Annotated in this window: 56 protein-coding genes, 3 pseudogenes and 1 riboswitch (1 of these 60 only partly in view); of the genes and pseudogenes, 18 read left to right on the top strand and 41 right to left on the bottom strand. The window is 28.8% G+C overall.

Annotated features, from left to right (window positions below):
• On the top strand, positions 1-1,082 hold the 3' end of the coding sequence (locus tag IC218_RS18400; RefSeq protein WP_227825132.1) for an ABC transporter permease. It extends 1,393 nt beyond the left edge of the window; the window shows 1,082 of its 2,475 coding nt (coding positions 1,394-2,475); its start codon lies off the left edge, out of view; it ends in the stop codon at positions 1,080-1,082.
• 354 nt (positions 1,083-1,436) lie between these two features.
• Here the strand turns inward: IC218_RS18400 and IC218_RS18395 are convergent, their stop codons facing one another.
• On the bottom strand, positions 1,437-1,943 hold the full coding sequence (locus IC218_RS18395; protein WP_227825131.1) for a hypothetical protein: 507 nt from the start codon (positions 1,941-1,943) through the stop codon (positions 1,437-1,439).
• Positions 1,944-2,324: 381 nt separating this feature from the next.
• Here IC218_RS18395 and IC218_RS18390 point away from each other — a divergent pair, with 381 nt between their 5' ends.
• Positions 2,325-2,948 carry a uracil-DNA glycosylase family protein gene (locus tag IC218_RS18390; protein WP_227435286.1) on the top strand — a complete coding sequence of 208 codons (624 nt, stop codon included), beginning with the start codon at positions 2,325-2,327 and terminating at the stop codon, positions 2,946-2,948.
• Positions 2,949-3,103: 155 nt separating this feature from the next.
• Here IC218_RS18390 and IC218_RS18385 read toward each other — a convergent pair whose 3' ends face one another.
• From IC218_RS18385 to IC218_RS18375, 3 genes are all read right to left on the bottom strand, one after another.
• Positions 3,104-3,883 carry an EFR1 family ferrodoxin gene (locus tag IC218_RS18385; protein ID WP_227825130.1) on the bottom strand — a complete coding sequence of 260 codons (780 nt, stop codon included), beginning with the start codon at positions 3,881-3,883 and terminating at the stop codon, positions 3,104-3,106.
• Positions 3,884-3,952: 69 nt separating this feature from the next.
• Complete coding sequence (locus IC218_RS18380) at positions 3,953-4,378, bottom strand: MarR family transcriptional regulator (protein ID WP_227435289.1); 426 nt, start codon at positions 4,376-4,378, stop codon at positions 3,953-3,955.
• 11 nt (positions 4,379-4,389) lie between these two features.
• Positions 4,390-5,067 (bottom strand): flavodoxin family protein, encoded by a 678-nt coding sequence (locus IC218_RS18375; RefSeq protein ID WP_227825129.1) that lies wholly within the window; start codon positions 5,065-5,067, stop codon positions 4,390-4,392.
• A gap of 238 nt (positions 5,068-5,305) precedes the next feature.
• Here IC218_RS18375 and IC218_RS18370 point away from each other — a divergent pair, with 238 nt between their 5' ends.
• Both IC218_RS18370 and IC218_RS18365 read left to right on the top strand, forming a co-directional pair.
• On the top strand, positions 5,306-5,692 hold the full coding sequence (locus IC218_RS18370; protein ID WP_227825128.1) for a BlaI/MecI/CopY family transcriptional regulator: 387 nt from the start codon (positions 5,306-5,308) through the stop codon (positions 5,690-5,692).
• A 1-nt stretch (position 5,693) separates the two neighbouring features.
• Positions 5,694-7,496 carry a BlaR1 family beta-lactam sensor/signal transducer gene (locus IC218_RS18365; protein ID WP_227825127.1) on the top strand — a complete coding sequence of 601 codons (1,803 nt, stop codon included), beginning with the start codon at positions 5,694-5,696 and terminating at the stop codon, positions 7,494-7,496.
• A gap of 428 nt (positions 7,497-7,924) precedes the next feature.
• Here the strand turns inward: IC218_RS18365 and IC218_RS22325 are convergent, their stop codons facing one another.
• Together IC218_RS22325 and IC218_RS22320 are read right to left on the bottom strand one after the other, a co-directional pair.
• Positions 7,925-8,770, bottom strand: coding sequence for a penicillin-binding transpeptidase domain-containing protein (locus IC218_RS22325; protein WP_413927339.1), 846 nt, complete (start codon positions 8,768-8,770; stop codon positions 7,925-7,927).
• Positions 8,742-10,004 (bottom strand): NTF2-like N-terminal transpeptidase domain-containing protein, encoded by a 1,263-nt coding sequence (locus tag IC218_RS22320; protein WP_413927338.1) that lies wholly within the window; start codon positions 10,002-10,004, stop codon positions 8,742-8,744. The genes IC218_RS22325 and IC218_RS22320 overlap by 29 nt, the downstream gene beginning before the upstream one ends.
• Positions 10,005-10,348: 344 nt before the next feature.
• Here IC218_RS22320 and IC218_RS18355 point away from each other — a divergent pair, with 344 nt between their 5' ends.
• On the top strand, positions 10,349-10,927 hold the full coding sequence (locus IC218_RS18355; RefSeq protein ID WP_227825126.1) for a TetR/AcrR family transcriptional regulator: 579 nt from the start codon (positions 10,349-10,351) through the stop codon (positions 10,925-10,927).
• Entirely contained in the window at positions 10,920-11,579 is a 660-nt protein-coding gene (locus IC218_RS18350; protein WP_227825125.1) for a CatA-like O-acetyltransferase, read from the top strand. The genes IC218_RS18355 and IC218_RS18350 overlap by 8 nt, the downstream gene beginning before the upstream one ends.
• Before the next feature lie 129 nt (positions 11,580-11,708).
• On the opposite strand, the gene IC218_RS18345 is transcribed toward IC218_RS18350, so the two are convergent.
• From IC218_RS18345 to IC218_RS18325, 5 genes are all read right to left on the bottom strand, one after another.
• Complete coding sequence (locus tag IC218_RS18345; protein ID WP_227825124.1) at positions 11,709-12,761, bottom strand: ABC transporter permease; 1,053 nt, start codon at positions 12,759-12,761, stop codon at positions 11,709-11,711.
• Complete coding sequence (locus IC218_RS18340) at positions 12,761-13,501, bottom strand: ABC transporter permease (RefSeq protein WP_227825123.1); 741 nt, start codon at positions 13,499-13,501, stop codon at positions 12,761-12,763. The genes IC218_RS18345 and IC218_RS18340 overlap by 1 nt, the downstream gene beginning before the upstream one ends.
• Positions 13,502-13,504: 3 nt before the next feature.
• Positions 13,505-14,263: an ABC transporter ATP-binding protein gene (locus IC218_RS18335; protein ID WP_227825122.1), complete on the bottom strand. Its 759-nt coding sequence runs from the start codon at positions 14,261-14,263 to the stop codon at positions 13,505-13,507.
• A 101-nt stretch (positions 14,264-14,364) separates the two neighbouring features.
• Complete coding sequence (locus IC218_RS18330) at positions 14,365-15,075, bottom strand: PadR family transcriptional regulator (RefSeq protein ID WP_227825142.1); 711 nt, start codon at positions 15,073-15,075, stop codon at positions 14,365-14,367.
• A 91-nt stretch (positions 15,076-15,166) separates the two neighbouring features.
• Positions 15,167-15,775 carry an MBL fold metallo-hydrolase gene (locus IC218_RS18325; RefSeq protein WP_227483358.1) on the bottom strand — a complete coding sequence of 203 codons (609 nt, stop codon included), beginning with the start codon at positions 15,773-15,775 and terminating at the stop codon, positions 15,167-15,169.
• A gap of 166 nt (positions 15,776-15,941) precedes the next feature.
• Between IC218_RS18325 and IC218_RS18320 the strand changes: the two genes are divergently transcribed.
• From IC218_RS18320 to IC218_RS18305, 4 genes are all read left to right on the top strand, one after another.
• Positions 15,942-16,580: a TetR/AcrR family transcriptional regulator gene (locus IC218_RS18320; protein ID WP_227483359.1), complete on the top strand. Its 639-nt coding sequence runs from the start codon at positions 15,942-15,944 to the stop codon at positions 16,578-16,580.
• Between the two features lie 161 nt (positions 16,581-16,741).
• Positions 16,742-16,939, top strand: coding sequence for a hypothetical protein (locus IC218_RS18315; RefSeq protein ID WP_227435321.1), 198 nt, complete (start codon positions 16,742-16,744; stop codon positions 16,937-16,939).
• 114 nt (positions 16,940-17,053) lie between these two features.
• Entirely contained in the window at positions 17,054-17,716 is a 663-nt protein-coding gene (locus IC218_RS18310) for a response regulator transcription factor (RefSeq protein ID WP_227435324.1), read from the top strand.
• Complete coding sequence (locus IC218_RS18305; protein ID WP_227825121.1) at positions 17,716-18,897, top strand: sensor histidine kinase; 1,182 nt, start codon at positions 17,716-17,718, stop codon at positions 18,895-18,897. The genes IC218_RS18310 and IC218_RS18305 overlap by 1 nt, the downstream gene beginning before the upstream one ends.
• Before the next feature lie 129 nt (positions 18,898-19,026).
• Here IC218_RS18305 and IC218_RS18300 read toward each other — a convergent pair whose 3' ends face one another.
• The 4 genes from IC218_RS18300 to IC218_RS18285 all read right to left on the bottom strand — a co-directional run bounded on the left by IC218_RS18300 (position 19,027) and on the right by IC218_RS18285 (position 24,342).
• Positions 19,027-21,687, bottom strand: coding sequence for an ABC transporter permease (locus IC218_RS18300; protein ID WP_227825120.1), 2,661 nt, complete (start codon positions 21,685-21,687; stop codon positions 19,027-19,029).
• Positions 21,684-22,367 (bottom strand): ABC transporter ATP-binding protein, encoded by a 684-nt coding sequence (locus IC218_RS18295; protein ID WP_227435330.1) that lies wholly within the window; start codon positions 22,365-22,367, stop codon positions 21,684-21,686. Before IC218_RS18295 ends, IC218_RS18300 begins: the two co-directional genes overlap by 4 nt.
• Before the next feature lie 294 nt (positions 22,368-22,661).
• Positions 22,662-23,597, bottom strand: coding sequence for a penicillin-binding transpeptidase domain-containing protein (locus tag IC218_RS18290; RefSeq protein ID WP_227825119.1), 936 nt, complete (start codon positions 23,595-23,597; stop codon positions 22,662-22,664).
• Positions 23,598-23,625: 28 nt separating this feature from the next.
• The gene (locus IC218_RS18285) at positions 23,626-24,342 is read right to left on the bottom strand and encodes a hypothetical protein (RefSeq protein ID WP_227825118.1); all 717 of its coding nucleotides are present in this window, start codon (positions 24,340-24,342) and stop codon (positions 23,626-23,628) included.
• A 335-nt stretch (positions 24,343-24,677) separates the two neighbouring features.
• Between IC218_RS18285 and IC218_RS18280 the strand changes: the two genes are divergently transcribed.
• The 3 genes from IC218_RS18280 (at position 24,678) to IC218_RS18270 (ending at position 29,000) form a co-directional block, all read left to right on the top strand.
• Positions 24,678-26,921: an ATP-binding cassette domain-containing protein gene (locus tag IC218_RS18280; RefSeq protein ID WP_227825117.1), complete on the top strand. Its 2,244-nt coding sequence runs from the start codon at positions 24,678-24,680 to the stop codon at positions 26,919-26,921.
• Positions 26,922-27,492: 571 nt separating this feature from the next.
• On the top strand, positions 27,493-28,158 hold the full coding sequence (locus IC218_RS18275; protein ID WP_227483365.1) for a TetR/AcrR family transcriptional regulator: 666 nt from the start codon (positions 27,493-27,495) through the stop codon (positions 28,156-28,158).
• Between the two features lie 56 nt (positions 28,159-28,214).
• On the top strand, positions 28,215-29,000 hold the full coding sequence (locus tag IC218_RS18270; protein ID WP_227825116.1) for a CPBP family intramembrane glutamic endopeptidase: 786 nt from the start codon (positions 28,215-28,217) through the stop codon (positions 28,998-29,000).
• 364 nt (positions 29,001-29,364) lie between these two features.
• Here IC218_RS18270 and IC218_RS22315 read toward each other — a convergent pair.
• The 4 genes and pseudogenes from IC218_RS22315 to IC218_RS18250 form a co-directional block, all read right to left on the bottom strand.
• A pseudogene (locus IC218_RS22315) lies at positions 29,365-29,670 on the bottom strand (DUF4368 domain-containing protein); the annotation flags it as partial.
• A 120-nt stretch (positions 29,671-29,790) separates the two neighbouring features.
• The gene (locus IC218_RS18260; protein ID WP_227825115.1) at positions 29,791-31,908 is read right to left on the bottom strand and encodes a HelD family protein; all 2,118 of its coding nucleotides are present in this window, start codon (positions 31,906-31,908) and stop codon (positions 29,791-29,793) included.
• Positions 31,909-32,159: 251 nt separating this feature from the next.
• Complete coding sequence (locus IC218_RS18255; protein ID WP_227825114.1) at positions 32,160-33,014, bottom strand: helix-turn-helix transcriptional regulator; 855 nt, start codon at positions 33,012-33,014, stop codon at positions 32,160-32,162.
• A 336-nt stretch (positions 33,015-33,350) separates the two neighbouring features.
• A complete protein-coding gene (locus tag IC218_RS18250) occupies positions 33,351-34,244 on the bottom strand; it encodes a LysR family transcriptional regulator (RefSeq protein WP_227825113.1) in 894 nt (297 codons plus the stop codon).
• Between the two features lie 120 nt (positions 34,245-34,364).
• On the opposite strand from IC218_RS18250, the gene IC218_RS18245 reads away from it, so the two are divergent.
• A complete protein-coding gene (locus IC218_RS18245) occupies positions 34,365-35,687 on the top strand; it encodes an MATE family efflux transporter (RefSeq protein ID WP_227825112.1) in 1,323 nt (440 codons plus the stop codon).
• Positions 35,688-35,891: 204 nt separating this feature from the next.
• Here IC218_RS18245 and IC218_RS18240 read toward each other — a convergent pair whose 3' ends face one another.
• The 5 genes from IC218_RS18240 to IC218_RS18220 form a co-directional block, all read right to left on the bottom strand.
• A complete protein-coding gene (locus IC218_RS18240) occupies positions 35,892-36,248 on the bottom strand; it encodes a VOC family protein (RefSeq protein ID WP_227435351.1) in 357 nt (118 codons plus the stop codon).
• Between the two features lie 312 nt (positions 36,249-36,560).
• Complete coding sequence (locus IC218_RS18235) at positions 36,561-37,040, bottom strand: GyrI-like domain-containing protein (RefSeq protein WP_227435363.1); 480 nt, start codon at positions 37,038-37,040, stop codon at positions 36,561-36,563.
• 426 nt (positions 37,041-37,466) lie between these two features.
• Positions 37,467-38,315 carry a PRD domain-containing protein gene (locus tag IC218_RS18230; protein WP_227825111.1) on the bottom strand — a complete coding sequence of 283 codons (849 nt, stop codon included), beginning with the start codon at positions 38,313-38,315 and terminating at the stop codon, positions 37,467-37,469.
• Between the two features lie 24 nt (positions 38,316-38,339).
• Positions 38,340-39,746 carry a glycoside hydrolase family 1 protein gene (locus IC218_RS18225; protein WP_227825110.1) on the bottom strand — a complete coding sequence of 469 codons (1,407 nt, stop codon included), beginning with the start codon at positions 39,744-39,746 and terminating at the stop codon, positions 38,340-38,342.
• A gap of 85 nt (positions 39,747-39,831) precedes the next feature.
• Positions 39,832-41,703, bottom strand: coding sequence for a beta-glucoside-specific PTS transporter subunit IIABC (locus IC218_RS18220; RefSeq protein WP_227825109.1), 1,872 nt, complete (start codon positions 41,701-41,703; stop codon positions 39,832-39,834).
• 341 nt (positions 41,704-42,044) lie between these two features.
• Here IC218_RS18220 and IC218_RS18215 point away from each other — a divergent pair, with 341 nt between their 5' ends.
• Both IC218_RS18215 and IC218_RS18210 read left to right on the top strand, forming a co-directional pair.
• Positions 42,045-43,232: an MFS transporter gene (locus IC218_RS18215; RefSeq protein WP_227825108.1), complete on the top strand. Its 1,188-nt coding sequence runs from the start codon at positions 42,045-42,047 to the stop codon at positions 43,230-43,232.
• A 24-nt stretch (positions 43,233-43,256) separates the two neighbouring features.
• Positions 43,257-43,949, top strand: a complete 693-nt coding sequence (locus IC218_RS18210; protein WP_227825107.1) for a FadR/GntR family transcriptional regulator — start codon at positions 43,257-43,259, stop codon at positions 43,947-43,949.
• A gap of 416 nt (positions 43,950-44,365) precedes the next feature.
• Here the strand turns inward: IC218_RS18210 and IC218_RS18205 are convergent, their stop codons facing one another.
• The 11 genes from IC218_RS18205 to IC218_RS18155 all read right to left on the bottom strand — a co-directional run bounded on the left by IC218_RS18205 (position 44,366) and on the right by IC218_RS18155 (position 52,425).
• Positions 44,366-44,830: a VOC family protein gene (locus IC218_RS18205; RefSeq protein WP_227483374.1), complete on the bottom strand. Its 465-nt coding sequence runs from the start codon at positions 44,828-44,830 to the stop codon at positions 44,366-44,368.
• A gap of 163 nt (positions 44,831-44,993) precedes the next feature.
• Positions 44,994-45,257 (bottom strand): hypothetical protein, encoded by a 264-nt coding sequence (locus IC218_RS18200; RefSeq protein ID WP_227483375.1) that lies wholly within the window; start codon positions 45,255-45,257, stop codon positions 44,994-44,996.
• Positions 45,258-45,275: 18 nt separating this feature from the next.
• The gene (locus tag IC218_RS18195) at positions 45,276-45,737 is read right to left on the bottom strand and encodes an SHOCT-like domain-containing protein (RefSeq protein WP_227435384.1); all 462 of its coding nucleotides are present in this window, start codon (positions 45,735-45,737) and stop codon (positions 45,276-45,278) included.
• Between the two features lie 61 nt (positions 45,738-45,798).
• Positions 45,799-46,170 carry a DUF2089 domain-containing protein gene (locus tag IC218_RS18190; RefSeq protein ID WP_227435386.1) on the bottom strand — a complete coding sequence of 124 codons (372 nt, stop codon included), beginning with the start codon at positions 46,168-46,170 and terminating at the stop codon, positions 45,799-45,801.
• A gap of 339 nt (positions 46,171-46,509) precedes the next feature.
• The gene (locus IC218_RS18185; protein WP_255616441.1) at positions 46,510-47,757 is read right to left on the bottom strand and encodes an ABC transporter permease; all 1,248 of its coding nucleotides are present in this window, start codon (positions 47,755-47,757) and stop codon (positions 46,510-46,512) included.
• Positions 47,758-48,645 carry an ABC transporter ATP-binding protein gene (locus tag IC218_RS18180; RefSeq protein WP_227435388.1) on the bottom strand — a complete coding sequence of 296 codons (888 nt, stop codon included), beginning with the start codon at positions 48,643-48,645 and terminating at the stop codon, positions 47,758-47,760. It lies immediately after the preceding gene.
• A gap of 133 nt (positions 48,646-48,778) precedes the next feature.
• A complete protein-coding gene (locus tag IC218_RS18175; RefSeq protein WP_227435390.1) occupies positions 48,779-49,837 on the bottom strand; it encodes a sensor histidine kinase in 1,059 nt (352 codons plus the stop codon).
• A gap of 28 nt (positions 49,838-49,865) precedes the next feature.
• Positions 49,866-50,381 carry a VanZ family protein gene (locus IC218_RS18170; protein ID WP_227435392.1) on the bottom strand — a complete coding sequence of 172 codons (516 nt, stop codon included), beginning with the start codon at positions 50,379-50,381 and terminating at the stop codon, positions 49,866-49,868.
• A gap of 35 nt (positions 50,382-50,416) precedes the next feature.
• On the bottom strand, positions 50,417-51,112 hold the full coding sequence (vanR, locus tag IC218_RS18165; RefSeq protein WP_227435395.1) for a VanR-ABDEGLN family response regulator transcription factor: 696 nt from the start codon (positions 51,110-51,112) through the stop codon (positions 50,417-50,419).
• A 661-nt stretch (positions 51,113-51,773) separates the two neighbouring features.
• On the bottom strand, positions 51,774-51,941 hold the full coding sequence (locus IC218_RS18160) for a BlaI/MecI/CopY family transcriptional regulator (protein ID WP_227435400.1): 168 nt from the start codon (positions 51,939-51,941) through the stop codon (positions 51,774-51,776).
• A 106-nt stretch (positions 51,942-52,047) separates the two neighbouring features.
• Positions 52,048-52,425 carry a BlaI/MecI/CopY family transcriptional regulator gene (locus IC218_RS18155; RefSeq protein WP_227825106.1) on the bottom strand — a complete coding sequence of 126 codons (378 nt, stop codon included), beginning with the start codon at positions 52,423-52,425 and terminating at the stop codon, positions 52,048-52,050.
• Between the two features lie 208 nt (positions 52,426-52,633).
• Positions 52,634-52,730: riboswitch (cyclic di-GMP riboswitch) on the top strand.
• Between the two features lie 52 nt (positions 52,731-52,782).
• On the opposite strand from IC218_RS18155, the gene IC218_RS18150 reads away from it, so the two are divergent.
• Together IC218_RS18150 and IC218_RS18145 are read left to right on the top strand one after the other, a co-directional pair.
• Entirely contained in the window at positions 52,783-52,959 is a 177-nt protein-coding gene (locus IC218_RS18150) for a hypothetical protein (RefSeq protein ID WP_227435413.1), read from the top strand.
• 226 nt (positions 52,960-53,185) lie between these two features.
• Positions 53,186-53,386 (top strand): cold-shock protein, encoded by a 201-nt coding sequence (locus IC218_RS18145; RefSeq protein WP_021384215.1) that lies wholly within the window; start codon positions 53,186-53,188, stop codon positions 53,384-53,386.
• Between the two features lie 244 nt (positions 53,387-53,630).
• Here the strand turns inward: IC218_RS18145 and IC218_RS18140 are convergent, their stop codons facing one another.
• The 6 genes and pseudogenes from IC218_RS18140 to IC218_RS18110 all read right to left on the bottom strand — a co-directional run bounded on the left by IC218_RS18140 (position 53,631) and on the right by IC218_RS18110 (position 57,496).
• Positions 53,631-53,930: a hypothetical protein gene (locus IC218_RS18140; protein WP_227435422.1), complete on the bottom strand. Its 300-nt coding sequence runs from the start codon at positions 53,928-53,930 to the stop codon at positions 53,631-53,633.
• A 32-nt stretch (positions 53,931-53,962) separates the two neighbouring features.
• The gene (locus tag IC218_RS18135; protein ID WP_219674377.1) at positions 53,963-54,262 is read right to left on the bottom strand and encodes a hypothetical protein; all 300 of its coding nucleotides are present in this window, start codon (positions 54,260-54,262) and stop codon (positions 53,963-53,965) included.
• Between the two features lie 294 nt (positions 54,263-54,556).
• A complete protein-coding gene (locus IC218_RS22310) occupies positions 54,557-55,039 on the bottom strand; it encodes a jacalin-like lectin (protein ID WP_413926650.1) in 483 nt (160 codons plus the stop codon).
• A 45-nt stretch (positions 55,040-55,084) separates the two neighbouring features.
• A pseudogene (locus IC218_RS22305) lies at positions 55,085-56,185 on the bottom strand (DUF6765 family protein); the annotation flags it as partial.
• A gap of 250 nt (positions 56,186-56,435) precedes the next feature.
• A pseudogene (locus IC218_RS18120) lies at positions 56,436-57,250 on the bottom strand (N-acetylmuramoyl-L-alanine amidase).
• A gap of 3 nt (positions 57,251-57,253) precedes the next feature.
• Entirely contained in the window at positions 57,254-57,496 is a 243-nt protein-coding gene (locus IC218_RS18110; RefSeq protein WP_227825102.1) for a hemolysin XhlA family protein, read from the bottom strand.
• Positions 57,497-57,671 lie beyond the last annotated feature (175 nt).

Raw genomic sequence — 57,671 nt, 5'->3', positions numbered from 1 at the left:
TATTTGTTGCACTGAGTGAATTTTCTAATGTATTAGATGTATCCAAATCGGTTAGTGACTTAAAAAAAGGAGATTTTTCTTTAACAAATGAAGTGCCTGGCTTTGATAAATCTACGCTAGATAAAATAGTTAACATGAAAAATATCAATCGTACCTCTTTTATCAAATACTCTGAATATAAACAAGGGGAAATAAATACAGATATTAACTTTAAAAATGGTTCTGAAATGTTAAAAGTTATTGGAGTTGATGAACAAACTCTTAAAGAATTAATACCTTCTGTAAAAGATTCTTTATTGGAGGATTTCAAAAATGGCTCTCTATGTCTTATAAAAAATCCAATTGCTATTTCTACATCAGATACAAAATTTAAGGCTACAAATCTAAAACCAAAGGATAATATTACAATTAATAAAAAACAATTAAAAGTATACAATACTGTAGATAAAATGATTAATTTGCAGGGTAATGGTTGGTTAAATGGTATTGATGTTATTGTATATGATACTGTATATGACACCCTAACAAATAAAAATAGATTCAGTCAGATAAATGTTTATGCTAAAGATAAATCAAATTTAGAAGAAATAAAATTATCTATTGAACAAATTTGCAAAAACAATCCAGGTTCTCGTTGGATATCGTATATTGAATCAGACAACCAACTTAAAGAAAGTTTCAAACAAATACAATTTTTAGCATGGACTATTATACTATTTGTAGGTTTGATTGGTACTTTAAACATTATTAACACAACTCATACAAACATTAATACTAGAATTAATGAAATTGGAGTTAAGAGAGCTATTGGTATGAGTAACAGTAGTTTATACAAAATGTTTTTATGGGAAGGTTGTTATTATGGAATCTCTGCTTCTATATTTGGTTCAATTGCAGGATATGCCAGTGCTATTATAATAAACATGACTACTATAGAAAAAATTGATTTTACTAATATCCCAATTGTTTCGATTTCACAAGCTACACTTGTTTCTATAGTTGCATGTATTATAGCCACTCTTATTCCTTTAAGGAGAATTAAAAAAATGGATATTATTGATTGTATAGATATTATAGAATGATAATAATAAATTAATATCTATAAATAAAACATAATAAGTTATCTTTTTAAAACTATAATCCTATAGATTTTTTGATTATATATCTTTATGACCACAAATATTGCTATCGCCTTTATTTATGGTCTTTTTTTATGTTTTTATTTGGTGTATATTTACATATACTCTCGTATCTTGATATATTTTATGGTTTAAAAGTAGTAAATTAGCAAAAATAGTATATAAGTTTAATACAATTTGTAAAATCAAACGATTTTGAGAAAAATCACATTAATTGACTTTTAAATACACAGTTATCTATTTCTTTTGATTTTCTACAGTATGTCAGCTAGATTTAATTTGCCTAATTTAAAGTATTTATTCATCTATAAGATTATATTTCTTTATACATCTAACATAATTTGCTACTAAATAATAATTATTTATATCATCTTCATCTAATCCTTTAAATGCAGTTATTTCATCAGCAAGTTCACTACTACCTTCCACAAAAACACAACCTGTTTCAAATTCCATACCTACAACAATAGAACAACCACTATAAACTTCTTCTTGATTTTCATATAAAGTCTTTGCTTTTCCTTCATTTTGAATTGTAAATACAATAGGTTTCAATTCTTTATTGCTCGGTATCTTTTTTGAAAAAGGTTTGTTTAACTTAATATTATTAATGACTACATTTTTAAATTCTTCCGAAGCTTCTTCTTTTAGTGTATACTTTTGTTTCAAATATTCTACTAATTCCAAAATAGACTTAGCATTTACATTTAAAGTACTTCTATATTTTTCATATACAGCTTTCCATTCTTTAACTTTTTGTTGTAATACTTCCTGTGTATCTATATTTATTTTTCCTTCTGGCATTTATTTCATATAAAATCTCCATCCAATCTTTATGTAATCTTATTAATACATTTCATTATAAAAACATTGATTTATTAATTTTAATATTTACATCGTACTTCTAAAAACTTTACAAGTCAATGTAATTTTACTATCTTTGGTTTATAACAGTTTAGAATTAATTTCTTTTATAATGGTAATAGATTAATATTATTTCTGGAGGGCATATTTATGTTTTTAAATAGAATTGAACTTTTCAAAGGATATTCTTTATATAAGATATTAATTAATAAACATGACATTATGTTGTCATGTTTATTGTGCTATTATGTTTTTAAAATTCTTTTGCTTTACAATTACTTTTTATAGTATTTAAGGCTTAAAATTAAGGAGCTTAAACATATGAAGATAAATATAAAATCAACTTTAAATGAATTTATTAAAAATAATAATCTTTTTGAGGATAATGAAGTCTTATCATATCTTCCCAATATAACAATAGATACAGACTCTATAAAAACTATAATGATTAACGAAGTTGTACCAAGTAATCCTAATGATGATTTTTATAGTTTAGATGAGCATGCTGACTACTTAAAAAATACAATCCCTTTATTCCAAAATGCAGGTATAAAAGTATCTAGCATAAACGATATCTTAAATCTAGGCATATATATAACAAATGCAGTAAAATTACCTAAATCAGAATATACAATAACTCGCGACACTATTCAATCGCACATGCCTATTTTAGAAGAAGAAATTAAATTATTCAGTAATCTAAAGGTAATAATGTTAATGGGAGATGTAGCAAAAAAATCTTTTAATATGATTACTAAAAAACATACAAAAAAGAATGCAGTTCCTTCTATTTCAACATACAAACTTCGTAATAATGAACTTTATTATGACAATTTACGAATATTTCCATCATATATTATGACTGGTGGGAACTTATTGATTGAAAAATCAAAATTCGAAATGGCCTCAGAAGATATTCAAAAAATGATAGAACTTATAAAATAATAGAAAAGTGCCTCATAAAAACGCTTTGAGGCACTCTACTTTTCAAATCATAAGTTATAATTATAGTACTTTTTTTATAGTAAATTTAAATTTTTATTTAATATTATTTATCACTAACCTTTAATATTGTCCATCATTGAACAAATCAAACTTATCTATTTTTCTAAAAATATATCCTTTACTGTAACATCTGGATGGTGATACTTCTTTCTATCTGTCAAAAACGATTTTTTTATATTAATAGCCTCTTTTGGACACCAATGAAAACAGGCTAAACATCTTTCACACTCATTACCCCACTTTGGTTTTCTGTCAACTATACTTATGTTTTCTAATGGACAAACTCTTTTGCATGTTCCACACCCATTACAATTATCTTCTGCAAAAAATTTAGTGGTGGCAATCTGCATGTTTTTACCTACTAGACGAAGTACAACACTATCTATATGTGACTTTAAATTGTTTTTTCCCTCTATATTTCCAAATTCCAAGTTATTGATACATTTTGCAACTTCAGCTACTCTATTAGTTTGACTTCTCAATCTTTCCTCTTCAACATCTGGAGGTGTTATCAAAGCATTTCCAGGCATATTAATTAAAAAACCAGCAGATAATTTTTTACCCTTTTTCTTAAGTAATTTATCTATAGTAAATAAACTGTGTCCAGCCACCCCATTGCAAGTGGCAATAGCATATATATGAGTATTACTATTAAAATTTAACTTATCTATAAAAAACTTTACTATATCAGGAACATCAGCGAAATAAACTGGAAAAACAATTATCAATATATCTTCATTTACGTCTATATGTCTTTCTTTTCTATGTATAGCTAAAGGTATTACTTCCCCATTTTCATTTAACATTTCTTTTAAAGTCTTTGAAACCACTAAAGAGTTTCCTGTTCCAGAAAAATAATAAATCTTAGAACTCATCCCTATCCCTCTTTCTATTGTTTTGTATCATCAATGAGTTAAAAAGACTTCTTAAAACATAGTTTATACTTATTTACTGAGTTTATCTAAAGCTTCAGTAAATAAAGACAGCTCCTCATCTGAAATAGTTTTAAATGTCTCTGTTGCATATATATCTGCAATTTTATTTAATGGCTCTTCTAATTCTCTGCCTACATCTGTTAAAAATATTTGAAATTTTCGTCTATCTTTAACATCTACTTTACGAACAATCAAGCCTTTATTTTTCATAACATCTAAAATTCTTGTTGTATTAGATTTATCCTTACATGATTTTTCGCACAAATCTATTTGAGAAATTCCATCTTGTTCCCATAGAAATCTTAATAAAGCATAATGATCAGTTGTTATATCATACCCATTTTGCTTAAACATCTTTTTTAAATCTTCTTTTACTTTCAATGAAGTACTTATTAACTTACTTGTAACTTCATATAATTTCTCAAAATCTCTCATAATACCTCCATCTAAATAATACCTTGCGCCTCCCATCTATCAATTATTCCTTTATATTGCTCAATATTTTTAAATGCCATTGGCTTTAAAATAATATTCATAGCAATAAAGTCGTAGATTTGAGAAAACACAGGTGGATTTTTCTTTTCCTCTATACAATAAACAAATTTTTTAGATACCTTTTGTATCTTTGATTCTACTCTTTCAACTATAGGATTTTGATTAAATCCAACCTTTACAGATAAATGACCACAAACATAACCTCCTGAATCTAAAACCATTGATTTCATAAAAGAAATAGCTTTTGAACCACGAGCATTTTCATATGTTGTAACTGCTATACATGGTTTATGATACAATAATCGCTCTAACATCATATGAGCTCTATCTGTAAACACCTTAAAAAGACCAGTTACACTACTTCCATAAGTTGGACTACCAAATATAACGCCATCACTCTTAGTAATTATATCATGAATATACTCTACTTTATCATTTAGATTAATACACTTACCTATTTTATAACAATTTAAACAACCAATGCAATATGATGGATTGACTTCACTTAGATTAAAAAAATTGATTTTGACATTTGGTTTAATTTTTTTTATATCTTTGCATAACTGAGTCAAAACATTTGATGTTGCCCCATTTTTTCTAGGGCTTCCATTTATAACTGTAATTATCATAATTTATACCTCCATTTTAGTTGTTATATCAACAATAAGTATATCAACCATTTTTTTAACTGTCAATATAATCCTTATATTTAATTTTTTACCATACATACAGCTTAATTAATACTATTTATATTTAAATACATGTACTTTCTAGATGACTAAAAATGAACTATTTAAAAAAATTGACAAAGCAAACTAATGATAATATACTTTATGTATTACAAATGTAAGTATAAGGAGGTATCTTATGAAAAAACTACCACAGATTTCAGAAGCAGAATATCAAGTAATGAAAATCATTTGGAAACATGCTCCTATTAGTACGAATGAAGTGATTGAAAAGCTAGTAAAAACAAGTAAGTGGAGTCCTAAGACTATTCAGACAATGTTGTTGCGTTTGGTTAAAAAGGGAGCTTTGGCATATGAAAAAAATAGCAGAGTCTTTGTTTATACTCCAATTGTTAAAGAAGAAGAGTATGTATCTACAGAAAGTAGTTCTTTTTTAAATCGCTTTTATAATGGAACACTTAATTCTATGGTACTAAATTTTTTAGAGAATGATAAATTATCAGAAGATGATATAGAAGAATTAAGACATATTTTAGATAAAAGGAAAACTAAGGAGGATAAGTAGTATGTATGCTCCATTTTTTATTCGATTCTTGCTTAGCACAATAACCTTATCTTTTTTAATTATTATAATTTTGCTTGCTAAAAAAATATTAAAAAAACATATTTCTGCAATGTATCAATACAATATCGGGTTTATGATACTTATAATGTTAATAATCCCATTTATTCCGCTTAAATATATTAATCATTTAAATATATTTAGCTATATATCTAGTTTTACTCAGATTGAAAATAATACAGCAAATACTTCTATTGTAAAAAACTCTTCAGACAGTATAATTAATAATTCAAATGCATTAAAAGATTTTTCAGTATCTTTGAGTCAATCTAATTTCGATAATTTAAATATTTTATTGCTAACATTATGGATAATTGGAATTACAACCATGATAATTATTACAGTTCATTGTAATTTTAAAATAGGAAATATAAAAAAATCAGTACAAATTTTAGAAGATGAAGAGATACTTTCACTTTTTAAGCACTGTAAAGAAAATATAGGTTTAGATAAGAATTTTATACTATGTAAATCATCTATTATAAATACACCTATTACATTTGGATACTTTAGGCCACATATTATATTACCAAGCGAATCTATATCTAAATTATCTTTAAAAGACATAAGATATATTTTACTTCATGAATTACAACACTCTAAAAACAAAGATATTTTAGTAAATTATCTAATGTGTTTTTTCCAAATATTATATTGGTTTAATCCTCTTATCTGGTATGCACTTAAAGAAATGAGATTAGACCGTGAGATTGCATGTGATATTTCAGTTTTAAAAAGACTTGATGAGAATAGCTACATAGAATATGGACATACCATAATAAATTTTATAGACAATCTATCAAAGCCATCTAATCTCACACTTACTTCAGATATTGGTGGTTCAAAAAAGCAAATAAAAAGACGTATATTAAAGATAACAGATTTCCAAATTGAGTCAAAAGCTTTAAAACTTAAAAGTATTTTAATTTTTATAATAATAGCTTTAATTGTATTTGGAAGTAGCCCTACACTATCCATTATGGCAGATGTCAATGAAAAATATAATATTACAAGTAATCAAACTTTATATGAAGATTTAAGTCAGTATTTCAAGGGTTTTGATGGAAGTTTTGTAATGTATGATTTAGAGTCAAATCAGTATCATATTTATAATGAAGAAAAAAGTAAAACGAGAATTTCACCAGACTCCACTTATAAAATTTATAGTGCTTTGTTGGGATTAGAAAATGGTGTGATAACAAGAGATAATTCATACATTCATTGGGATGGGAAGTATTCTACTAATGATTCTTGGAATAAAGACCATGACTTATTTTCTGCTATGGAAAACTCCGTTAACTGGTATTTTCAAGATTTAGACAAAAAAAATGGTATGAAGAAAGTACAAACTTATCTAAAAAAAATTAACTATGGAAATTGTGATGTTTCATCTGGGATATCAAACTATTGGTTAGAATCTTCTTTGAAAATCTCACCTATTGAACAGGTAAATTTACTTAAAGATTTTTATACAAATAAATTTAAATTTAAAGATGACAATATAAAAATTGTAAAAGATTCATTATTGATATCTAAAGAAGCTGGAGTATCGCTTTATGGAAAAACTGGTACTGCTAATATAAATGGAAAAGATGTAAATGGTTGGTTTATAGGCTATTTAGAAAAAAATGGAAATACTTATTTATTTGCAACAAACATTCAAAGTAAAGATTATTCTAATGGTATCACAGCATCCAAAATAACATTGTCTATTTTAAATGATAAAAAAATATATAAGACAAATTAATGCAAATATACTTTTAAAATTACAATAAAAAAATTTGATGGCTGTAATTTGTTTACACATATCTATATAAATACTCTAAATATGGGATTTTATTTATAAATAGTTTAAATATTTATGTAAGTTTTTATTTATTTACATAAAACCTAATACTTTTTCTTTAAGATTTAAAAACTTCATACAATATTCAAATTAATTCTCTATAAAATTCATATACAAGGTTTATTATATAAACATAGAAGATAGTAAAACTAGCTTAAAAACATAATATAATACCCTATACAAATAGTGGCAACTCTCCCTCACATCCTCAATTGTTGCCACTATTTTATTTTTTGAACTAATAAAAAACTTCACTATATAGTGAAGTCTCTTATTAGTTTGACTTTTATCTAAAAATAAGCCAAAAATATAATCTCTAATACATCATATTAATCTTCAAATACTGATTTTATAATAGGTATAACATAATGGCTTCCTCCACGATGTTTCACATCTTCAACCATAGCTAATGCTAAATACTGTTTGTCACTATTTTCATCAACTGTAAAAGCATTAAACCATCCAAGCTCTATTCCAGTAGTATCATCTTTTGATGCTTTAATTTCTGCTGTACCAGTTTTTCCAGCAATAGTAACTCCTTCAGTTTTAGCACTATGGCCTGTTCCATTTGGATTTTCAATAACTTGAATTAAATCATCACGAATAATTTTCACAGACTCTTTAGAAAACACATCTTTTTTCCAGAATTCAGCCTGTGGATTTTCTTTAAATTCAAGATAAGGCCTTATCATACTTCCATCATTGACAAAAGTTGAATATATTGATGCCATATGTACTGGATTTACAAGTACTTTACCTTGACCATACCCACTATCTGCTAATTGTATTTCTGTATCAAATTTATTGTCAGTACCAAATTTTGAAGAAGCTAATCCAAATTCAAATGGTATACTTTCTTCAAATCCCAGTTTTAACAATTCTTTTGATAATACATTTTCACCTATTTTTAATGCTGCTTTGGCAAAGTAAATATTATCAGAGTAAATCAATGCATTTTTCATATTTACAGTATTTCCATAATCCTTTAATGTAGTTACCTTATAACTTCCCCAACTAGAATCTTTTTGCCAACTAAGACCACTATGTCCAAAATTTTCATTAGGATTAATCTTTCCTGTTGTTATACCAATACCAGCAGTAACTGGTTTGAAAGAAGACCCAGGGCATAGTCTGGCTTTAAATCTATTATAACATTGGTTTATTTTCATTTTCATTGAGTTCCTTCCATCTATCCCCTGACATACCTAGTATAAATTCATTTGGATTGTATGATGGACTACTTACAAGAGATAAAATCTCTCCTGTTTTAGGATTCATAACTACTGCGCAACCTTTATCATTTTTCAACTGGTCATATAATTTACTCTGTATCTTCGAATCAATGGTCAGTTTGATATCTTCCCCATCTTGCTTTGGAACAATTGCTAAAGTTTCTTTTTTATCTCCATATCTATCAGCTATGATAATCTCACATCCATCAATACCACGTATTCTGTCTTCCAATAAACTTTCTAAACCAATTTTACCTATTATGCTATTAACATTGTAGTTCTTTCCCTTTTTTTCTTTTAATATTTCTGCATTCACATTTTGAACATACCCAGTTAAATGACCAGCTTTTTCACCTAGTGGATATGCTCTTACCTCTGTATTAGATATTTTAACTCCTGAAATGCTAAGTAATGATTCTTGTAATGATTTATCTTTTTCTTTTACAGATCCATCTGGATTTTCTTCTATTTTTTCAATAGTTTTTATAGGTACCATTGAGTTTTCTTTTACCCAAGATGCATCTAATTTTTTTTGGATTTGCTCAACTGGTATATCTAGTAAATCAGATAGTTTTTTTAGGTCTTCTACATTATTACTCATCTTTCCAGGCACTAATCCTATAACAGATGCAAGACCTTGACCAGCAAGTACTTCACCATTTCTATCTAAAATATTTCCTCTTTTAGCTTTAAGTGTTGATACTAGAACCTTATTATCATTTTCAAGTTCTGGAAATATAACTTTTGACTGCCATCTTATTCTATAGTTTTTTTGCTTGTCTTTAGTCAACAATACTTCATTTGAAAATGAGATTTCTCCTGCTAAAGTGTTTATTTTAGAATCATAATTTATTTTTGTACCTTCATCTTCATCTTTTTTAATGTCCTTAATATCAATACTTATATTGTGTGCACTAATTCCTTCGTATATTTTTTTATTTCTAGAGACAAAATCTTCTTTTTTGTTTTCTAGTTTACTTTTCTCATCTAATAGATTGTACATTTTTTCATATTGTCTTTCATTTGCGAAAGACATATACTGTTTTAATACTTCATCTGGTTTGATTTTATTAAATCCATTCAATACAAAATTAATTGTAAGACCAATAATAACTGTAACTAAACAGATTAAAGCTCCAAGGATTAGTAATTTCTTTGTTTTTATCTTTTTTTTCATACAAACCCCCTTATTCTTCAATATATTACATATGTAAGCTTTAAATTTAAAATAAGCCCATAAATATATCAATTATATACTTTTTTATTGGTCTATTGTTTTTAAATATACTCATAAAAAATATGTATCTTAAATATTATAATTGATAGTAATTTATATATTACATATGTAAGTTTTAAAAGTCAATATTATTATTACTATCTTTAATAAATTTCTTTCTTAATTTAAAATAAATTAAGTTATCTTACACCTAACTGTTTTATACTATATAAATTTAAATTGACAAAGCGACACAAGTGTCTTATAATCAAAAGCGACACACATGTCGCAAAGGAGGAAAATCTATGGCAACAAAAGGAATGCAAACTAAACAATTTATTATTGATACTTCAATAAGGTTATTTTCTGAAAAAGGCTACAGTAATGTAACTATGAAAGATGTTTGTGAAGCATGTAATTTAAGTCGTGGTGGTCTATACAGACATTTTAATTCAACAAAAGAAATTTTTATTGATATGCTAAATTCTCATAAAAACAATGCTAAAAATTTATTAGATGAAAGTATCAAAGAAAATATATCAGCTAGGCAAATGTTAGAGTATTTTCTTAATCAACAAAAGTCAGAAATACAAAGTGAATATTCTGGACTAGATTTTGCAATCCATGAATTTGCTTTTGTAGAAAAAGACCAGCGTGATTATATGAACAAAAGATATAACTCAGCTATTACAATGCTTTCGAAGTTAATAGATTATGGACAATCTAAAAATGAATTTAAAAAATGTAATTCTACAATACTTGCAACACACATAATGTTCTTGCTTGATAGTATGAAGACATCCGCACCTGTTTTAATACTTACAGATAACGATATTGATAATCAAATAAATCTTATAAAGGATATGGTGATTTTATATGAGTAAACAACAATTCCATAAAATTGACTTACAAAACTGGGAACGATATACACATTTTTATTATTTTTCAAAGATGACAAATGTAGGATTTGATTTAACTATAGAAATAGATATTACTCATTTACTTGATGAAACAAAAAAGAAAAATATCAAATTTTATCCAGCATATCTATATATAGTAACAACTTGTTTAAATCGATATAAAGAACTAAAGATTGCATATGATGAAAATGAACTAGGATATTGGGATACTTTAACTCCATTCTATGCAATTTTTCATGATGATAATAAAACTTTTTCATCAATATGGACAGAATACAATAAAGATTTTTCAATATTCTATAAGAGTTACTTAAATGATGTTGAACAATATGGAAAAAATTATGGTTTTTTAGCAAAACCTAATCCTCCAAAAAATTGCTATACTGTTTCATGTCTTCCATGGATTAGTTTTAAAAGCTTTACTGTACATAATCATGGTCTTGAAAATTATTTTTTTCCTACAGTTGAATCAGGTAAGTATCATCAAAAAGATGAAAAAATACTTCTCCCTCTTTCTATAACAGTACATCATGCAGCTACTGATGGATACCATGTAAGTTGTTTTATTGATGATATACAAAAAATGTGCTTTAATACTGATACATGGCTATTCTAAAAAACATCTGTATTATAACCATGTATTATAATATTTATAATCTAGGATAAACAATCACATTGCACTAATAGGATAATGTGATTGTTTACTTATTTTAATTATAACTATTTATTTTTTCTTTAATTTTATTTAGTTCTCAATTTTATTTAAATATTTTACTCTTTTAGTCCATCCCACAGTTAACAAAATTAAAGCTACTATTGTTGCTGTTAAAATATAAATATAGTTCATATTAGAAAACCATCCTTTCCCATCTTCCATGTAAGTGGAAATACTTATAAACCATCGTATGGGACTTATGATACTCATATTTTGCAACATAGTAGGCATTTTATCAATTGGAATAAATGAACCACCAACAAGTGATAATATAAGAGATATACCAGTAGCAAATAAATTTGCATACATCTCTTTATTAAACAAGGAAGATACAAATGTTCCAAAAGAAGTTGCCAAAGCCGATATCCATACACCCATTAAAAGTAAATTTATATAACTGATACTAATATCAATATTAAATAATTTAATAATAGTTATAGAAACTAGATATTGAAAATATGTGATTGCAAAGTTATATAGCATATTCCCTAACACATATCCTCTTATATTTTGTGGTGAATATAATATTCTTGTAAATGTACCTGAATTCTTATCTTTAATAATCATTGATGCTGTAATAGTAGATGTTATCATTAAAAATAATACAATAAAAGCAATTATTCTTTGCAAAACCCCTAATGTATTTTCTTGTAGTTTACTTATATTTATAGGTGTTGAATCTTCTTTATATGATTCTATTAAATACTCTAATATATTATTTGTACTTTTATCTTTTATAGAATAAAGTTCGAAATTACCCTTATTAAAATATATAACAGCAGAATATTTTCCAGTTATAATATCAGTTTTAACTGTTTTAAAATCTGCAGTTTCAACATCAATTCCTTGAGTACTTTTTAATGCCTTAACCATATCTGTATAAATATTCTTTTCAGATTCATTTAAAACTTGCTCATTTTTATACTCACTTAAAATACCAATATTAAAAGATGGTTTACTTATGTAGTTTGCCATTACTCCAAGTATTACTATAATTATTGGAAATAAGAGTGTTACTAAAAATCCTGATTTTTTATTTATATTTCTTTTAAAATTATTATTAAAAATACCTATTAAGTTCACTATATAAATGCCTCCTTTTTAAAAAATTTAACTGTAAGTACTGTAATTAAAATACTTATCATTACAAATATAGATGATATATAAAAAATAGGTTGAAAATTATTATCATAAATACAAGTAACTATACTCCTATTGACCCAAGTCAATGGTGATATATTAATTGCTAATGAAACAATTGGGTTTAATGAACTAACTGGAAAAAATACTCCTCCTAAGAAACCAAAAACCACTATTGGTATATTAATGATATTACGTAGTATATCTAAGTTTTTGCATGCAAGACCTAAAAATAAACCTATAGCTGATACTACAGTTGATTCACACACTAAAAGAAAAATAATAACTAAAAAATTTCCACCAAAACTTATCTGAAAAACACTTTTTATTATCATTAAAGTTATTACATTGCACAGTGAAAGTATAATTGTACAAGAAAAAAGTTTTGAAAGTACTAGTGCTGTTATAGAAATAGGAGAAATCATATAACGATATGATGTACTAGAAATTTTCTCATCTTGTGACGCATATGAAACACTAATAATTCCCATAAGTACACAAAATGGTATTGTGACAATAGTATAATAGTTATATGATGTAAATTCTGTTCCATAAGATTTTGATGTTAAATACCCTAATAACATTATGGTTATTAATGGAAAAACAATATTATAAAATAAAATAAAAAAATCTTTACTTCTTCTCTTTATTCCTAATCTAAACAATGGTAAAAAATATCTCATATATTATTCCTCCAAATCTCTCAAATTTGTACCTGTAAGATATAAAAAAATATCCTCCAAGGTCTTGCAACCAAGTTTTAAATACTTATCTTTATATACGCTCTTATCTAAGTCTTCTAAAATTACTCCTTTGTCAATTAAAACAATCCTATTACATAAAGCTTCTATTTCCTCCATATAGTGACTAGTGTAAATAATTGTTGTACCATTCTTATTAATCGTTTTAATTGCTTCCATAATTTTATTTCTCGATTGAGGGTCAATTCCAACTGTTGGCTCATCCATAATGAGAATTTTAGGACTATGTGCGATTGCACAAGCTATATTTAATCTGCGTTTCATTCCTCCAGAAAATTTTGATGGAAGTTCTTTGTGTCTACCCCAAAGTCCAACAAACTCTAAGGCCTCTTTAGTTCGAGATTTGAGTTCGTTTCCTCTAAAACCATACAATGAACAAAAGAATTTAACATTATCATATGCACTTAAATCTTCATATATTGCCAGTTCTTGTGGCACAACACCAATAGCACTTTTAAAAACATTTTGCTGATTTTTGATACTTTTACCTTTATAATATATATCGCCACTATCTGGAGATAAAATCGTAGTAAACATATTAATAGAGGTGCTTTTTCCTGCTCCATTTGGCCCAATAAAACCTAAAATGTCCCCTTCTAGTATTTTAAAACTCTCCCTTGATACAACTTCCTTATTTTTATATCTTTTAGATAACTTTTCAATCTCTAATAGTACATTTTCCATTTATAAAACCTCCTAATATTTTAACCAATATTATATATCCAATGTTGTATATATTGTTTTTTTAAAACACGAGTCTTTGACCCGTGTTATTATGAATAAACTTATTTTTTATTTTGTAATTTTAGTATTATTTTATCTATATTTTCTATAGCTTTGTCTGGATTATTAATTATTTCATCTCTGAGTTTTTGAACCTCTAATAGTTCACTTGTTGCCTCATTTGCAAATAAAAAATCTTCTTCTATATTTGAAAAATCTATAGATTTAATGACGTTCTGTGTTTCATAACCAACAGATATGTACTTATCAATATTATTTAGTATTTCCTCATGCCATAGTATTTGATAATTTAAATTATCAATTGTCATATCAAAGGCAATTCTTTCTGTTGGAAGGCTTTTTTTATCAATCTTTTTAATTTCTTTCCAGTTTTCCCAATACTTTTTCTGCTCTATCAGATGCTTTATATGCTTTTCAAGATTGGTTTGTATAGTATCTCTTGGTAATACATCTAAAATATTATACAACAAAAACTTATTTGAACCTATTGGAACTATAGGCATTTGCAGTTCTTTTTGTAGTTCTTCTCTTAGCTCCACTTTACCACTTTGTGTAATCTCATAAATCTTACGAATTCTAGCACCATTTTTTTCTTCTCTCAAAACTCTAACTAATCCATCTTTTTCTAACTTTGTCAAAGCATAGTAGATTGAACCAGATTGTATTTTGGTCCATCTATCTGCACCAGAAACTTGTAAAAATTTTTGAATTTCATATCCATGTGTTGGCTTAATATTTAAATAATATAAAATTAAAGTACGTATCAGAAAAATTCACCACCTTATACTCTATCTTGGATATTATACTATCACCAACGTTGTATATAGTCAATAGTTATTATTTTTATTCTTTAGTACAAGGGCTTCCATGAGACATACATATCCAGTTGTATTTTAAATTTTCTAACTCATTTACAGATTTCATCATTTTTTCAGAGTCCCAGTTCCACAGATTAGGATATGGAATTATATTTCCGTTCTTATTCTTAACTAAGTCTCCTGCAAACAAAACATCTTCAAAAAGCATACAAACATGTCCTGGTGTATGTCCTGGTGTATGAATAATTTTTATATTTCCAACTTGCATATTGTCTCTATAAGGCTCTATATCTTTAATAATTCTTTTTGCAATTGTCTTTCCAATAAATTTTTTGAATCCAGGTCTATCCTTCTCTCCTATAATAAATGGGATATCTTCCATATGAGCCCACACTTTTGCTCCTGTATATTCTTTCAATAACTTAATATTAGACATATGGTCAACATCATGATGAGTCAGTAAAATATGCTTAATATCAGTTAGTTGAATCCCAAGTGTTTTTAATTCTTTAATTATACCATTCCCCATAAAAGGAAGTCCTGTATCTATCAATGTAATCTCTTCATCAAACACAATAAAACAATTTGCACCACGAGTACTATCTAACAACAAGATATTTTCTTTTATTTGCATAAATAAATCCCCCTTTTTTATATTTTACCTATATAATTAATTAGTAAAGTTATAATAAATTATAGTGCTTTACATTAATTTTATTCGCAATAGTATACCGTTGTTATATAAGTATACCACTAGTATACTATTTTATCAATGGAATCAGTAAAAAGGAGTGTTTTATATGCCAGAATTATCAAAAAGAGATAAAGAAAAAATCCAAAGAGAAAATGAAATTGTTGTCAAAGCAGAAAAATTATTTTGTCTTAATGGATTTGATAACACCTCTATGAATGAACTAGCAAAGGAAACAGAATATACAAAACGTACTATATATAAATATTTCTCATGCAAGGAAGATTTGTTTTTTGCTGTTGTACTAAGAGGGTATAAAAGACTTTGGGATAGTGTTAAAATAGAAAGTTCAAAAGGTAAAACTGGATTTGAAAGATTAAAATTTTCATATTCTGCATTTCATAAATTCTACTGTAAAGAGCCTTCTTTACTAGCTTTAATGGGAATGATTGGACTTGTACAATCTAAAAACTCAGACTTAGAGATACCTTTTAAAGAAAAGTTTTTTTCTTTCAATAAATTTATGTTTGAAGAAATACAAGAACTATTTGAAATAGGAAAAGTTGATGGAAGTATTAGGTCAGATATTGAGATACCCACTCTTATGTATTCATCAATATTTACACTTACAGGATTTTTTAATTTATTATCTATAACAGGAAAATCGTATCTCAACAATTTTAATATAGAAGAAAAAAAATTTATTGAAACCACTCTTGGTCTTTTGATAGATTCACTTAAAGCGTAGTTTTAATTTATAAGTTTTTTGACAGGAATTTTATTTTCTGTGCAGGATAATCTAGAGGATAAAATGATAACTTTGTTGTAGAACAAGGATTTCCATTGTGTATGATTTTGTGTATCTGTATAATATCTGTATAAATAGAAATTTACGTTGGAGGGCTGTGTATGGAAGAAAAAGATAAAAGAAATAGTTATGTTACTTTATTTATGTTTATAGGTGCAGGTATTGGTATTGCTATCGGTTTTGCGATTGGTATCTCTCAAGGAAAAACTGGAATATCTATGTGTTATGGATTAGTATTTGGAATGATAGTAGGAGCTGGTCTTGGAACTATTATAGAAAAGAGCAATAGTAAAGATTAAAACAAATTCCAGTTTGGTAACTGAATATTCAATATCACACAAGCAGTTAGTTATTTATGCTGATAACCATATTTTTACACTATAATTTCTTTTAAATGAAAGGACTGAAAATAAATGGCAAAAATACTTCTTTTAGAAGATGATGATACAATTGCATTTGGGATAAAAGCTTCCCTAGAAAAGAAAAACCATGTAGTTTGTTGTTATAGTACAATCACTGAAGCTAAGAAAAAATTTGACAAAGATATCAATTTAATTCTACTTGATTTAAATTTACCTGATGGGATTGGATATGAATTTTGTAAATATGTTAAAAATATAAGAGATATTCCAGTGATATTTTTGACAGTGCGCGATGATGAAAAAGATATTGTACAAGGTTTGGATATGGGTGCAGACGACTATGTGGTTAAGCCATTCTTACTTTCAGTACTTCAATCTAGAATTAATGCTGTACTTAGACGTACTCATTCTAACACTACTAGCACTCTTACATGTGAAAATATAAGATTGAATAAAGATGAAGTCAAAGTATATTTGGACAATATTGAAATCTCTTTGACAGCAGGAGAATACAAACTACTCCTAAGTCTAATGGAGAATAAAAATAAAGCACTTACTCGTGCAAAACTATTAGAAATGCTCTGGGATATAGATGGCAACTTTGTAAATGATAATACTCTTACTGTTACAATAAAGCGACTTAGAGAAAAACTAAAAAATCCATCCTGTATAAAAACCTTGAGAGGTATAGGATACAGAATGGAGGACAGCTAGTGAAAATAAAAAAATATATCAATAATACTGTTATTTTTATAGTATTCTGTTTAGTTATTACTATTTTGTTAAGTATAATTCTAACAACTGTAACTTCTTCTGAAGAATATAATATGATAGCTAAAACCATTGGTACATCCTATCAACTTAATCCTAAATCTACAGAACATATTTTAGAATCACTAAAAAATTCAGATTCTCATGACTTTAATGTGGGAAATGAGATTTTATTAAAACATGGTTATACTAAAAATACATTTTGGTATAAAAACTTTTTTTATTTCATGATAGTGTCCTTTATTATAGTGTCAACAATGGCTATAGTTATGTTTATAATTCAGTATAGAGAAAAAAGAAAAAATATGAATAGAATAAATATGCTTACGAGCTATTTAGAAGAAGTAAATTTAGGAAAAGAATCTGTACTTTTACGTTGTGAAGATGAGTTTTCACATCTTGAAGACGAGATATACAAAACTGTGGGAGAACTTCGTTGCTCAAAAGAATTTGCTTTAAAAGAAAGACAAACTCTTTCAGATAATCTTGCAGATATCGCACATCAACTTAAAACTCCAATTACTTCTATGTCGCTCATGGCACAGTTACTTGCAGAAAGTTGTCCCGAGGAAGAAATAGATTACCTCAACAGACTTACAAATCAAATATTAAGATTAGAAAGATTGGTGTCATCCTTACTTACTTTGTCAAAGTTAGATGCAAATACTTTAATATTTGAAAGTAAGCTTATAGATGTCCATTCTCTTCTTACTCATGCAGTTGAACCTATAGAAGAAATTTTAAAAGAAAAAAACCAGACATTTCTTATTGAAGACTCTTCGTTTGTAGAATTTAACATTGATATTAACTGGACTTTGGAAGCTCTTTTAAATATTCTTAAAAACTGTAGTGAACATGTAGAAGATGGTGGACAGATTGTTGCTTATTATAGTAAAAATCCTCTATACATTGAAATTATTATAGAAGATAATGGTAAAGGTTTTGCTCAAGAAGACCTGCCATATATTTTCAATCGATTTTATCGTGGTAAAAATGCTAGCAAATACAGCATTGGTATAGGTCTTGCTCTATCAAAGTCTATTATCGAAAATCAAAATGGTACTATACATGCAGAAAATTGTCATCATGGTGGTGCAAGATTCATAATTAAGTTTTATACATAAAAAACTGGATTATAGGAAAACACCTATAATCCAGTTACATTATATCTTATTTATCATTTATACATTATCTATAACTTACACACAATATTATTTAAAGTTGCTTTTAAAAAATATTCAAATAAATCTTGTTTATATTGTCTCATTTTTTATAGATTCTACTATGTTTTCATTATTTAATTGTTTACATCCCATAATATACGATGCTATTACTACAATAAGTATCAATATGGTAAAGCTCGTCACTATGGATATTGGTGCAAATAATAAGTACTCCATAAAACTTATTTCATTTATATGGATGAAAGCATACAATATAGCTATTTGCACAGGAATACTGAGTAATAATGGTGTAAGACCAAAAAATAATCCTTCTAAGATAATCATCTTTTTCATGCCATTTGGAGACAATCCTGCAGAACGTAACATAGCAAATTCTTGTCGCCTACTTCTAAGATTCCCTGAAACAGTCGCCCATACATTTGATAAACCAATTGCAGCTAACAATGCTGTAATAAATCCTACTATTAAATTCATAGTTATTTGTCCACTATCACTTAACTCTTCATTTTCTACAACATCATTAATCCTATAATCACCTGACCCATAATATTGGTTGCAAATAGATTCAAACTCTTTTCTTACTTTAGAAATATTATCATGATTATCTATTTTAAATAGCCCTGTTATCCTATTTGATTTTAATCTACGATTTTCATGGTAATTTTTAGACACATCTTGTACTGTAGACATTGGTACTACTTGAATTAGTGTGTATCTACCAAGCCTTTCTGCTATTTGTGGAAGTGTATCTGTAATAGTTCCTACTTTCATGTTAAAAGTATAATTTCCCTCATCTTCATCATATACTTTTTCATTCAATGTAATGTTATCTCCTACAGAAAGATTTAAATAATCTATATATACTTTATCCCTACGTGTACTACGCTCAACATCTTCCTCACGATTATATACAATTGAAATTGGATTTTTTGTATCATAATATGGTTTGGGGTCTATAGAAAGTTGTTTGCAATATTTTGCAAAACTCTCATCATCAAGTCCAATCATAGTTGAAGTGATACGAAACTTACCATCACGTTCTATAGGAGAATATTTTTTAGCTGAGACTATATTTTTAAATCCTCCACTCTTTGCAAGCTCTTTTGAAGCATCTTTTTCAGTTAACCAAGTTGCTGCAGACATTTTTAGATAATATAATGAACTCTCTACACCTTGTGTATTGTTTAATTGCTCTAAAAACTGTTTTTCTGTGGGTTCACTATTTTCCAAATACAATGATATATCCCTTTGACTCGCATAAATATCACTACCATAAACACTCTCTGCACCTTTTTGACATGCAATTATATTTAGAAAGCTTGTCAATAATAAAAAAGAAAGTGTTAAAGATATTGTTGCAGTACGATAAGATTTTTTACGGGCACGAAGCGCATTTACTGCAAGTTCTCCTTCTATACCAAATAACCTTGTTAATGAGTATTTATTAGAACTTTTAATTTTAACACTATCACCTTGTCTGATTGCTTCTATAGGTGCTAGTTTTGATACTCTACGTGCTGGTATCAGTGCGGAAACCCATACTGTTATTATTGTAAGTAAAACAGCTGGTAAGAAAGCAGGAATACCATAAGTAAAGATTACCTGTTGATTATCAATATTAATATTTACTGAATTAATATAACTTACAAGGCCATTACACAATGCCCACCCTAAAAATAAGCCTATAGGTAAAGGGATAATTGTCAATAAAAAACCTTCAAAAACTACAGACTTTTTAATCTGCTTTGGAGATGCTCCAATGCTAGCTAGTATGCCCAATTGAGTAAGTCTAGCATTTGCTGATAATGCAAAAGCATTATAAATCACCATTACAAATACAGCCACTGTAAAGATTGCTATTGTTAAATACATAAGAGGTGTTGAAAATTTTTCTATACTGTTCATAGATGCTTTCTGTTCTGGAGAAAAGACTAACATCTTTAAAAGATAATTACTATTATACTTAAGATTGTATTTTCCATATTCATTCATTTTCCATCCTAATGATTTAGCAAGCTTTGGAAGCTCTTTATATGTATCTCTAATATTTTTAAATCGCAAATATACAGTAATATTATCACTAGGCTTTATACTTGCTCTATCAAGATAACCAAGAGCTGTATATGCAGGTACAACTGATGAAGTAGTAACATCTATTTTCCCTACTATTGTCAACACAGTTTCTGAAATCTTTCTAAAACTTTCACCTTTTGCTGTTGGTGCTGTAGGTACAATATAATTTCCATTTAAAACCCTATCTCCTATTGGGATAGTAATCTTATCACCAACTTTTACATTTGGATTACTTTCAAAATATTGTTTTGAGAGTGCAATTTCATTAGCATTATTTGGTCGACGCCCCTCTAGTATAGTGTCTTTTTCTGGCATAGAATTCCAATATTCTGATGTGGCATTTCTATAAATTATGTAATCCCTTTTATCAGCATTAATTTTACCTACATACCATGGTCCTTTAATCATCACATCATCAACTGAAGAGAAATTTTCAATTAATGATAAGTCACTTCCATGAGTTTCATCAAATAATTCTCCATGCCAATTACCTTCTTTCTCAACTGAAAGTCTTATAAAATCACTCCACATTGTATATAATAATCCACATAAAGAAGACATCATAGTTGTAGTAAGTAATATAGCCAACATTATAGCTATACTACTACGCTTATTACGACGTACAAAATCTAAGGTGTATTCTTGAAGAATATTCATTTCTTCACCACCTTTTCAGAAACTATCATACCATCTTCCATAGTTATAATGCGATTTGCTTCTAATGCTATTTTTTCATCATGAGTAATAAGAAGTATTGTTTGATTAAATCGTTTATTTGATAAGTTTAGTAAATCTACAATTTCTTCAGAATTTTTTCTATCAAGATTACCTGTTGGTTCATCTGCTAATAAAATAGCTGGTCTATATATTAAACTTCTAGCTATAGCTACTCTTTGCTGTTGCCCACCTGAAAGTTGACCTGGAAGATGTTTTAGCCTATCAGTTAATCCCAAGGTAGATACAATTTCCGAAAACCTATCTTCATCCACTTTCCTCTTATCAAGTAACATTGGTAATAATATATTTTTTCTAACATCAAGAGTAGGTATAAGATTATAAAACTGATATATAAGCCCTACTTTTCTGCGTCGAAAAATTGCCAATGCTTCTTCTTTTAAGCTTGCTATCTCAGTATCTTCAATATAAATTTTTCCAGATGTAGGTCTATCTACTCCTCCAAGCATATGTAGTAATGTAGATTTTCCAGAACCAGAGGCTCCTACTATGGATACAAAATCACCTTTTTGAACTGATAAATTCAAATTATTAAGAGCCGTCACCATAGTTTGATTTGAGCCATATGTCTTTGTTAAATTTTCACATTTTAGTATTTCCATATATAATCATCTCCTTTATAGTTAAAGTTTAGCAATCCAAAATGACATTATAGTGACACTTCAAACTAAATGTTGACTCTCTCTCAAAATACTTTTTTCAATTAAATATGATACTTTACATAAACACCTTATAAATTTTAACCAATATAAGATTATTTTTTATTAAAATTTTGCTCATATCCTTTTACATATACTTAAAATAATATAAATAAAATAAAAACTATGCAATATATTTATCAATTCATTGCATAGTTACTTAAATCTACCTAATATTTTAGTATAAAGTTATGTCTATTATATAGTACTGTAATAGTTATTAATTATATCAATTGCAATCTCTTTTACTTTTGGTCCTCCAATTTTTTTATTAGAATCATCTGATTTAATAGCAAAGTAATATGTATCATCTTCATTTTCTACCATCCCAACAAACCATGCATCAACACATTGCTTCTTTTCATCAAATCCTGTTCCAGTTTTACCATATACATTTATTTTCTTATCATTTGTATCTATTTTCATAATCTCCTTCAAGAGATTAATATTCTCTTTTTTAAAACTTGTATCACCCTCAAAAATTTTAGTTAATACTTGTGTTTGCTCTTTGGGAGAGATTTTTAATGAAGATTCTAACCAGAACCCATTTAAATCTTTACTTCCATTTTTTAAATTTCCTTCCCACTCACTAATGTCACAATTCCCATATTTTAGATTATCTAGTGTATTTTGAACAAATTTAGCATCAACTTGATTCATCAGTTTTCTATGATACCAAACACAAGATACTTTAAATGCTTCTTCTAAATTAAGATTTCTATTCCAATCTTCAATCTCATAAATTGTGCCATTATACCCCATAACTGATTCTTTTGAATTTACTATTCCTTTTTCTAAACCAATTAATGTTGAAATTATTTTAAAAGTAGAACAAGGTGAAGCCCTTGTTTCAATTAACTCTTTATTGTATATATTATATTCTTTATTTTTACTACTATAAAAAACAGCCCCTCCACTAATATCTTTGAAACAATCACTATAATCAACTACATTAACTTTATCTTTTTTCTGTTGTGTACTATCTTTACTATCCAATTCATTTGATTTAAAATTTGTATTGTTACTCTTAATATTTTGTTCTTTACTCTTTTGATTACTTTCCATTGAATGTTTTGCTATAAATGCAATGATTAATAGAATAATTATTAAAATAAAACTTGTCTTTCTTTTCATATCTTACTCCTCCCCTATATATGTATATTTATAATCCTCCTTTAAAATAATAGACATCATCTGTCATATACTCTAAACGTGGAGCTTGAATGTGTTTATTTATAAAATCTAACTCTGGCTTATTTCCTTTTAAATCTTTAAAGAATACAATCCCATCAACAGATTGTAATTCAGCTCCAAAGAAAAAACAAACTGATTTTTTATTACCAACTATCTTAGTTACATCTACATTTCTATTTAACTTATTTATTTTATTCACTACTTCTTCTGAAAAAATATTTTCTAACTCCTTTTTGCCAAGTTTAATATTTAGATTATATTCAGAATTTAACTTTTTCTCATCACATGCTTTTAAAACTGCTTGTACAACCTCTATATAATCCTTTTTGTAAAGTTGGAATCTAAAACTTTCACTTGGTCCAGGAAGAAATATAGTAGATATACTTATAAAAGTACAAACTATACATCCGATTACTTTTCTTTTATTTAAATCTTTTCTAAGATGTAGTTTAATAATATGTACACAAATCCATATGAAAGCAATCAACATTAATGGTATTGCAAATAATCCTACGAATAGTAAAATCACTCCTCCTCTCAATATAATATTTCCACAAAGAAATAAGAAGTCACTTACAAGAAATAAAGCTACAGGAATAATTATTCCTTTTATATTTTCTTTACCTAATATAATTATGTTGATTAAAGCTATTATAAAAACAGCTATTATAACTATCAGTAACATTGTTCTCTCCTTTCAAGTAGTAAAATTATGTCTGAGTATACACCTAAAACTTACTATTGTAATATTTAAAATATTACAATAGTAAGTTTTAAAAGTCAAGTTATTTAAATCTTTTAAACTAGCTCATTTTTACTAAATTCTAAATAAGTTTTATAATAGGAGTTTTGTTTTTATATGTAGCATACTAATTAAGACTGTTTACACTGTAAGTAAATTAAAAAATAATATCTGTAATATAGCAGAATATATCATGAAAATAAATTTTAATCTTATTATAATATAACTACATAATATAATTATGCTACTAAAATATATAAAGAAAGGGCTTAGTATTTATGTCAGATATCATAATAAAGGGACTTACACATAATAATTTAAAAAACATCTCACTTAAACTTCCAAAAAACAAAATCATTGTCTTTACTGGAGTTTCTGGCTCTGGAAAATCAAGTATTGTATTTGACACAATTGCGGCAGAATCACAAAGACAAATGAATGAAACATATTCAGCATTTATTAGAGGTCGACTTCCAAAATACAAAAAACCTCATGTAGAACTGATTGATAATTTAACTGCTTCTGTAATCGTGGACCAGTCTCCTCTTGGTGGCAATGCACGTTCTACAGTAGGAACTATAAGCGATTTGTATTCTTCACTAAGATTATTATTTTCTAGAATTGGCAAACCATATATAGGAACAACATCATATTTTTCGTTTAATGACCCAAATGGTATGTGTAAAAACTGTTCTGGAATTGGTAGAGTCAAAGCGATTAATATTGAGTCTATTCTAAATCCAGAAAATTCATGGAATGCAGGTTGTGTAAATGACTCTCTATTTAAACCTAATTCATGGTATTGGAAACAGTATGCTGAATCTGGACTATTTGATTTAGATAAACCTCTGAAGGATTATTCTATGGAGGAATATAATTTATTGCTATATGGCTCAAAAGATGGAAAAAGCAAGCCTGAAAATTCAAAAGTTGAAGGTATTTTTAATAAATACAATCAAACATATCTAAATCGAGATATTAGCAATATGAGCAAACACACCAAAGAAAAGTCGGAAAGACTTATAACTGATGAGGAATGTCCTGAATGTCATGGAAAAAGATTAAATAAAGATGCTCTTAACTGCACTATTTTAGGGTATTCTATATCAGATATGAGTAATATGGAATTTACTGAACTTTACAATTTACTCTCTCAAATAAATGATGATAGAGTTGAAACTGTTGTAGATACTCTTACTGATGGCTTGAAAAGAATGATTGACATTGGACTTCCTTATTTACATCTAAATAGAGAATCGACTTCTTTATCTGGAGGAGAAGCTCAGAGATTAAAACTTGTACGCTATATGGGAAGTAGCCTCACTGGTCTAACCTATATTTTTGATGAACCCAGCACTGGAATGCACCCAAGAGATGTACATCGTATGAATCAATTACTAAAAAGACTTAGAGACAGAGGAAATACAGTTCTGGTGGTAGAACATGATAAAGATGTCATATCTATAGCAGATGAGATTATAGATATTGGGCCAAATGCTGGTAAACATGGAGGAAATATTATATTTCAAGGTACCTATAATGAATTACTTCTAGCAAATACACTTACTTCAAAAGCTATGAATTTGTCATTATCTCTAAAATCTAATACTCGTAAACCAAAAAACTTTCTTCCCATCAGAGGAGCTTGTTTGTATAATCTAAAAAATGTTGATATAGATATATCGGTTGGAATCATGACAGTTGTTACTGGAGTTGCTGGTTCTGGAAAAAGTACTTTGATTTCTAGTATTTTTGCAAAAAAATATGAAAAAGATGTTATTAAAATTGACCAAAACCCTATCACGACTACAAATCGCTCTATGCCAGCTACATTTCTTGGTTTTTTTGATGAAATAAGAAAACTTTTTGCTAAAGAAAATAATGTTGGTGAAAGTTTATTCAGCTTTAATTCTAAAGGGGCTTGTCCTATTTGTAATGGAAAAGGAGTACTTGTTACAGAACTGGTATTTATGGACCCTGTTGTTAATATATGTGAAGCTTGTAGAGGTACTCGATACAATGAAGAAGTCCTGTCAAAATTGTATAAGGGTAAAAATATAGTTGAAGTTCTTTCCATGACAGTAGATGAATCGCTTGAATTCTTTACGGAAAAGAAACTTTGCAAAATATTACAAACTATGAAAGATGTTGGATTATCTTATATGACTTTAGGTCAGCCACTTAGTACACTATCTGGCGGAGAATGTCAAAGGATTAAACTAGCAAAAAATCTTAATAAAAAAGGTACTATCTATATTCTAGATGAACCAACTACTGGTCTTCATATGTCTGACATTGACAAGCTTATGTTGATTTTTGAAAGAATAGTAGACAGAGGTAATACAATTATTATCATTGAACATAATTTAGATGTTTTAAAGCAAGCAGATTGGGTGATAGATATTGGACCTGATGGTGGTAAAAATGGTGGTCAGGTGGTATTTGAAGGTACTCCATCAGAAATGTTAAAAAAAGGTAATACTATAACATCAGACTTTCTTAGAAAATCAATAAAAAAATAAGAACAGTTGTGTAAATAAAACTACAGAAAAAATGCTTTTTATTTTAAAAAATATCTATTAAAGTATGGAATAAGAATACACATAATTATATATTTTATTTATGGCTTGTACAGTTCTAATTACCTCAAATAGTACTTCTGATATTTTGTTAGTTCTATAGAAGACACTTTAATCTATAGAATTAACAAAATGATTAACAAAATCTCATTATTTCCCCTATCAGAAATCAACAATGGAAAAATCGTTTTATCCAGTGCTTGCGTAGTTTAAAGTGCCTCCCCCTTGATATAGTAGCGGATACATTGCTTTAATTAGTGCTAAGCATCATGTTCCGACTTCCTTTACCACACAATCATCTGTCTTCACATCGTTTTCGGTTCCTATTGCCACTTCGTTCTGCCTGATACCAACCGCAGTTTTATTAACAGCTATGTTGTCTGAGATTGACTGGATCACATCCACAATATTAAAATGACACCTTCGTCATTTTAACATTGACATGACGTAGAAAAGAGAGTATAGTATATCATATAATAATGACGATAAAGTCATTTTAAGGGAGGTTGATGTAATGCCAAAAGTAAATGAACAGTATTTGGAGGAAAAACGGGATCAGATATTGGATGCTGCATTTGATGTTTGCATGTCCAAGCCAGTATATACAGTTAAAATGAAAGATATTATTGAGAAAACAGGCTTTAGTCATGGGCTTGTATATCGATATTTTACTAATTTGGAAGATATCCTATTTGCCCTCATTAACAGAGACACATCAATTATTGACGTGTCTGCTAAAGTTGATGAAATACTGCACTCAGGACATTCTCCAGAAGATGTTGTAAAGCAGCTGTTTTCCCTATATTTTGATGCGATTATGATTGGCATCACTGGGTACGGTAAGATTTTAAATGAAATGCTTTCTACGCTTGCCAGCGACCAGCAATATTATCAGAGGTTTCGGGCAAATGTGAAGGTTGCATCCCATAGCGATTATTTACAAACGCAAGCATATCAATATATTGAAGAGCAAATACAAAAAGGCTATTTCTCTCCTAAACAGACGTTAGATGAAATATATTCTTTCATTACAGTATGTCTCAGCGGAATCGAAAGGGACCTGATTCTAACAAGGTGCTACCCTGCTATGCAATATATTCAGTTGAATACGGATGGATTACTGTTCAGCCTGTGTACATCTGTCCTTTTCATGTTGGGAAGCAGTAACCAGTCTGTCTGAAAATAAGGACAACAAGAATGAGTCCATAGTTTATTTACAATGAGGAGGTTATGCTGATGTGGAATTATTATGAGAAAAAACCAATACTACAATACTTATTGCTTGTATTTTTAATTGCATGGAGTGCTACAACAATCGTCATCATAGGCGAACAGCTTGAATGGTTCGCAGGACCGATTGGAACTGTCGTATACTACTTACTAGTTGGTTTCTCAATTGGATTTGCTCCAGCTTATGCTGTTACGATTCTTCTTAAAAAAAGCGGACAGATTCACGGGATTAAAGAACTTTGTGAACGTATCGTCAGAACCAATCATATATCCAGCTCTCGCGCCCTGATTGTTGCTATTTTCTTTGCCAGCCAGATTGTGATCAATATCCTTTGCAATCGATATCTGGGAAAACCTTGGTATACGATACTACTTATGTTTCCATTCATGATTATAGGTGGCGGATTGGAAGAGCTTGGCTGGCGCGGTTTTTTGCAACCAGCATTAGAGCAAAAACTCCCTTTTTTTGCTGCATGTCTTCTCACAGGCGTGATATGGGCCATTTGGCATCTTCCGCTCTGGTTGCTACAGAACGCAAACCAATCCTCCATGAACTTCATCTCGTTTTTGTGTTGGTGTATCGCGATGTCTTTTATGTTGGCAGTCTTATACAGGCTGACTGGAAGTGTCATGATCTGCGTGTGTTTTCATGCGTGGTGCAATGCGATTGGTGGTCTATTCACAATGGACCTTCTTATCCAGCCAATACAAGCAAAATCAATTATGCTACTGGGTCTCCAAGTTATTTTAGCTATGATTGCTTACATACAGATGAATTTGTCTTGGAAGTAACTCAGAAGATACAATGCTTCATATCGAAACGTAAGTTTGTTGAACTGTAAGAAGTTCATATGTCTAAAGAAGATGCAAATATACCTGGCAAAACCGTTTATTCGCTTTCTAAGACAGATTATATTGAGTTGAAAGGTACATTTGTATCATTTATTCAAAATTTTAATTATAGCCTTGTTCCTTTTATGATTACTATTTTTTTTATTAAATTCTTAGATAAAAAATAAGTAGTTGATATTCTTACAAAACGATTAAAATATCTTGAAAAAAGCAATATAGGTACTTCAAAGCAAATAGAAATTTTGAAATCCCAAGACTTGCCTGCATATATTATTTGCAACGTCAAGCACAATGCACAAATTATTCAAACAGATATAATATCAACGAAAAAACTTATTAACACGATAAAATAAATTGATGAAACTGGAGAAGCGTAAATGCTACCCCCAGTTTCTTTCAAATAATGGCGACACGGGTTCCTGCCTTGGTAAACTGCTGGTAAGGGCATATACGCCTTTAGCCAGCCATATCCTCGGATCGTAGGACTACCTTCTTGGCTACCCTTGCGGTAACGCTCATGCACAACAAGAATTTTTTCAACAAACTCATTAAGCATAGTTGTTGTCATGGTGTCAAAGTTTTTGTATTTGTCAATGAGGTCAATAAGCTCCCCCATTAAGAACACAAGCGGAAAAGCGCATGAAATCAGATTTGCAAGGAATTGAGTGGCAAGGTGTGATACCTCATAATAAGTTAGAAAAATCAATCTTTACAATGTAAACTATATATATCAATTAAGTTCTATCAACTGCGTTAAATTTCCAGTGTATGTAAGCTTAAGTCTATGCATAGCACGTGTACAAGCAATATATAATAAACTACGGTCGTAATCATTGTAATATGTTTTATTATTTACTGAAGGAATAACAACTTCATCAAACTCTAGCCCCTTTGACATCTTAATAGAAGTAATTGATACACCTTTTACAAAACTAGAACTTTCAGGAGATATTAAATTAACATCATATTCTTGCTTAATAACATCATATATTGCTTTAGCCTTGCTGTTGGTTTTTAGTATAATACCAAGGGTAGCATTGTTGCTTTCCTCAAACTGCTCAATCTCCATTTTTATCTTATCTATCTCATCTGGTTCGTTACTGCATTTAATCACAACAGGCTCCTCACCATGTCTTTCAATAGCCTCCAGCGAAGTTATATTTTGAATTTTCTTGGCAAAATTAATAATCTCAAAAGTAGAACGATAACTCTTGTTTAACATTACTAGCTCTCCATCATCATAAATATGTACCATATCATCTAATGTATGTAAATGATTAGGGTTGATTAGTTGTCCAAAATCTCCAAGAATAGTTTTTTTACATTTGAAAAGCAAGTTTATTACAGCATATTGAATAGGAGTGTAATCCTGCATTTCATCAATAACAATGTGTCTTATCACTTTGTCTTCTTGTAATCCCTCATATGCAGCATGAAGATATATAAATGGATACACATCTGCCCACTCAAGAGTATTCTTTGATGGCATTACAAACATATCTTGAATATTCATCTGTTTGAAGAAGTCCTTATATAGTGCTAGAGTATTTTTTATTGTTAGCATTCTATTTAAACTTTTCAGTATATTTTTTACTTTTGGTAAGTCATCTTCCATAATATTATCTGATTCAAATCTATAATGAATATCTTCTGCTACCATCTCCAGTCTTCGCTTAACTGGATATTTATTGTATGCATCAAATCTTTTTCGTATCCAGTCACTTTTAGCTATAAAACCTCCAAAAGTGTAATCTTTAGGAATAAAGACCATATTTGGCATTTGCTTTATATATTTATCCATAAGCTTTAAAAAATCTAGTGTAGATTTGAAACGTACTCTTTTTTCCCATTGTACATCATTTACTTCCAGAGAATCTTTTTCTCCCTCAAAATCAATAATCCTCTCTAATTGAACTTCTGCTATATCTTCAAAACTTAATTCACATAGAGGCTCTTCTCCTAGTTCAGGAAGTACATTAGAAATATAGTCACCAAAGACTTTATTAGGTGATAGAATAATTACATTATTTGCTGATATCTTATCTTTAAATCGATAAAGAAGAAAAGCAATTCGATGTAAGGCTATAGATGTTTTTCCAGAACCAGCTACTCCTTGAATAATGAGGGTGTCAGCCTTGTCATTTCTAATAATTTGATTCTGCTCTTTTTGTATTGTTGAAATAATGGATTTCATCTTTTCATCTGAAGTATTACTAAGTTCCTTCTGAAGAATATCATCTTGTATATTCATAGAACTTTCAAGTACATACTCCAGTATTCCATTTTTAATTTTAAACTGTCGTTTACGTGTTATTTCTCCATCTATCCATCCAAGTGGTGCATTATACCCTGCTGGTCCTATCTCACAATCATAAAACATACTGGCCATTGGAGAACGCCAATCTAGTATTAGAAGTTCATTTTCATAATCAAATGCAAATCGACCAATATAATACTTTGAATCATAACCTTCATCTTTTAGTTGAAAATCTATCCTAGCAAAATATGGCGAATCTTTCATTTTAGCAATCTTGTCTCGAACTTTTACCATAAAAGCCCCATAACTATCTATTTGCTTTAGTGCCAGTTCATTTTGGAACATTTCATGTGGGTCTATCTCTCCACGATTTTTTACCATATATAATTTAGCATCCATGTAATCTTTATCTAGTTTATCAACTGAATTTTCTGCATTCTCCAAAGCATTATCCAGCTTATTATTTATATCTATAAGGTATGCAATCTCATCTGGAAAAGATGTTGCTAACTCCATCTCTTGTCCAGATATATTATGTTTAGGATTGGATGTAATAGAATTACAACTTTCTAATTGCTGATTTTTAGACATTTGAATCCTCCTTGCCAATTAAGTATTATCTTAAATCATTATACTGAATTGAATTTTATATTTTTTAATCATTCTTGCTCTTTGATTCAAATTTAGTTTTTGCTTTAAATTTCAGCCTCAAAATTTGTATTTCTTTTTAAATAAAAAATACATTTTCTTATATTTATAATCAAAATTATGAGAAACATGGACAGCAAAATAAATACACCTAAAAATGTAAAATTATTTTTTAATACAATAGATTATTAGTACTATTCAGTGTCTTTTTCATTTTCAGAAGACAGAATAAATTTTTGAGTAGGATACCCAAATTCAGTTAATAATTCAGCTTCTGCAAAACCTAACTTCTTTATCATATTTCGATGTCCTGTATCAGCTTTATCTCCTTCTCTAAAAGTTGTGATTGAGATAGATTTATCTATCAAAAAATTCTCAATAACCTTTTTTAGAAACACCTGTGCAATATCTGAATTACGATATTGAGGGTGTATCCCAAAAAAGTCAATGCTCCCAGTTTCTTTATTAAATACCATATTTGCAATAGCAATGTTATTAAACTTTAATATCAAGGCTCTTTCTTCCAAAATATATTGTTTTAATTGAGAGATATATTCTTCCTCCTGTAAATTTGGGAATCCATCTATGACTAATCTCACTAAACTCATCCATGATGGTATATCAGATATTTTAGCAAGTGTAATATCTTTTTTTAATTCCGATATATCTTTTGAAAATAGATTTTCTTTTTTCAAAACAAATCTTAGCTGCAAAGGATAAAATTCTTGTTCTTTTCGATATTTATTTGGAGATTTTTTATACATATCTTTAAATACAGAAGTAAATGCTTGTTGACTTTCATAGCCAGCTATCAATGCAATTTCAATAATTGTTTTTTTAGAAAATACTAATAGTTTTGCTGCCTCTGTGAGTTTTCTTCGTTTTATATAATCATGCATTGTCAACCCAACAGAAGTTGTAAAAGTTCTATGTAGATGATATTTTGAATAATGAACAGCATTAGCAACTATATCTAAATCCAGCTTTTCTGATAAATGCTCCTCTATATAATCAATAGCAGTTATAACATTATTTACTTTATAAAACATTGCAGCTCTCCTCCTTTTATCCATGAGACATTATATCAATTACTTCTTAGTCATATTTAATAAATCTTGCTATTTTTTATAATGTGAAAATTATTTTTTATATGTTTATCTCATCTTGTAACCTATTTTTCAATTTTCTTACATATTTCTAACTTAATAATATACATTTTTTCATATAATATAATCATTAAAAAAGAAAAATAGAGTATTTCATTTGAGATTCTTAATATTCTCTTGAAATACTCTTCTTTATATAAATATTTCTTTATTTTTAAATATACACTTAATTTATTTAACTCTAAATAAACTTTTAACTTTAAGATTTACTATCTTCTATTATTTAACTAAAGACTCCAACCCTTTAATTTTCAATAGTTTTTCGTTTAATAAATCTAAAAATTTATCTATTATTTCCTGTTTATTAGATTCTTTAACTAAATAATAAATAAACCTATCTGGTGGAGCATCTTTTATGTAATGTATCTCGATATTAGATATTTCTTTAAGGTGATATGCTACTGATACTGGCACAATGGCCCATAAATTTTCTTGTCTCATAAAATACTCTAAAAGAGACATTTGGTCTAAAAATACTTTAGGTTGAAGAGTTGAACGAAACCAAAAATTATGCCACAAATCATATTCAGGATTCCATGGAAGTCTTATTTCATCGGCAACATCTAAAACAGATGGATGCAATTCTCCATTGTATTTTGAGCCATAACTTGTTACCAGTAACATGGCTTCTTTAAATATTGGTATTGTTTCTATGTCATTAAAAAACATATCATCTGAAATAAGAGCTATATCAACTTCCCCCTTGGAAACATAATCATATGCTTCATAAGAATGATAGTTATAAAAATTTACATTATACTCTGGATATGTATTCATAAAACAGGAAAATACATCTGGAAGTATGTATGAGCTAACACTTCCTATAGAGGATATATTTATAATTTTACTTCTATCAATCTTAGTTATATACTTAGCTTCTTGTAAGAGAGTTTTATATTTTTCTGCAATTGGAACAAATGCCTTCCCTTCTTCTGTCAACTCTGATATTCGTACTCCCTTTTTTCGATTAATTAATTTGTATCCCAATTCAGCTTCTAATGCATGTATGCGTCTACTTAAAGCTGGCTGAGTAACATATAAACTTTCAGCAGCAGCAAAAATGCTTCCCAGCTTTATAATAGTCAAAAAAGCTTGTATCTCAAGTTCTGTCATAATCTTACCCCAATTCATAATATAAACATTTATTTATATTATATGGATAAAAACAGCATTTTACAATTATTTAATATGACTGTAAACTAATTGTATCTTAAAATTTAACGAGGTGCCATTATGAAATATACAACTAACTTAACAGAAGGTTACATAAAGAAAGAGTTGGTCATACTCATGTTCCCATTACTTTTAGGAAATATACTCCAACAACTTTACAATACTATTGATGCTATTATAGTTGGTAGGTTTGTAAGTCAAACTGCTTTTGCTGCTGTAGGTGTAGCTGGAACTATTATGAACCTTTTTATATTTGTACTAAGTGGAAGTTGTACAGGTATATCAATTATATTTGCACATTTTTATGGAGCTAGTGATTTATCTTCATTTAGAAAAGAATCTTTTCTAGCAACTATCTTTGGCATTACATTAACTTTAGGATTAAGTATATGTTCAATATTTATACTTTCTCCATTACTAAATCTAATTCATACACCACAAGAAGTTTCAAATATCGCGATACCATACCTAAATATTATTTTTTGTGGACTTATCGCAACATATTTTTATAATTTATTATCAGCAGCCTTGAGAGCTGTTGGGAATACTAAAGCTACCCTAATTATCTTAATGCTTTCAATGATAATAAATACTGTTTTGGATATAGTTTTTGTTGCAGTATGTGATTTTGGAATCCAAGGAGCAGCTTCTGCAACTGTACTTTCACAGACTCTTGCATCAATTCTTTGTTTTATTTATATAAGAAAAAACATTTCATTTCTTTTGTTTAGAAAGGAAGATATGAAGTTTGAATGGAAATTATTAAGATTAACTCTATCCTATAGTCTAATTTCAGCTCTTCATCAATCCAGTTTATATATTGGAAAATTACTAGTACAGGGAGCTGTAAATCTAATGGGAGCAGACATAATTACAGCATACACTGCTACAACAAGAATTGAAGGCTTTGCTAATTCTTTTGGTGATAGTGGTGCTGAGGCTATCTCTATATTTGTCGCACAAAATCTTGGAAATGAAAATAGAAAAAGAGCAAAGCAAGGATTTTATACAGGATTGATTATCCTATTGTGTCTAGGAATTGGGCTATCTTTGATAATGTATTTTTCTGCTAAGGCTGGTATTAAATTTATGATGAATAATGCCAATGATAGAATTATGGTAAATGGCATAGAGTACATGAAAACTATCGCTATTTTCTATGTTTTATGTTTTATAGGAAGTGCATTTGTTGGATGGTATAGAGGAAGTGGAAAAGTAAATATTCCTGTAATTGGAACCATCTTACATATATCAATTCGTGTTATTATTTCTTATTTGTTTATTCAACAATTTGCTTTAAAGACAATTGCATTTGCTACTGGCATAGGATGGGTTTCTGTTGTGACATTTCAGTATATTATTTTTTGTAGGTCAAAAAAATAGAAAGGTGAACTCTATCCAAAGTTCACCTTCTATGTAAATAACTTTTTTTATTTTGATACATATTAATCTAATTTATAATATATCAGAGTTAAGATTAACAAATTAAACTTTTGAGTATATAATATATTACCCTAAGCTATTTATTAATAACTCTATTTTAAAGTTAATCCTGTGTTTGAGTTAATCCCATATTTTGAGCTAATTTTATTTTGTATGCTGAACATACTCTATAATTGTGCCATCTGGATGTTTTACTGTCATATTATATCCTGTAGGAACTTTTTTCTTATCTCTTATTACTACTGCTCCACTTTGTAGCAGATGACTTCTCCATTCATCCACAGAATCAACCATAAAAGTAGCTTTCGTTTCTATAAATGGCTTAAGAGCAGTATCAGAACCAGATAACAGCAAAACATTTCCTACTTGAGCCAACTCTAACCCCACTTCTTTATAAGAAAAACGTAAAGAACATTTATCTTTTAAAAGATTTTCATAAAAAGGAATTGCATTTTCTATATCCTTAATATAAAAACGTGTTAATACATCATATATCTTCATATTATTTACTCCTTTATTTATCTGTCTTGTTTCTTCTCGATTATATCATTTTGCAAATATTATGATAATATCTCAATCATTAAACCACAACTATAATAATTACCCTAACAAGTCCTTATTATCACATAACAGGTAGTAACTTTCAATAAAAACGTCTATTAGTCACTCATTAAGTAACAATTCAATCTGTCATATCATAAACAATCCATATAAAAAACAAGTTAACTACCATTCATAGTAAAATGGTAGTTAACTTGTTTTTTATTACAGCTAAACCTATGTATCCACAGAATTTCTATTCTGTTTTGTTATTTATAGAATAGGTAACATCATTTTAGTGAGATACTCACTTTCAGGACGATTTAAATCATTCAAGTACTGATAATAGATATCTCCATGAAGTTCATATCCACTATCCTTCGCCCACAAAAATAATTCTTCAAGTGTAGGGTCTTGCAGTTCATATGGTCCTAAATCAATTGCAGTTATTATTTTCTGTGTTGGAACAATCTTTTGCAAAATTTCATTTTCTGTATCCATATTATTAAATACAGAATGATTAGCTACAGGAAAACCTACTTCAACATCTAATTTTTCTAAGTCCATGTTATGAAAGCATACAATTGGTGCTCCTGCAGACAATATTCCCTTTTCTTCCAGATAGTTGGAAATTTTTCGAAAACTTTGCTGTGAAAACTCTGAAAATTCTACCATAAAGTCAATAGTTTTTCGTATTGCTAAAATGCAATACGAAGGCTGTTCAGCCATCGTTATATTAGATATTCTAGCCATTTCATATCCTCCATTACTTTATTTTTATTTCTTAGCCTCTGTTTCGTAGTTTTTATTCTTAGTTGCATCTTTATATTAACAGTATAACAAAACCAATATTATGATGCTTGTCACACAGTGCTCTTATTTTAAGTAAATACAAATGGATTGAAAATAATGAATAACTCAAATAAGAAATAGTACTGCTTATTATAAATCACTAGTATTCATCCTTGAAATTCATAAAGAAAATCAATATTAATCTTGTAGTTCTTCTAATATATAAATAACATTAGGATTAAACATATTTTCTAGGTTACTACTTTTAGAGTCATTTTTTGCATAAAATTAAGAGATAGTTTAATAGCTATCTCTTAAAATAATTCCATTATTTAAATTTGGTTAATTCTTATTTTTATTATCAAGTTACTAATATACTAAAACATTTTAACAGTTTTCATCTAGCTCCCCTAGAATCTTATGAATATGAATCATTAAATATAATTCCTCCTGACGAGGTAATTTTCTAGAGTATTCCTTGTGTATATAGGCTCCTATTTTATTTACACATTCATATTCTTCCTTACAATTTTTACGCACTTGATTATATATAAAATCTATCTTTTCTTTTGATGGTTCATTAGCCAGAAATCTTTGAGAAAAAGCCTTTAGATGCATTACAAATCTCATATAATAAAATGATTCTTTATTATATACAATAGAAAAGTGATAATGAACTATTTGTAAAATGGCATTCACAATTTTAGCACTTCTCTTATTTCTATCACTATAAGGATTGTCTTGTTGTGCATTTATAAAATGGCCTGCTATATTACCAATTTCCTCTTCTGGTAGGTCTAGACCAAGAACCTCCTTAAAAACAGTAATCGCATATTTTCCTATATCATATTCTTTTGGATTAAATTCTTTAATTTCAAACAAATAGTAATTCTCAATCATTATACCTTCTTTAAAGCGTCTCACTGCAAAGGCGATGTGGTCAGTTAAAGCCAAATATATATGGTTCATAAGTTTTAAATTATACTTTTCTATTCCATATGAGATTATCATTTGAGCTATACCAAAGTATTCTGCATCTATTTCTGATGCAAGTTGTACAATGCTCTTTTTTATATTTTCATCATGAAGAACGAAAGTTTTTTCTATATCTTCTTTATTTAACTCAGACCCAATCTTATAATTATGACCAATTCCTTTTCCCATCAATATTATCTCTTCGTCATTATCATCCTTTGCAAGTAGCAACGAATTATTTAATACCTTTGTAATGTACATACTAAAAACCTCAATATATTATATTTATTTTGTTATTCCATTACTCTTTATGACTTCTTTATACCAATAAAAACTATCTTTCTTTATTCTTTTTAAATCTAAGGTTTCATGGTCTGTTCTGTTTATGTAAACAAGCCCATAACGTTTGTTGAAACCTTGTGAAGAACTTAAAAGGTCTGTAAATGACCATAGACAATATCCCATCATTTCTACACCATCTTCAATAGCTAATTTACATGCATTTATATGAGTATTTAAATAATCTATACGATAGTCATCATGAATTTTACCATCTTCAAGGACATCTTTAGCTCCAAGACCATTCTCCGTTATTATAACAGGTAAGTGATACCTTTGCCAATATTCATTCAATGCAACTCTAAGTCCTGATGAATCTATTGATGCTCCATACTCTGAAGCCTTTAGATTAGGATTCATTGACATCTTAAATAATCCATACATACTAAAGTCAACTGTTCCTTCTCTTAGTCCAAATGGATGTTGTGAATCCTCAGGTAAGGCCTCTGCACAGTTTGTTCTATAATAATTTACAGCTATGAAATCCATTTTAGCTTTTTTAAGTACTTCTTTATCTTCATTTTCCATATGAGGGACTATATTTCTTTTCTCAAGATAATTCATATAATACCCTGGATACTCTCCATAATAATGCATATCAAGCATGTAGTACACTTTAAAGTTGTCATTCATTCTTGCTGCATATACATCTTCTGGTTTAGATGTAAGAGGATATGTTACAGATGATGATACTGCTGCTCCAATCTTGCTTCCTTCTATCATTTCATGGCATGCATTAACTGCCAATGCATGGGCTAAACAAAGATTATAATCCATTTGAGCACGCATTTTATCTATCTTCCATGGGTCTGTTTCATTATATATATTAATTCTCTCTTCTACTCTAACTATTAAATTCTGTTCATTATGAGGTTGCCAATATTTCACTCTATCTCCAAAATGCTCAAAGCATACTTTGGCAAATCTTTCAAAGGCATAAACAGTCTCTCTACCTTCCCAACCATTATACTTCTCCACTAGTGCAAAAGGTAGGTCAAAGTGATATAAAGTTACAAATGGCTCAATGTCACACTCTATTAATTTATCTATTACTTTATTATAAAAATCTATTCCCTTTTGGTTTATTTCTCCTTCCCCATCTGGAATTAGCCTTGCCCATGAAATTGAGAAACGATAAGTTTTCATTCCTAATTCTTTCATCAGTTCAATATCTTCTTCATAATTATGATAAAAATCTGATGCTACTTTAGTGTCTGCTTGCAAGTGAGACTTTTTAAAAGAATTGTAATCAGCCACTGTTTTTCCTTTATTATCTTTATCCCAAGCTCCTTCCACTTGAAATGCTGAAGATGATGCTCCCCATAAAAAATCTTTTGGAAATCCTGTATTCATAAGTGTCACTCCTTTTATATTAATGTTTTAATCGTTTTATTTGTTGCTTTATTGCACTAAGCTAATTTTTATAGTTCTAATCAATTTAATTATTAACTAATGAAATTATTTTATCATTTGTAGATACATGACTGGATTTACAAGAAATCACCTGTGCAAAATCAAATGTATTATTTACTATAACTGGTGTAGTTACATCATATCCAGCTTTTTTTATTTCATCTATATCGAAGGTTATCAGTTTAGAACCTTTTTTCACTAAATCTCCTTGATTAACATGTTTTACAAAGTGTTTTCCATTTAACTCTACTGTATTAATTCCAACATGTATCAACATTTCTGCTCCATTATCTAGCTTTAATCCTATTGCATGTAGTGTTGGAAATAAAGAAGCTACTTCACAATCAGTAGGAGCTATTATTACTCCTTTTGTAGGTAATACAGCTATACCTTCTCCCATAGCTTTTGATGCAAATACATCATCTTTTACTTCTGATAATTCTATACAATCTCCTTCCACAGGTGAAGTTATATCAACAATGCCCTCTTTTGTTTCTACTTTTATAGTAGAGCTATTTCCTTTAGAAGATTCTTCTAAATCTTCAAACCCAACCAGATAAGTTAAAATAGCTGAACCAAAAAATGCTATAGCACAACCTCCTAGATAACTTAAAAAACCTAACGTTCCTGCTTCAGCATATACAGGTATAGTTAAAACACCTTGGTTTGCGAATGCGTTACCATAAGAGCCACCCATTCCCATTATGCCACCTCCAATTGCACCACATATTACAGCACATACCATTGGTTTTTTTAACCTAAGATTAGCTCCATATATTGCAGGCTCAGTTATACCAAATAGTGCCGTTATAGTTGCAGACATAGAGATTGTCTTTAATCCTTGATTTTTAGTTTTAAAGAATACACCTAGAGCAGCTCCTGCTTGCGAGAAGTTTGCGGCTCCTGCAAAAGCCAATAAATTCTGTCTTCCAGTTTGAGCAACATCACTTATACCTATTGGTAGTAGTGCTCTATGTGCACCAAATATAACTAATACGCACCATAATCCACCTATGAATGCTCCACACAATGCAGGGCTTAGTTCATAAATATACTTGTAAACAAAGTTTATAACATTTCCTATATATATCCCAATTGGTCCAAATAAAAACAATGTTGCAGGTAAGATTATAACTAATGATAAAGTTGGAACCATTATTATTTTAATTACTTCAGGTATATACTTTTCCAGTATTTTTTCAACATATGAAAGAGCCCATATAGCAATAATTATTGGAATAACAGATGATGTATATGTGGCCTTTGTTACTGCTAATCCTAAAAATCTAACTGTTTCTTCCCCTGCCATCAAAGCTGTAAAGGCTGGATAACAAAGTGTTGCCCCTAATACCATAGATATTATTTTATTTGCATTAAACACTTTAGCCGCAGTATATCCTAGTATGATAGGCATAAAATAGAATATAGAATCAGCCATAGCATTTAGAATAATATAACTTTGAGTCTCTTTTATATCTACACCATTTTTATTCATATAGTACATAGCAAGAACTGATAAAATACCTTTAATCATACCAACCCCTGCTATAGCAGGTATTGTAGGTGTAAATATTCCAGCTACAGCAGATAATATAGAGTTCATGATACCTTGTTTTTCTTCATTTCCATTTTTATTATCTATTTCACTTGATTGAGGTACCATTTTTACAATCTCATCATACACTTTTTTTACTTTATTACCAATTACAACTTGTATCTGACCCATACTCTCTACAACAGTTATTACTCCTTCAGTTCTGGCTAACTTATCCTTATTAACCTTAGAGGTAATTTTAACTTTGAATCTAAGTCTCGTCATACAGTGAGTAACTTCATTTATATTCTCTTTTCCACCTACATTTTGTAGAATTTCTTGAGCTACTTTTTTATAATCCATATATAAATCCTCCATCTTTAATTATAGGCTTTTTGTTTTTATGGCCAATTAAACAAAAAAATCGAACCAAATAAATAGATTATACCCATAGTACTATATAGGTAACCTATAAAAATTGATTCGATCTTGCCTGCATCACCAGTAACACGTCTACTGTAATATTCAAATTTGTTAACTTTATAGTAACATAAGCGTTTTCTTAATTCAACTATAAAATATAATTTTTCAACAAATAATTCTTATTGTTATATCGAAATTTATTTTTAAAATTTTAAAATACTTGATTTACTAAACAAAATGGTATATTATTTCCATTATAAACATACCATTTGGAGGATAATATGAAAAAAATATTTAATCAAAAATTACTTTTACTCTCTATTGTTGTATTTTTCTGGTTTTCACAATACGTATACATACCTTTTCAAAATCCATATTTAAGTATATGTCACGTATCTACAAACATGATTGGTATAATAATAGGCTCATATGGAATCTCACAATGCTTACTAAGACTTCCTATTGGGGTTTTTGCAGATTCTATAAACAAACATAAAATATTTATACTATGTGGAATTTTATTTGCTGGTTTGGCATCTCTTATAAGAGTTATTTCTCCTGGAGGAGAAGGATTTCTTATAGCTAATATCTTATCTGGAATAGCATCATCAACTTGGATTTCTTACATGGTTCACTACACTGATTTTTTTTCCATAGAACATCAACAAAAAGCTACAAGTACAATAATTTTGGTAAACAACCTAGGAATGTTAATTGGATTTGTCATGAGTACCTTATTTTATGAAAAATTAGGAATGGTAAATTTGTGTATTATGAGTGTAATATCTTCAATCATTGGTACACTTCTAGCCTTAAATGTAAAAAATCATTACTCAGGAAAAATAACCGAAAAAATCCCATTTAAAAATTATTTATCTATATGTAAAGACAAAAGACTTGTATTTTTTTCTTTTATGGCATTGATTCAACAAGGAATCCAAATGTCTACAACAATGTCATTTACTACTCAAATTCTTAAACAACTAGGCTCTAGTTCTACCATTATAGGCTTATCTTCTATATTTTACATGGTATGTGCTGTTGTATCTTCTGGATTTGCTTCTACTAAATTTTGTACAAAGCATGGACCAAAATTTTGGATTCCCTCAGTGTTTTTTTTGATTTCAGTTTATTGCTTTCTAGTTCCAACAGTAAAAAGTATTAATATAATATTTATGCTACAATCGTTACCAGGAATATCTACAGGTATACTTCTTTCTTACCTTACTAGTGAGTCTATGAAAAATATACCAAAATATCAAAAATCTACTGCAATGGGATTTTTTCAAGCAGTTTATGCTATAGGAATGTCTATATTTCCAATGCTAGTTGGTAAAATATCAGATTATATTTCAATACAATATGGTTATTTTACTTTAGCTTTTATTGCTATAATTGCTTCCATATTATCTTATACATACTATAAAAAATTAAATTTACCTCTTAATTGTGATATAATACACTCATAAAAAATTATATGTTTAGGAGTTTTTATGACAAATTTAAGTGCCACTGAACAAATTATTGATTATATTAAAGTAAATATTCTAAATGGAAATTTTAAAATTAATAGTAAATTGCCAAGTGAAAGAAAGATTGCTGAACTATTTAATATAAGTAGAATTCCTGTAAGGAATGCTATAGACAAACTTTGTAAAGAAGGAATACTTAGGTCTATTCCCTATTCAAGCCCCATAGTTGAAGGATTTAAAAAAGTTGACCTTTTTTCTGATAATGAAGTTTATAAAAATCATAATATACAAGAATTTTACGTTGAATCTTTAAGAGCAAGACAACTTATAGAAAGTGAAGCTACTAAGTTAGCCATTTTAAATGCTACTTATGAAGAACTTCAGAGAATAAGATATGCTTACTTGAAATCTGTAGAAGAACTAGACAAAGTTTCACAAGGCTTAATAGAAGAATGTTATGACGCTGACCTGCAATTTCACAAAGAAATAATTTTAGCTTCTCATAATCCAATTTTTATAAAGTATTATGAATTAATACCTAAAACTGTGTCTTCTAATCAACACTTTGGCTTTAAATATAGAAATTCACTACAAGATATGATTAGTCATCACAATGAGATAATGATGGCTTTTGATAGTAAAGATGCTAATTTGGGTTATACATCAATGTATAACCATTTAGAGGGAGTTATTCAGTTATTTCAGCGTGATTAAACTTCTATTTGTAGGTCTTATAGTTAAACTCGTGAGAATTATAGGTCTAATAGTTAAGACTTATGAGAACTAAATATTTATAATATGTACTATAAAGAGCTTATTTTAATATACTACTAAATATAGTGTCCAAATAAGCTCTGTTTTACTATTCATAGATTATTTTATTAAGTATTATAATTAATATTAGATTGTATATAATCGTTACTTAAAAATAAACTTGACTGTAATATAAACAATTATAAAGCATTATTTGGCAGCCTTCTTTTTTCCTAGTTTAGGTATTTTTAATGATTATCATATCATTTCTTTAATTATGCATATAAAAAACAGCAAATCATGAGAATTTACTGTTTTATATTTTGATATTTAGAATTACTTAGTTTGATATTGAGATTTACTTAATCAGCCATAATTTAGCCTTGTAAAATTTGATTAACATCATCAATAGTTATATCCATTCTCGTCGCCACTTCTGTAAGATTCATACCTTGTTCTTGGAATCTATTAACTACTGATTTCATAGACTCACCTATTTCAATTAAATGATTATCCAAGTCATAAATTCGAACTACCTTTTGCCCCCATGGTGCTTCTTCTACATCACGAAGTAAAGTAACATCATTTCTTACATTTAGTTTTGATAGAAACTCTTCAAAAGACTCTGCTTCAAAGAATATTTCACAATTATTCTCTTTGTCTTTCATATCTTCTTTCGAGATTCCTGTCAACCAATCAAAATCTTGTTGCAATGACAATCCACCCTCAAATACAATGTTTTTTCCATAGTCAACAATAACTTTTAAATCAAATAATTCTTCATAGAATTTACGAGCAATTTGAATATCTTTTACTGCAAATAAACAACCTGCATATTTCATAAGTTACCTCCATCAACATTAGTAAATAGATTATAACATTAGTACTAGAAAAAAATATTGTAAAAAACGGACATGTTTTCGTCATTTTTAAGTCAATAAATATAAGTGTTCTCAGTAAATGTAAGTTCTCTAAATAATAGTAATATACAAAATAAACACTACTTTATAAGCGAATGGATACAAAAGTGCCATCCTGAGTTTCCACATGAACAATCTCAAGTCCCTTGTACTGCTTAAGAACAGACTGACATTCTCGAACGAGTTCCTGTAGAAATTTTTTGTTAATGACTTCCTGATATGGCTCTGGAAGTGATTTTTTAATCTCTTCAATAACCGATTCTGGCAACAAAAGAACTGCAGTATTTGCTAGAAACAATGGTATGGGTAGCCACAAATTTGTTTCTTTTGAGCGGACAATAATGCGCATAAACCTATTCTCCTAGTATTATTTTATAAAAACTTTAACTGTAGTGCCATCAGCAGAGTCAACCTCTATGATATTGCCAAGTGTTTCATTATCCAGACATTCAAGAATAGAGGTAGTAAGAGCATCTAGGTCTATACCTTGCAAATCTTCACTCTTAATTGGCAACTTACCTGTCATTTTCAACACTTGACGTATAATCTTTACAGGAAGTTGCACATTTACTTTATCACCATCTGGAGTGTCCACAATAATCTTCAACATCTTATTTTCATATGAAGTACTGCTTTGTTTAGTAAAAGCTTGACTATCAAAGTCTTCTGAATAATTCGTATACTCCTCTTGAGATGTAGTTTTATCTAATGCATCAATCAAGTCAATTGCCTCTTTGGCAGAAAGCTTTCCCTCCTCTACCATTGTTAAAATCCTCATTTTTTCATCCATATTATTTTCCTCATTTCTGCTCTTCTGTATCCATTCCAACAGAAATAGCCTCATATTTTGGTCACTACTCCTGACTACTGTCAGAAATAGAGATAGAGCTTCATTTATTTTCTTTTATTTGTTCTAATGCCTCTGCTGGAGTGATTTCTCCTTTTTCCAGTGCATCTAAAATCTCCTTTTTATGTGAATCAGAAGAAGATGTCACATTAGATTTTCCGTCTAGTTTTTGGATAATATCATCTAACCTAGAACGAACAGTTGGATAAGAAATCTTTAGTTCTTTTTCCACTTCTTTTATATTACCACGACATTTTAAAAATGTTTCTGCAAAGAATAAATCATCTGCAGATAGATAGTCAAATGCACTGAGGCAGAAATCATTTTCAATCACTGTATCACAGTTTTCACATTGTAGCTTGACAACTTTAAGTTTTCTTCCGCAGACAGGACAGCGGCTGATAACTTGATACATCACATCACCTTCTTTCTATCTAATGTTTATAATATAAATCAAAAAATTAATAAAGTCAATATATACATTAAAATAATTAATATTTATATTAAAATAATTAATACATATCTAAAATCAGCAATAGATATGTCAAGAATAGTAGATGTACCAATTGAGGAACTATTCATTTTCGATTAATTTTTGTATCATTGATAATATGTTTTAAATACACATTAGAAAATGGCTACTTTGATTTTATTTCAGAGCCACCATTTTACTAACACCTATATTTAAGATGAAACATTTCTATTCCTAAACAAAGGTTTTTAACTACTAAACAGTTGTTCACAGAATGTTGATTTATATAACCTGATGTTTGTTATAAGCCCGTATAGCAAGAAGAAGAAATACAGGAATTTCAATTATTGATGCCACTATTATGACATAGGGTGACCAGATGCTTGCCTGTCCAATATGCAGATAATTAAAGCTAGTCAATTGGTACAGTAAACTATTTTGCATACCTATTCCTGCTGATGGTAAGATAAAAGTAAGCCAATTGGCTCCAGCCGAATACGTAAATATTGGAATTAAACATGTTACAATAGCAATTAGGATAACAGAGAGTGAATCCTTGCATTTAGCTGATAAAAACAGTGTGAAACTGACAGTTGCCAGCAGTGAAATAAGCCCTCCTATTGCCAAAGTAATCTGAAGCTGCCCTAAATTAAGTGCAGGCAGACTGATAACTGAAAATAGCATCTGCATAGATGTTTTCATACACTCAGTTCCAAATGCTAGATTTGAAATTGTCAAATGAATTGAAATACATATGACAAATGCTACAGTAAAAATAGTAAGTGCAGCCATAATCTTTGCAATTGCCAATCGAGAATGTCCATGTTTTGTACAGCGCAAAATACTATCTGAACCCGTTTGGTATTCATTAGAAAACGTAGGGGTCACAGCCGCTGTACAAAGAATGACTAGGAGAAAAATAAATAGAATAATATAATCAAATGCATCTCTTGAATATCCAGTATAAAGCTGAAAAGGCGTATTTACTTCTACATATTTTTGTATCGCATGTTTCTGTGCGGTTGGATATTTCTTTTGCTCCATCTGCATGATATCTTTAAGATGTTGCGTAGTCTGCTCATAAAAACCATCTAATTTATTAGGAGAAATATCCATTAAGCTTATTCCCTGACCAGTCTTTGGATTAGAATAGGCTTCTGGCAGTCTTGCCAATAGAGATTGAATGGGAAATACCTTTTTTATATAAATATCTGTAGGGAATTCACCACTACTAAGGCTGTCTTCTCCATATGGCAAAACTACACTTTGATAGATATTCAAAGCTTCTTTGAGTTTTTCCATAGTAACTTCTCCATTATTTTCAGAGCGAAGTGATTTTTTATAGGCAATTGCTTCCAGACCATTTAATTCTGCTACCTTGTTGCCGTTTTTATCATATTGATTGATGTCCTCATACAATACCGGAAGCCAAGCCATCACAACAGACATGAATAGTGAAATAAGTAATAAAATGATAGAACGACGTGATTTCAACACACGTTTTATTTCAAGACGATAAATACGAATCATTTACTTTCCCTCCTCACTTATTTCCTCTTGCGGAAATAACCATAAATATAAGTCCTCCAAACGGGGCGAAGCCATTATTGAGTCACTTGTTTTGGCTTCATCTGCCAAATAACGAACTGATACCTGATTATTACCTTCACTACGTTGATTAATAATACGAAGCTGCATTTCATACATAGGCATCTTTTCAGCAGGTATGATACAATTCCAAACTTTACCTGTAACTTGTTTGACCAATTCATCTGTTGTCCCTACATCAAGAATTCTTCCTGATTTCATAATGGCATTTTGAGTAGCAATATACTCAATATCAGATACGATATGAGTTGAAATAAGGACAATCCTGTCATGAGAGAACTCTGAAATAAAGTTTCGGAAACGAACTCGCTCTCCAGGGTCAAGTCCAGCTGTTGGTTCATCCATTATTAGAAGTTTCGGGTCATTTAACATTGCTTGTGCAATTCCCACTCGACGTTTCATTCCACCAGATAACTTGATAATTTTTTTATTTTTGACATCAGTCAAGGTAAGTGTATGCAGCAGACTGTCAATCTTTTTTCTTGTTTCTCTAGCAGGAACGTCCTTTAATGCAGACACATACTCCAAATAGTCCTTTACTGTAAAATCTTGAAAGAAACCAAAATCCTGTGGCAAGAAACCGAATAGATTTCTGTATTCTTCTCCCATTGAATGAATATCCTTACCATCAAAAACAATTTTTCCACTAGTTGGTTTTAGAATATTCGCAATCATTTTCATAAGCGTAGTCTTACCAGCACCATTAGCTCCAAGAAGCCCCCACACACCAGGTGTAAGATTTAAACAAACATCATCAACTGCGGTTTTATTCTTAAAATTTTTTTTAAGATTTGTAATTGTTAATTCCATGTCTTTTCTCCTTTTTTGTAATACAAAGACAAACGTCCTTGTTCAGTTTTATTTTACTAAACAAGGACGTTTTAAACTTTAATATTAACAGGATAAATTCCTAAGAAAATCCTAATATCTAATTAATGTTTTCCTAAGATTGAATTGGAAGTAATACAATAAAAATAATCCTATCATTTTCACTTTGAGCCAAAATTTCTCCACCATGTAAAAGAATAATTTCATTGGCAATAGAAAGCCCAAGACCTGCACCACCACTGTCCGATTTACGAGCATCATCTAAACGGTTAAATTTTTCAAAAATTGTAGATAATTGTTCTGGTGGAATAGTATGTCCTTGGTTTTCAAATTTAATTTTAATCTTATCCTGTTCCTTTTGAACGTAAATAAGAATTTCTGTATTAGGATAACTGTATGCAACAGCATTTTTGAGCATGTTGTTAAACACTCTAGCTAGTTTCTCAGAATCAGCATAAACCATCAAATTCTCATTTGCGTTGAGTATAACAGAATTTCCTTTAGCAGATAATACAGGATAAAACTCATCAATGAGTTGCACAAGCATATAGTATAAATCTACATTTGTTTTTGTTAGTTGAATTTGCTGTGTATTGTACCTTGTGATTTCAAAAAATTCATCAATAAGCTTTTCCAGACGCATAGACTTCTTCAAAGCAATTCCAACATATTTTGCTTTCTGTTCTATAGGCATGTCAGGTGCTTCATCCAGCAGACTTAAATAACCTATTACAGAGGTAAGAGGTGTGCGAATATCATGAGCTAAATACATGACTAATTCATTCTTTTTGTTTTCAGCTTCTTTTACAGCTTGCTGGCTAAGTAGAACAGCCATTTTTATTTGGTTCATCTGCTTTTCCATATCTTTGAGTGGTTCAGATAATTCAATGGTGCTGTCATTTAGTTGATATATTACTTTAGTGGCATTCATGACTTCCTGCAAATATCCCCATGGTTTTTTCCAGTAATGATAAAAAATACAGAAAAAACCTATAATCAAATATAGAAAATAAATTAAGTCAATTCTAAGATGTAGCCACGGAAAAAATGTGTTTGAAAATCTACTGAATCCATAATCGAATAATATTACCAAAATATACCCAGCTAAGGTATATATAATTAAGCTTATAAATAGTTTCATACGTAATTTCTTTTCTGTACCAATATTTGTCATTGCTATCACCTCCATATCTATACATTTATTAATTGGATAACAGAAGAACTGTCATCAGTGCTAAAAAAAGAACTGCAAAGATTCCAGCTAGAGTTGAAATTACTATATCTGTTTTTTGCTTATCTTTTAGTATTTTCAGCAGTAATGCATATAGACCAATACCAATTATTCCACCAAACATATTGGTGATTAAGTCTGTAATATCTGTACTTCCGATAGCAAGAATATACTGAATCATTTCAAGGATAAAACTGCTTCCAAAAATAATAAGAACTTTATTTTGTAGTTTCATTCTTGATGACAACATGGAAAGTAAAACTCCGAAAGGAATAAAAATTAAAATATTATCTCTCACTTCCTCAAAATGAAACTGTTCTCCAACAGAAGTAGAGTAATGAAATGGAATCAAGTTGATACTCCTTGTGTAACCTATATCGCTTATTCTGAATTGTAGTTTAAACAATATAATCCATACTAATAAAATTAAATAAAGTATGAATAATACACAACTAATTATTTTTAAATGTTTCTTTTTTTTATTCATAGCGTAATTTTTCCTCTCCTCATAGTGAGTTGTAGTTAAATTTTATAACCGACTCCCCATATAGTTTTGATATATTTAGGTTTTTCAATAGTATCACCCATTTTTTCACGCAAATGTCGTATATGAACAGTGATTGTATTGTTACTTTTGCTATAATACTCATCTTGCCATATTTTATAAAATAATTCCTCTGAACTAACAACAGTTCCCTTGTTCTGTAGCAAAATACAAAGTATGGAATACTCCGTTGGTGTAAGTGAAATAGGATTTCCGTCAATTAGACAATCATATGTCTTAGTATTAATTTCTAAACCTAAATAACATAAAACAGAACTTGTATCAGATTCTTCTTGTATAGGATTGTATTTTTTATATCTACGCAGCTGTGCCTTTACTCTAGCAATTAATTCAAGGGGACGAAAAGGTTTTGTGACATAATCGTCAGCTCCTAAAGTTAATCCTGTGATTTTGTCAGTTTCCTCATCTTTTGCAGTTAGCATAATAACTGGAAAATTGTACTTCTCACGTATTTTTCGACAAATATCAAATCCATTTACATCAGGCATCATAATATCCAAAATAGCAAGGTCAAGCTCTGTATTTTCTATACAAGCAAGAGCTTCCTTAGCTGAATAATACTTAAATACGATATAGTTTTCATTTTGCAGATAGACCTCTATTAAGTCCGCTATATCATGTTCATCATCTACTACAAGAATTTTATCATTCATAACTGTTTTCCTCCTTTCGCGCATATACAAGATATTTTATTATTGTATCAAAAGAATCTTTACTATTTATGATTTCCTGCATAAGAAATTATTAAGAATTTCCTAACTCTACAACTTTTTACGATTATCTTTCGGTTTTTCTGCTTCTTTTTATATCCACCAGATACGACTAAAATGTATAATACTTGGTATTCATTTTCTTTACAAAGTTTTTGTACCCTGCGCTCTGAAATCCTCCGAGAAAAGGAGTACCATTTTCACAGTACTCCTTTGATTCTCCATCTTTATTTCGTTGTATCCTCACACTCTATATCAACACCACAGAAACATTGATATAGTTTTTAATGACCTTATTTCTGATTTTATCAGCATCACCTGTGAAGACGATATACTTGCAAAATTGCCTAAAACATAGAATTTCTACATATCAACTCGTTGTATCAATACTAAAGTCTCGCAATATAGAGTTTCTTGAAACGTTGAAACTATTGCATATTTCTTGAAACTATCTAACCTATCTTATTTTTACAGTAATTGAAACTACTGCACTGTATAATACTATATTAAACTTTTTAATAAAAAACAAGTTATTTTGAAACGGTGGCAAAATGGTGGCAAAACATAATTTGCCACCATTTTTTATTCCTCATCTTTTAAGTTTCTAAACTCTTCTTTGTAATCTTTTTAATACTGTAAATGTAGTAGTATCTTTCCATTTATATTTTTCTTCCATAGCTTCAACAATTTCTCTTGATGTTAATATTCTATCTGATTCCCAAATATATCTCATAACTTTTAACTCTGCTTCTGGTAATTTACTAATTTTCATATTATATACCCCTCCATTACCAACTTATGTATAAATAAATTCTATCTCAATAAAGTTTTCAAAACAAGAGAATTTATCCAAATACTCTCATCCAAAATTTACCATATTATTCTTTTAAGTTTTTATAATACTCTTCTAGTGAATCTAACTTTTCTTTACTTACGGTTTTATGTGTAGTAGTAAGTGAACGCATTATTTTTCTACTTTTACTAGATTTTAGTACTTTTTTCTTAAAAGCGTAATATTCTTTGTTATCTATTATTATTTTATAATGAGATTGAAACTTTATAATATCTCTAACCAAATAACCTTTGTCAACCAATCTTTTTAGTAGTGTTTTTATTGTACTTTTATGCCATACATACATCTGTTTTATATCTTTTACAATTTCTTTTTTAGACATTTCAAAATCTTTTTTCCATAAATACTCCATTACTATTAGTTCGGCTCTTAATAATTTTTCTATTAACATTTCTTCTTCCATCTTAATGTCGCTCCCTCGTTCAGTCTAACTTAAACTAATAATAGAAGCTTTTTAATACAAAAACTACAGGTAAAATTTTACATATATTCTACTATTTTAGTTTGTTTTTATATATAAAAAATACTATTCATATTTATAAACTTATTCAATTTTCAAACACATATGTTGAATAATAACTAATTACATTGTATTATTAAATTGTAGAATAAAACTAAATAGGCAAAACTAGAGAAATTTAGTGACGCAAAGCTATAGGGGCTAAGACTTGTAAAATATCTTATAAGTTATGTCAGCCAGTTGCCAAAAAGATATTGTTCTTTTTGTTTTTATGAAAGTTTTTTAGGGGGATAATAATATATGTTTAGAGATAAAATGGATAGATGTACACACATGTTGACTGCATATATTGGTAGTTCATATGATTATTGTGATTTTATAGATACACAGTTAGATGATTTTATATTAGAGTATGGAGAAAATGTAGTAGAAAATTGCTTACATCAAGTGATGGTATTGGTAAGTAAGTATAATTAAATAGATTTTGTTTTCTAGAGAACCCTTTTTAGTTTTATCTACATTTCTATTAATATATACCAATATAAAACGCTCAAATATATTTTTAATATTAAGAATAACCAAAAATGTTAACTAAAAAATATAATTAAGTAGACATTTCTATTAATCTATGATACAATAGTATTTGTGTTAATACACAATTAAATCAAGTATATCTTGATATAGGTTAATAGGAGTATTTTTAATGAATAATGGAATAGTGAAATGGTTTAATAATGAAAAAGGATTTGGTTTTATATCAATAGAAGGTGGAGATGATGTATTTGCTCATTTCTCAGCTATACAAACTTCAGGATTTAAATCATTAGAAGAAGGTCAACAAGTAAGCTTTGATATAGTTAAAGGTGCTAGAGGTCCTCAAGCAGAAAATATAACTATATTATAATATATAGATTTTTCGGGAAAGACTCTTTTAGGGTCTTTTTTTATTGCTAGTATATATAAGATAATTATTGATGAAAAAACAAGGTTATTTGGAGAAATGAAAAAAGCACTCCCCAACATGAGAGTGCTTAATTGCAGCTATAGAAGTGTATTGGTAGTACACTTCTATTTTTTTTATTATATCACATAAAAGTAACTGTATTAATAAAATTTACATTTTACAGACACAGTTACTTTAATTTAATCTATTTATCTTCCTCTTTTAATGTCGGATTTAAAAATACTGCACCATGATTGTATTGCTTGTCCTCAACAATTACATAAACACGATTTGTATTTCTTGAGGATGTTATTTTAAGTTCTAAATTAATATTATCAGTTGGCAACACTTCAACTTCATAATTATCTACATTGTTGTTTGTGATATTATTGAATGTATTACCATGGCGTTCAAAAAAAACCTCGCCAACTATTACAAAATATACATCTTCTTTTTTACTATTTTCAACCTCTATAGTATTTTGTTGAGTTATATTTAGTCTCATTTTGTGACTCCTCACTAGATTAATATTTTTTATTATCTGTGTGTATGTGTATAATTATGTATCTCATTAATATGAGTAATTATTGCTTTATTGTTTTCTTCGCAAGATAGAGGTTTAAAAACAACAATCTCTGCTAAAAAACTTCTTGGATTTTTGGTAACTAAAGTAGCATTACAAATAAAGCTATAATTCATCCCAGCTACAATTTGAGTAGAAACAATAAGCGGTTCATAATCAACACCTTTTAACATTCCTATAGCCTCGTTAAATATTTCTAAATTTTCTTTTTCTACTACTTTAAAATCTGACCATCCACCACACAAAGTATTCATAAAAAACCTCCTAATATGTATATTCGACTTATATTCATAATAATATTAATATTCATAATTTTCAATACTTTTGTATAACTAGTCATTGAAAAGGCATAAGTGGACAAATAGATGCTATTTATATAAAAAGACAACAAAAATATTTATATTTTTTATTTGATGAATTACTTACAAGAACTCTAATATATGTAATATTTTTATATTTACCCTCATATAGGAAACACTCTCATTATAAATGTAAAATATTATGTTATTTTCTTAAGTATAAAATAACAACAGTTAATTAATCTGTAGTTATTTTGTACTTGCAATTCCCAAACAATCTAAATATCGCTTGTTAGTTTCTGATTCTAATTTACGTATTAAATATGAACCTTGAAGCGCAAAAATTTGTTTACCTGCAAGTGGTTCTAGAGTAAAAGTCCCATATGATTTAAACATAGTTTCACACCCTGCTGTTATCGTTTTTCCTTTTTTGGTTAAAAAGGTTATTTTTCCGATTGTTCTAGTTGGTGAATTAGGATACGGTTCTCCACCTTCATATAATCCTACTGAACCACTTATCTTAATTATATAGTCATCAGCATCTAAAACCATAGATGTTTCATTTCCTCCTAATGCTTCTCCGTGTACTGGCGTCTTATATTTTCCATCATATACAAATTGTATAGAATCAGCTATATAAGCTCCTCTAAGTATAATTTTTGTTACTCTATTTTTATTTTTAGCAAATTGGGTATCATCAAAAGTTTTAAATTCACAATATTTACTACACATTTCTTCTAACGGTACTTCTTTTTCCTCTAAAAAGTCAATTACATAGTCTACATGTTTTTTTGCAACCAAATTAAAATAATAATAATCTGTCTTTTCTTTATTAGAAGATTTTATAAATTCATTTTTCCATTTATTCTTATCAAATTTATCTAAAGAACTATATCCTAAAGCTTTTATTGCTTTTTCCCATGCATCTGACTGGTCATCTTTTCTAGTTATTATTACTTTTGTAACTTCTGTTTTCTGATTTTCTGTTAAACTCTCATATTGATTTAGACTAAAATCAGTACCATTCTTAATACACTTTAGTGCATATACCATTTGACAAAATGCTTTAAAGAAATTATCTTGATTATTTTTTTGTATCTTCACTTTATCATCAGTACAACTCCAATTTGGAATATATCTGTAATTAAGATATCCATAATCTGGTATATGACCCATTCTTCCATGCCCAAGATATGCAATTCCTTCATATCCACCAACATCAGGAGTTCCTGTGAAATTAATAGAATGCCAACCATTATTACGATACTCTTCTGCTTTAGTCCATTTAGTTTCTTCTATGTATTTGCTCTCTTCAGCAATAAATTCTTTAACATCATTAATATACCATTCTGGCTTACCAATAAAATACATATGTGCCCATGTATCAGCAAGTACATGCATTCTCATACCAATAAATTGTAACTTATATTCTTCAGTATTATGAAAATAGATTAGGTCATTTATAATAGCTGACACAGTTTCACTATTTAGCAAACACATCAATCTAAATTTCTGTTCATCTCCATCTTTAAACTTCCAGTTTGTTGTAAGACCTTTGCTTTCCTTAACACCATTATAGTTGTATTGTTCATTTAAATTCCCAGGTAAAAAATGAAATGGTATCCACACTATCTTTATTTAATTCAAACTGTCAATATTCCATTTATAACCCCATGAAGTAAAATCTGCATAATATTTTTCAAATTCTGAATTAGTCTGTATTGTAGGAAATGTAAAGTTTACATCATCAAGAATCATACTTTTACTCGATTCATCTACATATTGTGCAGCATAAGCGATTGTATTTGACTCATTATCATCATAACCTGTTATCTTGGCTGCAAGATATGTCCCATAATAATGAAAATCTAAATTCATAAAATCACCTCTTAATTTTATTTTTAAAAATAAATCTATGTAAATTTATTTATATAGATTTACCTTCAACAATATACAAAATATTATAAATATTCAATACTTTTTTGCATAACTGGTCATTAAAAGCGTATAAATAGCCAAAAACATATTCTTATAATTTTAATAAATACATTTATAATAAAAGCAGATAAAAAGAACTTTGATATACATTCTTTTTATCCTCACACATGTTTAAATAAATACTTAAAACTTACAATATTTCTTTTACAAACTCTCTAGCCTTATCCATTGTAGACCACACATCATTGTCATATATCTGAGTAAACTTTTCTCCTGTGGTCTTACTCATTTCTTTCATCTTATTGCAAGTTACTCCACCAATTACATGCAAATTTTGTGTTTGATGCGGCTTATAGTCTTTTATGTCTACTACTAAATACCTTTCTTTTGACCTCTTGTAATATAGTCCTAAGATGTCTGCTGATACCTTATCATCACCACTGTACACTATTGTGTGTTTATACATTTTGCCCACCTCTACATTATTTATAGTTTTATTCAATACGCCTTCTACAATTAATTTGGCCATTCCTTCATCCCCAAGTTTCTTAGCCTTCTCATAATCCTCTTTATTGTCACAGAAGAAACTTTCAATTAATATGGCTGTAGGCTTGGAGCTATTTAAAATATATAATCCTTTGTCTAATTTAGCACCTCTATTTTTGAATACTGTGCCTAGTTTCTTACATATTCTAGTTGCATACTCTAGACCTTTATTACTATAATATAGCACCTCTGAACCTTTTCCTTGACCATTACTTGCATTTAGATGTAACTCTATGAGTAAGTCATATCCCACATTTTATACGACTTTTCTTCTGTTTTAGTTTTAAACTGCTTTTCGGGGCAGATTATTACATCCACCTTATGTCCTTCTTTTCTGAATGTATCTGCTAATATTGGTGCAAGAGATTTATTATATTGATACTCGTTAACTAATCCATCAGCAGAAGTACATGCGCCACTTTTTAAAATACTGTGTCCTACTGTAATACATATTTTCATTATTTATTTTCCTCCTAAAAATATTCCTTTCTGTATTGCAAATATAAAGAACCCTACAAGTGTTGTAATCATTGTCCCAATCAACCACTTTAACATACTTGTAAGTAAGTTTAAGTTCTCACATAATGCTTTTAACTCTGCTTTAGATTCTATATTCGCTATCTTTAATTCGTCTATTTCTTCACCATGTTTATTTATTCTTGTTTCATGTCTTTTTAAATCTGCGTTGAAAAGTTCTTCATTCATGTAAGCCTCTTTATTTTTTATATAAAAAAAAGACTTAGGTTTAATTAAGTCCTTTTTTAATATCACTGGTTCTTCATTGCTTAAATTGACTGGCATATCTTTATTACTAGTTCTTTAGTTGCTAGATTTATAGACTCTATATACTACTTACTTATGTGATATTTATGGTAAAAAA

This window comes from Clostridioides sp. ES-S-0005-03 (genome assembly GCF_020658455.1).
GTDB lineage: Bacteria > Bacillota > Clostridia > Peptostreptococcales > Peptostreptococcaceae > Clostridioides.
The sequence above is the reverse complement of the archived record's forward strand: the minus strand, read 5'-3'. Positions and strand labels throughout refer to the sequence as shown.

Coding starts and splice junctions, on each gene's coding strand:
- IC218_RS18285 (WP_227825118.1), bottom strand. CDS start 24,342: ATGTTACTGATAGTTATAATAGCTGTTTTTATAATAGCTTTAATCAAC.
- IC218_RS18350 (WP_227825125.1), top strand. CDS start 10,920: ATGAGTAAACAACAATTCCATAAAATTGACTTACAAAACTGGGAACGA.
- IC218_RS18280 (WP_227825117.1), top strand. CDS start 24,678: ATGTCAGATATCATAATAAAGGGACTTACACATAATAATTTAAAAAAC.
- IC218_RS18310 (WP_227435324.1), top strand. CDS start 17,054: ATGGCAAAAATACTTCTTTTAGAAGATGATGATACAATTGCATTTGGG.
- IC218_RS18325 (WP_227483358.1), bottom strand. CDS start 15,775: ATGCAAATAAAAGAAAATATCTTGTTGTTAGATAGTACTCGTGGTGCA.
- IC218_RS18160 (WP_227435400.1), bottom strand. CDS start 51,941: ATGAAAATTAGTAAATTACCAGAAGCAGAGTTAAAAGTTATGAGATAT.
- IC218_RS18370 (WP_227825128.1), top strand. CDS start 5,306: ATGAAAAAACTACCACAGATTTCAGAAGCAGAATATCAAGTAATGAAA.
- IC218_RS18140 (WP_227435422.1), bottom strand. CDS start 53,930: ATGAGACTAAATATAACTCAACAAAATACTATAGAGGTTGAAAATAGT.
- IC218_RS18170 (WP_227435392.1), bottom strand. CDS start 50,381: ATGAATAAAAAAAAGAAACATTTAAAAATAATTAGTTGTGTATTATTC.
- IC218_RS18395 (WP_227825131.1), bottom strand. CDS start 1,943: ATGCCAGAAGGAAAAATAAATATAGATACACAGGAAGTATTACAACAA.
- IC218_RS18295 (WP_227435330.1), bottom strand. CDS start 22,367: ATGGAAATACTAAAATGTGAAAATTTAACAAAGACATATGGCTCAAAT.
- IC218_RS18315 (WP_227435321.1), top strand. CDS start 16,742: ATGGAAGAAAAAGATAAAAGAAATAGTTATGTTACTTTATTTATGTTT.
- IC218_RS18230 (WP_227825111.1), bottom strand. CDS start 38,315: ATGTACATTACAAAGGTATTAAATAATTCGTTGCTACTTGCAAAGGAT.
- vanR (WP_227435395.1), bottom strand. CDS start 51,112: ATGAATGATAAAATTCTTGTAGTAGATGATGAACATGATATAGCGGAC.
- IC218_RS18110 (WP_227825102.1), bottom strand. CDS start 57,496: ATGAATGAAGAACTTTTCAACGCAGATTTAAAAAGACATGAAACAAGA.
- IC218_RS18275 (WP_227483365.1), top strand. CDS start 27,493: ATGCCAAAAGTAAATGAACAGTATTTGGAGGAAAAACGGGATCAGATA.
- IC218_RS18200 (WP_227483375.1), bottom strand. CDS start 45,257: ATGCGCATTATTGTCCGCTCAAAAGAAACAAATTTGTGGCTACCCATA.
- IC218_RS18235 (WP_227435363.1), bottom strand. CDS start 37,040: ATGGCTAGAATATCTAATATAACGATGGCTGAACAGCCTTCGTATTGC.
- IC218_RS18155 (WP_227825106.1), bottom strand. CDS start 52,425: ATGGAAGAAGAAATGTTAATAGAAAAATTATTAAGAGCCGAACTAATA.
- IC218_RS18210 (WP_227825107.1), top strand. CDS start 43,257: ATGACAAATTTAAGTGCCACTGAACAAATTATTGATTATATTAAAGTA.
- IC218_RS18320 (WP_227483359.1), top strand. CDS start 15,942: ATGCCAGAATTATCAAAAAGAGATAAAGAAAAAATCCAAAGAGAAAAT.
- IC218_RS18260 (WP_227825115.1), bottom strand. CDS start 31,908: ATGTCTAAAAATCAGCAATTAGAAAGTTGTAATTCTATTACATCCAAT.
- IC218_RS18365 (WP_227825127.1), top strand. CDS start 5,694: ATGTATGCTCCATTTTTTATTCGATTCTTGCTTAGCACAATAACCTTA.
- IC218_RS18145 (WP_021384215.1), top strand. CDS start 53,186: ATGAATAATGGAATAGTGAAATGGTTTAATAATGAAAAAGGATTTGGT.
- IC218_RS18225 (WP_227825110.1), bottom strand. CDS start 39,746: ATGAATACAGGATTTCCAAAAGATTTTTTATGGGGAGCATCATCTTCA.
- IC218_RS18135 (WP_219674377.1), bottom strand. CDS start 54,262: ATGAATACTTTGTGTGGTGGATGGTCAGATTTTAAAGTAGTAGAAAAA.
- IC218_RS18150 (WP_227435413.1), top strand. CDS start 52,783: ATGTTTAGAGATAAAATGGATAGATGTACACACATGTTGACTGCATAT.
- IC218_RS18290 (WP_227825119.1), bottom strand. CDS start 23,597: ATGAAAAGAAAGACAAGTTTTATTTTAATAATTATTCTATTAATCATT.
- IC218_RS18385 (WP_227825130.1), bottom strand. CDS start 3,883: ATGAGTTCTAAGATTTATTATTTTTCTGGAACAGGAAACTCTTTAGTG.
- IC218_RS18180 (WP_227435388.1), bottom strand. CDS start 48,645: ATGGAATTAACAATTACAAATCTTAAAAAAAATTTTAAGAATAAAACC.
- IC218_RS18390 (WP_227435286.1), top strand. CDS start 2,325: ATGAAGATAAATATAAAATCAACTTTAAATGAATTTATTAAAAATAAT.
- IC218_RS18185 (WP_255616441.1), bottom strand. CDS start 47,757: ATGATTCGTATTTATCGTCTTGAAATAAAACGTGTGTTGAAATCACGT.
- IC218_RS18205 (WP_227483374.1), bottom strand. CDS start 44,830: ATGAAATATGCAGGTTGTTTATTTGCAGTAAAAGATATTCAAATTGCT.
- IC218_RS18250 (WP_227825113.1), bottom strand. CDS start 34,244: ATGACAGAACTTGAGATACAAGCTTTTTTGACTATTATAAAGCTGGGA.
- IC218_RS18335 (WP_227825122.1), bottom strand. CDS start 14,263: ATGGAAAATGTACTATTAGAGATTGAAAAGTTATCTAAAAGATATAAA.
- IC218_RS18380 (WP_227435289.1), bottom strand. CDS start 4,378: ATGAGAGATTTTGAGAAATTATATGAAGTTACAAGTAAGTTAATAAGT.
- IC218_RS18355 (WP_227825126.1), top strand. CDS start 10,349: ATGGCAACAAAAGGAATGCAAACTAAACAATTTATTATTGATACTTCA.
- IC218_RS18175 (WP_227435390.1), bottom strand. CDS start 49,837: ATGACAAATATTGGTACAGAAAAGAAATTACGTATGAAACTATTTATA.
- IC218_RS18300 (WP_227825120.1), bottom strand. CDS start 21,687: ATGAATATTCTTCAAGAATACACCTTAGATTTTGTACGTCGTAATAAG.
- IC218_RS18375 (WP_227825129.1), bottom strand. CDS start 5,067: ATGATAATTACAGTTATAAATGGAAGCCCTAGAAAAAATGGGGCAACA.
- IC218_RS18215 (WP_227825108.1), top strand. CDS start 42,045: ATGAAAAAAATATTTAATCAAAAATTACTTTTACTCTCTATTGTTGTA.
- IC218_RS22325 (WP_413927339.1), bottom strand. CDS start 8,770: ATGAAAATGAAAATAAACCAATGTTATAATAGATTTAAAGCCAGACTA.
- IC218_RS18240 (WP_227435351.1), bottom strand. CDS start 36,248: ATGAAGATATATGATGTATTAACACGTTTTTATATTAAGGATATAGAA.
- IC218_RS18190 (WP_227435386.1), bottom strand. CDS start 46,170: ATGTATCAAGTTATCAGCCGCTGTCCTGTCTGCGGAAGAAAACTTAAA.
- IC218_RS18220 (WP_227825109.1), bottom strand. CDS start 41,703: ATGGATTATAAAAAAGTAGCTCAAGAAATTCTACAAAATGTAGGTGGA.
- IC218_RS22320 (WP_413927338.1), bottom strand. CDS start 10,004: ATGAAAAAAAAGATAAAAACAAAGAAATTACTAATCCTTGGAGCTTTA.
- IC218_RS18270 (WP_227825116.1), top strand. CDS start 28,215: ATGTGGAATTATTATGAGAAAAAACCAATACTACAATACTTATTGCTT.
- IC218_RS18245 (WP_227825112.1), top strand. CDS start 34,365: ATGAAATATACAACTAACTTAACAGAAGGTTACATAAAGAAAGAGTTG.
- IC218_RS18255 (WP_227825114.1), bottom strand. CDS start 33,014: ATGTTTTATAAAGTAAATAATGTTATAACTGCTATTGATTATATAGAG.
- IC218_RS22310 (WP_413926650.1), bottom strand. CDS start 55,039: ATGTGTAGTAAATATTGTGAATTTAAAACTTTTGATGATACCCAATTT.
- IC218_RS18340 (WP_227825123.1), bottom strand. CDS start 13,501: ATGAGATATTTTTTACCATTGTTTAGATTAGGAATAAAGAGAAGAAGT.